This is a genomic window from Streptococcus sp. 3874, assembly GCF_013276425.1.
GTDB lineage: Bacteria > Bacillota > Bacilli > Lactobacillales > Streptococcaceae > Streptococcus > Streptococcus pseudopneumoniae.
This window is the reverse complement of sequence record NZ_VMLA01000020.1, coordinates 1-46318: the sequence shown is the minus strand read 5'-3', so window position 1 is coordinate 46318 and position 46318 is coordinate 1. Positions and strand designations below refer to the sequence as shown.

Annotated in this window: 44 protein-coding genes and 2 pseudogenes; 32 read left to right on the top strand and 14 right to left on the bottom strand. The window is 39.8% G+C overall.

Going from position 1 to position 46318, the window contains the following annotated elements; translation table 11 throughout:
• Window positions 1–222, bottom strand: a pseudogene (locus tag HT703_RS11600) (hypothetical protein); the annotation flags it as partial.
• Between the two features lie 70 nt (window positions 223–292).
• Between HT703_RS11600 and HT703_RS02020 the strand changes: the two are divergent.
• Window positions 293–1894: a type I restriction-modification system subunit M gene (locus tag HT703_RS02020; RefSeq protein WP_172929885.1), complete on the top strand. Its 1602-nt coding sequence runs from the start codon at window positions 293–295 to the stop codon at window positions 1892–1894.
• Window positions 1895–2239: 345 nt separating this feature from the next.
• Here HT703_RS02020 and HT703_RS02015 read toward each other — a convergent pair whose 3' ends face one another.
• From HT703_RS02015 to HT703_RS01995, 5 genes and pseudogenes are all read right to left on the bottom strand, one after another.
• The gene (locus tag HT703_RS02015) at window positions 2240–3361 is read right to left on the bottom strand and encodes a Fic family protein (RefSeq protein ID WP_001066336.1); all 1122 of its coding nucleotides are present in this window, start codon (window positions 3359–3361) and stop codon (window positions 2240–2242) included.
• A gap of 522 nt (window positions 3362–3883) precedes the next feature.
• Complete coding sequence (rpmG, locus tag HT703_RS02010; RefSeq protein WP_001265622.1) at window positions 3884–4033, bottom strand: 50S ribosomal protein L33; 150 nt, start codon at window positions 4031–4033, stop codon at window positions 3884–3886.
• Window positions 4034–4048: 15 nt separating this feature from the next.
• A complete protein-coding gene (gene rpmF, locus HT703_RS02005) occupies window positions 4049–4231 on the bottom strand; it encodes a 50S ribosomal protein L32 (protein ID WP_000290417.1) in 183 nt (60 codons plus the stop codon).
• A gap of 151 nt (window positions 4232–4382) precedes the next feature.
• Entirely contained in the window at window positions 4383–4583 is a 201-nt protein-coding gene (locus HT703_RS02000; RefSeq protein ID WP_000228848.1) for a PTS ascorbate transporter subunit IIC, read from the bottom strand.
• Window positions 4584–4585: 2 nt separating this feature from the next.
• Window positions 4586–4741 (bottom strand): annotated as a pseudogene (locus HT703_RS01995) (hypothetical protein); the annotation flags it as partial.
• A gap of 174 nt (window positions 4742–4915) precedes the next feature.
• Here HT703_RS01995 and HT703_RS01990 point away from each other — a divergent pair.
• From HT703_RS01990 to ilvD, 6 genes are all read left to right on the top strand, one after another.
• Window positions 4916–6946 (top strand): BglG family transcription antiterminator, encoded by a 2031-nt coding sequence (locus tag HT703_RS01990; RefSeq protein WP_172929883.1) that lies wholly within the window; start codon window positions 4916–4918, stop codon window positions 6944–6946.
• A gap of 3 nt (window positions 6947–6949) precedes the next feature.
• Entirely contained in the window at window positions 6950–7234 is a 285-nt protein-coding gene (locus tag HT703_RS01985; protein ID WP_000912476.1) for a PTS sugar transporter subunit IIB, read from the top strand.
• Between the two features lie 12 nt (window positions 7235–7246).
• Window positions 7247–8593: a PTS ascorbate transporter subunit IIC gene (locus HT703_RS01980; protein ID WP_172929881.1), complete on the top strand. Its 1347-nt coding sequence runs from the start codon at window positions 7247–7249 to the stop codon at window positions 8591–8593.
• A 3-nt stretch (window positions 8594–8596) separates the two neighbouring features.
• Window positions 8597–9454 (top strand): transketolase, encoded by an 858-nt coding sequence (locus HT703_RS01975; RefSeq protein WP_000603571.1) that lies wholly within the window; start codon window positions 8597–8599, stop codon window positions 9452–9454.
• Window positions 9451–10383: a transketolase family protein gene (locus HT703_RS01970; RefSeq protein ID WP_172929879.1), complete on the top strand. Its 933-nt coding sequence runs from the start codon at window positions 9451–9453 to the stop codon at window positions 10381–10383. The genes HT703_RS01975 and HT703_RS01970 overlap by 4 nt, the downstream gene beginning before the upstream one ends.
• A gap of 232 nt (window positions 10384–10615) precedes the next feature.
• The gene (gene ilvD, locus HT703_RS01965; protein WP_000137354.1) at window positions 10616–12319 is read left to right on the top strand and encodes a dihydroxy-acid dehydratase; all 1704 of its coding nucleotides are present in this window, start codon (window positions 10616–10618) and stop codon (window positions 12317–12319) included.
• A gap of 219 nt (window positions 12320–12538) precedes the next feature.
• Here ilvD and HT703_RS01960 read toward each other — a convergent pair whose 3' ends face one another.
• A complete protein-coding gene (locus HT703_RS01960) occupies window positions 12539–12880 on the bottom strand; it encodes a metal-sulfur cluster assembly factor (RefSeq protein ID WP_001206380.1) in 342 nt (113 codons plus the stop codon).
• Window positions 12881–13003: 123 nt separating this feature from the next.
• On the opposite strand from HT703_RS01960, the gene HT703_RS01955 reads away from it, so the two are divergent.
• The 13 genes from HT703_RS01955 (at window position 13004) to HT703_RS01895 (ending at window position 23545) form a co-directional block, all read left to right on the top strand.
• A complete protein-coding gene (locus tag HT703_RS01955) occupies window positions 13004–13855 on the top strand; it encodes an Rgg/GadR/MutR family transcriptional regulator (protein WP_000434986.1) in 852 nt (283 codons plus the stop codon).
• Between the two features lie 200 nt (window positions 13856–14055).
• Window positions 14056–15303, top strand: coding sequence for a hypothetical protein (locus HT703_RS01950; RefSeq protein WP_000770636.1), 1248 nt, complete (start codon window positions 14056–14058; stop codon window positions 15301–15303).
• Between the two features lie 76 nt (window positions 15304–15379).
• Window positions 15380–16660 (top strand): histidine--tRNA ligase, encoded by a 1281-nt coding sequence (gene hisS, locus HT703_RS01945; protein WP_172929877.1) that lies wholly within the window; start codon window positions 15380–15382, stop codon window positions 16658–16660.
• Window positions 16660–17124: a hypothetical protein gene (locus HT703_RS01940; protein ID WP_025170602.1), complete on the top strand. Its 465-nt coding sequence runs from the start codon at window positions 16660–16662 to the stop codon at window positions 17122–17124. Before hisS ends, HT703_RS01940 begins: the two co-directional genes overlap by 1 nt.
• Window positions 17125–17133: 9 nt before the next feature.
• Window positions 17134–17340 carry a helix-turn-helix transcriptional regulator gene (locus HT703_RS01935; RefSeq protein WP_001176227.1) on the top strand — a complete coding sequence of 69 codons (207 nt, stop codon included), beginning with the start codon at window positions 17134–17136 and terminating at the stop codon, window positions 17338–17340.
• Complete coding sequence (locus HT703_RS01930; protein WP_001046123.1) at window positions 17340–17528, top strand: hypothetical protein; 189 nt, start codon at window positions 17340–17342, stop codon at window positions 17526–17528. Before HT703_RS01935 ends, HT703_RS01930 begins: the two co-directional genes overlap by 1 nt.
• Window positions 17529–17539: 11 nt before the next feature.
• Entirely contained in the window at window positions 17540–18283 is a 744-nt protein-coding gene (locus HT703_RS01925) for a DUF3169 family protein (RefSeq protein WP_023935375.1), read from the top strand.
• Between the two features lie 10 nt (window positions 18284–18293).
• Window positions 18294–19118 carry an ABC transporter ATP-binding protein gene (locus HT703_RS01920; RefSeq protein ID WP_000621678.1) on the top strand — a complete coding sequence of 275 codons (825 nt, stop codon included), beginning with the start codon at window positions 18294–18296 and terminating at the stop codon, window positions 19116–19118.
• Window positions 19111–19809, top strand: coding sequence for an ABC transporter permease (locus HT703_RS01915; RefSeq protein WP_023935373.1), 699 nt, complete (start codon window positions 19111–19113; stop codon window positions 19807–19809). The genes HT703_RS01920 and HT703_RS01915 overlap by 8 nt, the downstream gene beginning before the upstream one ends.
• A 9-nt stretch (window positions 19810–19818) precedes the next feature.
• Complete coding sequence (locus tag HT703_RS01910) at window positions 19819–20460, top strand: type II CAAX endopeptidase family protein (protein ID WP_023935371.1); 642 nt, start codon at window positions 19819–19821, stop codon at window positions 20458–20460.
• A gap of 17 nt (window positions 20461–20477) precedes the next feature.
• Window positions 20478–20708 carry a hypothetical protein gene (locus HT703_RS01905; protein WP_000832171.1) on the top strand — a complete coding sequence of 77 codons (231 nt, stop codon included), beginning with the start codon at window positions 20478–20480 and terminating at the stop codon, window positions 20706–20708.
• Window positions 20709–20862: 154 nt separating this feature from the next.
• Window positions 20863–22626: an aspartate--tRNA ligase gene (gene aspS, locus HT703_RS01900; RefSeq protein WP_054392988.1), complete on the top strand. Its 1764-nt coding sequence runs from the start codon at window positions 20863–20865 to the stop codon at window positions 22624–22626.
• Window positions 22604–23545 carry a YitT family protein gene (locus tag HT703_RS01895; protein ID WP_050223204.1) on the top strand — a complete coding sequence of 314 codons (942 nt, stop codon included), beginning with the start codon at window positions 22604–22606 and terminating at the stop codon, window positions 23543–23545. Before aspS ends, HT703_RS01895 begins: the two co-directional genes overlap by 23 nt.
• A gap of 29 nt (window positions 23546–23574) precedes the next feature.
• Here the strand turns inward: HT703_RS01895 and HT703_RS01890 are convergent, their stop codons facing one another.
• The 5 genes from HT703_RS01890 to HT703_RS01870 form a co-directional block, all read right to left on the bottom strand.
• Window positions 23575–24561 (bottom strand): LacI family DNA-binding transcriptional regulator, encoded by a 987-nt coding sequence (locus HT703_RS01890; protein ID WP_023939941.1) that lies wholly within the window; start codon window positions 24559–24561, stop codon window positions 23575–23577.
• Between the two features lie 9 nt (window positions 24562–24570).
• Complete coding sequence (locus tag HT703_RS01885; RefSeq protein ID WP_054392989.1) at window positions 24571–25371, bottom strand: DUF1189 domain-containing protein; 801 nt, start codon at window positions 25369–25371, stop codon at window positions 24571–24573.
• 240 nt (window positions 25372–25611) lie between these two features.
• Complete coding sequence (locus tag HT703_RS01880) at window positions 25612–26454, bottom strand: sugar ABC transporter permease (RefSeq protein ID WP_001065638.1); 843 nt, start codon at window positions 26452–26454, stop codon at window positions 25612–25614.
• A gap of 1 nt (window position 26455) precedes the next feature.
• The gene (locus HT703_RS01875) at window positions 26456–27748 is read right to left on the bottom strand and encodes a sugar ABC transporter permease (protein WP_000414964.1); all 1293 of its coding nucleotides are present in this window, start codon (window positions 27746–27748) and stop codon (window positions 26456–26458) included.
• 110 nt (window positions 27749–27858) lie between these two features.
• Window positions 27859–29130, bottom strand: a complete 1272-nt coding sequence (locus HT703_RS01870; protein WP_000095469.1) for an extracellular solute-binding protein — start codon at window positions 29128–29130, stop codon at window positions 27859–27861.
• A gap of 586 nt (window positions 29131–29716) precedes the next feature.
• Here HT703_RS01870 and malQ point away from each other — a divergent pair.
• The 3 genes from malQ to HT703_RS12080 all read left to right on the top strand — a co-directional run bounded on the left by malQ (window position 29717) and on the right by HT703_RS12080 (window position 34054).
• On the top strand, window positions 29717–31282 hold the full coding sequence (gene malQ / locus HT703_RS01865) for a 4-alpha-glucanotransferase (RefSeq protein WP_338010942.1): 1566 nt from the start codon (window positions 29717–29719) through the stop codon (window positions 31280–31282).
• A gap of 25 nt (window positions 31283–31307) precedes the next feature.
• Window positions 31308–33566 carry a glycogen/starch/alpha-glucan family phosphorylase gene (gene glgP / locus HT703_RS01860; protein ID WP_054392623.1) on the top strand — a complete coding sequence of 753 codons (2259 nt, stop codon included), beginning with the start codon at window positions 31308–31310 and terminating at the stop codon, window positions 33564–33566.
• A gap of 281 nt (window positions 33567–33847) precedes the next feature.
• Entirely contained in the window at window positions 33848–34054 is a 207-nt protein-coding gene (locus HT703_RS12080; RefSeq protein WP_000265678.1) for a hypothetical protein, read from the top strand.
• Between the two features lie 352 nt (window positions 34055–34406).
• Here HT703_RS12080 and HT703_RS01855 read toward each other — a convergent pair whose 3' ends face one another.
• Entirely contained in the window at window positions 34407–35255 is an 849-nt protein-coding gene (locus HT703_RS01855) for a putative RNA methyltransferase (protein WP_001024685.1), read from the bottom strand.
• A gap of 150 nt (window positions 35256–35405) precedes the next feature.
• On the opposite strand from HT703_RS01855, the gene HT703_RS01850 reads away from it, so the two are divergent.
• Both HT703_RS01850 and HT703_RS01845 read left to right on the top strand, forming a co-directional pair.
• Entirely contained in the window at window positions 35406–35684 is a 279-nt protein-coding gene (locus HT703_RS01850; RefSeq protein ID WP_000910903.1) for a DUF6110 family protein, read from the top strand.
• Between the two features lies 1 nt (window position 35685).
• On the top strand, window positions 35686–37746 hold the full coding sequence (locus HT703_RS01845; RefSeq protein WP_054392625.1) for a heavy metal translocating P-type ATPase: 2061 nt from the start codon (window positions 35686–35688) through the stop codon (window positions 37744–37746).
• A gap of 77 nt (window positions 37747–37823) precedes the next feature.
• Here the strand turns inward: HT703_RS01845 and tyrS are convergent, their stop codons facing one another.
• The gene (gene tyrS, locus HT703_RS01840) at window positions 37824–39080 is read right to left on the bottom strand and encodes a tyrosine--tRNA ligase (protein ID WP_000546884.1); all 1257 of its coding nucleotides are present in this window, start codon (window positions 39078–39080) and stop codon (window positions 37824–37826) included.
• Window positions 39081–39221: 141 nt separating this feature from the next.
• Between tyrS and pbp1b the strand changes: the two genes are divergently transcribed.
• The 7 genes from pbp1b (at window position 39222) to HT703_RS11595 (ending at window position 46287) form a co-directional block, all read left to right on the top strand.
• A complete protein-coding gene (gene pbp1b, locus HT703_RS01835) occupies window positions 39222–41687 on the top strand; it encodes a penicillin-binding protein PBP1B (protein WP_054392627.1) in 2466 nt (821 codons plus the stop codon).
• Window positions 41688–41751: 64 nt separating this feature from the next.
• The gene (locus HT703_RS01830; protein WP_054388467.1) at window positions 41752–42663 is read left to right on the top strand and encodes a DMT family transporter; all 912 of its coding nucleotides are present in this window, start codon (window positions 41752–41754) and stop codon (window positions 42661–42663) included.
• Between the two features lie 230 nt (window positions 42664–42893).
• On the top strand, window positions 42894–43592 hold the full coding sequence (gene dapD / locus HT703_RS01825) for a 2,3,4,5-tetrahydropyridine-2,6-dicarboxylate N-acetyltransferase (RefSeq protein ID WP_000127477.1): 699 nt from the start codon (window positions 42894–42896) through the stop codon (window positions 43590–43592).
• Between the two features lie 66 nt (window positions 43593–43658).
• The gene (locus HT703_RS01820) at window positions 43659–44789 is read left to right on the top strand and encodes an N-acetyldiaminopimelate deacetylase (protein WP_166735751.1); all 1131 of its coding nucleotides are present in this window, start codon (window positions 43659–43661) and stop codon (window positions 44787–44789) included.
• Between the two features lie 11 nt (window positions 44790–44800).
• A complete protein-coding gene (locus HT703_RS01815; RefSeq protein WP_000834335.1) occupies window positions 44801–45340 on the top strand; it encodes a 5-formyltetrahydrofolate cyclo-ligase in 540 nt (179 codons plus the stop codon).
• Window positions 45324–45998 carry a rhomboid family intramembrane serine protease gene (locus HT703_RS01810; protein WP_054392634.1) on the top strand — a complete coding sequence of 225 codons (675 nt, stop codon included), beginning with the start codon at window positions 45324–45326 and terminating at the stop codon, window positions 45996–45998. The genes HT703_RS01815 and HT703_RS01810 overlap by 17 nt, the downstream gene beginning before the upstream one ends.
• Before the next feature lie 64 nt (window positions 45999–46062).
• On the top strand, window positions 46063–46287 hold the full coding sequence (locus tag HT703_RS11595; protein WP_240150147.1) for a hypothetical protein: 225 nt from the start codon (window positions 46063–46065) through the stop codon (window positions 46285–46287).
• The last annotated feature ends 31 nt before the right edge of the window (window positions 46288–46318 follow it).

Here is a 46318-nt window from a genome sequence, read left to right as displayed (position 1 = left end):
ATACTCTTCAAACCGCGTCAACGTCGCCTTGCCGTAGGTATGGTTACTGACTTCGTCAGTTCTATCTACAACCTCAAAACAGTGTTTTGAGCTGACTTCGTCAGTTCTATCTGCAACCTCAAAACAGTGTTTTGAGCTGACTTCGTCAGTTCTATCTACAACCTCAAAACAGTGCTTTGAGCAACCTGCGGCTAGCTTCCTAGTTTGCTCTTTGATTTTCATTGAGTATAAGATACCAATACCTCAAAAAGCTACACCAAACGAATGAAAGTAGAAATTGATAGGAGACCCTATGTCACAAACAGATTTATCAAGAGAACTCTACCAATCCCTCTGGAATGCCGCGGATATCCTGCGTGGCCAGATGGAAGCCAATGAATACAAGTCCTACCTCTTGGGCTTGATTTTCTACAAGTACCTATCCGACAACCTCCTCCAAGCCGTCTGTGATAACTTGGACGAGACTTTTGAGTCCTTCCAGCAAGTGCAGCTTCTCTATGAGGAAAACTTTGTGGATGCAGATGTCCGTGAAGACCTCATCGAGGTCTTAAATGACGATCTGGGCTATGTGATTGAGCCTTCTCTAACCTTTACCAAGCTGGTTCAGTCTATCCATGAAGGAACCTTCCAGCTAGAATCCCTAGCCCAAAGTTTCCGTGATATCGAGCAGGCCAATGAAAAATTTGAAAATCTCTTCGAAGATATCGACCTCTATGCCAAAAAACTAGGTAATACCCCACAAAAGCAAAACAAGACCATCTCTGAGGTTATGAAACAGCTCAACGACCTCAATGTCTCTGGTCATGCTGGTGATATCTTGGGTGATGCTTATGAGTACTTGATTGGCCAGTTTGCCAGTGATTCTGGTAAAAAAGCTGGAGAGTTCTATACACCTCAAGCAGTCTCTCACCTCATGACTCAGGTTGTCTTTGCAGGGCGGGAGCATCAAAAGGGCATGTCGGTTTACGACCCGACCATGGGTTCTGGTTCCCTCTTGCTTAATGCCAAGCGCTATAGTAAGGAAGCTTCGACGATTTCTTACTACGGTCAAGAATTGATTACTTCGACCTTCAACCTTGCTCGTATGAATATGATGCTTCATGGAGTTGCGATTGAGAACTATCACCTCAGCAATCACGACACCCTAGACGAAGATTGGCCGACTACGGAGCCGACAGACTTTGATGGGGTTTTGATGAACCCACCCTATTCGCTGAAGTGGTCAGCAGATAGTGGATTCTTGCAAGATCCTCGCTTTTCAAGTTATGGAGTTCTGGCACCTAAGTCCAAAGCAGATTTTGCCTTCCTTCTTCACGGTTTTTACCACCTCAAGCACAATGGGGTTATGGCTATTGTCCTTCCTCACGGAGTTCTCTTTCGAGGAGCAGCCGAGCAAAAGATTCGCCAACACCTGCTAGAAGAAGGCGCTATTGATACAGTTATCGGCTTGCCAGCAAATATCTTCTACAATACCTCTATCCCGACAACCATTATTATCCTTAAAAAGAATCGCACCAATAAGGATGTCTTCTTTATCGATGCCTCAAAAGAGTTTGAAAAAGGGAAAAATCAAAACAATATGACAGAAGACCATATTGCCAAGATTTTGGAGACCTATCAAAAACGCGAGAATGTCGAGAAATTTGCCCATCTAGCCAGCTTTGAAGAGATTGTCGAAAATGACTACAACCTCAACATTCCACGCTATGTTGATACCTTTGAGGAAGAACCCGTTGTTCCTCTAGCCGACCTCGCAGACCAGCTCGCAGAGATTGATAAAGAGATTGGAGAGGTAGAAGCCAGACTCGCACACATGCGCAGCCAGCTAGTAGGTACAACACCAGAAGCACAAGCAGAATTAACCGCCTATCTCGAAAAGTTGAAAGAGATTTAGAGACTTGTGAGAATACTCTGCTAAAAATTTAGAAAAATAAAATGACAGTAGAAAATCTATTGTCATTTTTGTTATTGATTATCTAAGTAAAAATCGAATTAGAACTAAACTAAAAGGATTCAGTCCTATCAAATACAGAATTTAATCCTTAACATAAAGATAATGACTAACTTTTTGAGAAGTGATGTTATTTTTCTAAAACAAAATAAGTAAAGTGTGTATTATTTTCGTGAAGTAAAAACGGGATTTGCTTCACCTAATCTTTCTTTAATGAAGCAAATTCCGTTTTTACTTCACGAAAGAAAGTAGAAGTGAAGCAAAACGAAGATGAGCTTCAATATAAAATTATTGAACTATTCTTAGCAGGTGTGGACAAAAGTAAGTACGATTTCTTTGAGCAGAGTCTGTTGAAAGAAATTCTTCATCAATTAATTTATTTAATAATGTATATACCGTACGTTCAGAGATACTAAGGTGTTTGCTGACTTGTTTTGCTTTAAAAATTGGAGAAGAGAAAATGAAATCAAGAAGTTGAATACCAGAGACAGAATTCAATTTTGGTATTATTTCTTCTTTCATCTTATTATAAAGGTTTAAGATATCCTGTGCCTTTTTTGTACTCTCTTCTGCTGAGAAAATTACTCCTTCCAAATAGTATTTAAACCAATCTTTCCAGTTATTATTTTTAGAGATGTTTGATAAATGAGAGATATATAGTGATCGATCACTTTCAAAATATGAACTCATGTAAAATGTAGGATAAGATAGCAATTCTTGGTAGTAAAGAAACAGTGGGATTAACAATCTTCCTATTCGACCATTACCATCTTCGAATGGATGAATCATTTCAAATTGAGCATGTACAATAGCTGATTGAACTAATAAGTCTAAATCATCATGATGCATATATTGTTCTAAATTGGACATATACTCCGTAGTTTGTTCTGGCGGAACTGGTGTGTAAGAGATAGTTGCTCTACTTCCAATGTAATTTTGAGTTCTTTTAAAATTTCCTGGATTCTTGCTGCTTCCTCTAACGTTATCCAATAGAATTTTATGCATCTCTTTTATTATTCTATTAGATAATGGTAACCCTCTAGAGTTATTGTCATTAATTGTAGTAATATTTTCGAGAGCATAAAAAAGTGCTTTTCGATAATTAATAATTTCATGTAGTTCATCACGTTCTATATCAACCTTATTACCTGCTTCGTAATTTAGTAGGTCTTCTAGAGTTGCATGAGTACCTTCAAGTTTTGAGGAAAGGACGGCTTCTTGGCTGAGCAATGGTGAAATTAGTAGCATTGGATTGATAATAGATGCTAAAAATCCTTCATAGGTTCCAATAGCTATACCTGCTTTAGAAACTAATCTAATTATTTGTGGATCTGTATATATTGAAGTATAGTCAAATGGAAGTTTTTCTGGTAAATAGGGTTTAGGTATGTTTTTAAATGTATTATTCATGTTTATAATTCCTATTAAAATTTTTTCTCAATATTTTTATTATAGAAAGCCAATGTAGTGAGTGACTATAACCTGTACTTGAATTATATTTCTAAGGTATATTGACAAGTATATGAAAATCAAGTAAAAAAGTAAACTGGATTGTCAATTTAAATCTTTGATTTTATGATATTTTTTAAAATAGTAATGTAAATATTTTTAGAGTTTAAGTTTGATTAAAAGTGTGTATCTTCATTAAGTATAGATTGAAAGGATTAATGTTGAACAATTTTAATGAGATGCTAAAAACGGAATATAAATGTTTGTTTTATTTCATTATAACACAGAGATAAGAAAAAATAGATAGTGAGACGAGTTTAAATAGGATTACTCGTTATGAAATGTTAATTACTTTTGATGGCTTAACAAATATTATCAATAATGTAGTCATTCGAATGATTCTCATTGCAATGTACTGAAATTAACAAAAAGAAAAAACGCTTGAATCAGCGTTTTTCTTCTGTATTGATTCGTATTGAATGCTTACTTCACTTCTGTAAACACAACGTGTTTGCGAAGTTTTGGTGAGTATTTCTTCAATTGAAGACGGTCTGGAGTGTTACGTTTGTTTTTAGAAGTAAGGTACAAGCGTTCACCAGATTCTTTGTGTTCAAGTGTAATATTTACGCGCATGGTATCTCCCTTCTATTATTCAGCTGATGCAGCTTTAGCGATTTTACGTCCTTTGTAGTATCCTTTAAGTGATACACGGTGAGAACGTGAGTAATCTCCAGTAGTTTCGTCAAAGTTTACAGATGGAGCTGTTACTTTGTAGTGTGTACGACGTTTGTTTTTCTTCGCTTTTGAAGTGCGACGTGCAGGTACTGCCATTTTGATTTCTCCTTTAGGTATTTATATTCGATTCAATCTACTGATTTTCATCAACCATACTAGGATAACACATTTTTTTTGTAAAGTAAAGTTACTTGACAAAAAAAGATGAAAAAATTCTCCTGTCAGACCTAGCAGACAGGAGAAGGTGTTAAATATCAATTTCAAATGGTTCGTCAATGGTTTCTGATACGTATTTTCCGTCTTTCTTCCGTTGTTTGACACATTCTGTGAGGAGATATTCGATTTGCCCATTGACTGAACGAAAGTCATCTTCTGCCCATGATGTGAGTGCAGCGTATAACTTTGTTGAGAGTCGAAGGGGGATCTGCTTTTTTTTAGCTTCAACCATCTTTAGTAAAGACTTCCCGTGTTGACAATTGGTTGTGCATCATGATTGCCACAAAGAACGACAAGGAGATTTGAAACCATGGCAGCTTTTCGTTCTTCGTCAATCTCTACCAATTCCCCTTCATTGAGCCGTTCCAGTGTCGTTTCAACCATTCCCATTATTTGATATCTAAATGATATCACTTTGTTTTTAAAAGTCAATAGAAAGTTGAAAATAATCACTAAAAACTTTCAGCCCAATAATTTCTTTTAAAAGGTGAGATTATATTGTGCTCAAATACTCTTTTATTCTTATAACTTTTACACTATAATTGTAGTTAGAAAGGAAGAGAAATGTTTGATTATAGAGCACTAGTTATTTTGATGACTTTGATGGATCATTGTGAGCTATCATTATATGAATTATCTGTTAAGGTGAGCTTACCTATAAAGGAAGTCAAAGAAGGAATAGATTATTTAGTGCCTTATCTAGCTAATAAAGGGATAGTGCTGGATAAAAAACAAGGTCGCTATAGTTTATCAAATCGTACGAAGCAGTCTTTGACAGATATTATTAAGTCGGATGAATTGGTTTTACCAAAGTCGACTCGCTTAGCTTTAATCTATCTTTACACTTTTTGCCGATTAGATTTTATATCGAATAATCATTACCAAGACTTTTTGAAAGTAAGTAAGAATACAACCTTATCTGATATTCAATCATTAAGAAAGATTATGTTAGATAATGATTTGGAGCTAGGGTACAGTAGAGCAAAAGGTTATACTTTACACGGTTCAGAGTGGAATAAGCACCGCTTAGCTTTTCAAATGGTTAGTGAGTTGCTGGAATCCTCCATAGGGATTTGGGGTTTGGATTATGTTTTATCCAGTTGGGGGTATTCATTAACTTATGATTTGATAAATCAGGTAGTTAAAGATTATTATGAGAAGCTACAGCTAGTACCTATTGTTAATCAATTAAAAGTTTACCTTTTCGGTTTAGTATTCATTCTGTGTAGGTATCAAAGGGATGTTGAAAGAGTATGTCTTTCAGAGACATTAGTATCTCCTGTTATTCAAGATATAACCACTATTTTATTGGATACAGTGGTTGATTTGGGAATTATAGATACGGTGTTTTCTGAGGATGATTATCGCTATATCACAGTTTTATTATCAAGTTGCTTTGAAGGTGAAGTAGATGTTGCTCCGGTTTACTTTAATCAATTAACAGAGGCTATTATAAGTAGAATGGAAGATATTTCTTTGTTACATTTTAAACAAAGGGAAGGATTGAGAGAAAATCTTCGCCGCCACCTTATACCGGCTTACTATAGATTAAAGTTCGGCCTACCTAGTTCAAATGAATATGTATTGCATGTTAAAGAACATTATCCTGATTTATTTGAATTAGTCAAAGATTCTTTGATGCCCTTGATGGACGCTATTGACAATCCCATACCTGATAGTGAAACAGCATATTTTGTTATCCATTTCGGAGGTTATTTAAAGAAAGCAGATACTTTGCCTCAAAAATGCTATAAAGCAGCAATCATTTGTCCTAATGGTGTTAGTTCTTCATTGATGTTAAAAGAGAATCTATTAGCATTATTTCCTCAAATTGAGTTTATAGGAACCTCAAAGATTGATGATTTACAGGTGAAAGCTAGTAGTGACTATGATATGGTTTTTTCTACCATAAAGGTGGAGACAGAAAAGCCAAATTATCTAGTTTCGGTTATGATGACTGAAGAGCAAGCAATACAACTAGTAGAACTAGTGTTAAAAGATTTTCCGAATTTAGAGTATGGAGATTTTGAGATTGAACAAATCCTGAATATTGTCAAAAGATATGGAATTATTACACAAGAATTGGAATTAAGATTGGCGTTAAAGAATTATCTTTATCAAAAAAATGATAGAAAGGAAATTGTACCAGTGCTAGAACAACTTATTACCAAAGAAACCTATCAGGTTAGTTCGCAAAAATTAGGATGGAAGGAGGCGATTCGTTTAGCAGCTAAACCGCTTTTGGATCAACATAAGATAACTGAGAACTACCCTGAGGCAATGATTCAAAAAGTAGAAGAGTTTGGACCTTTTATTAATTTAGGGAAGGGAGTAGCAATTCCTCACGCTCGGCCAGATGAAGGTGTGAATGAAATAGGAATGTCAATGTTAGTTTTGGAAGAACCGATTTATTTATTGGATAATCCAGAACAAGAGGTAAGATTGTTGATTTGTATTGCAGCCATTGATAATGAGAGTCATTTAAAGGCTTTGTCACATTTAACAACAATTTTAAGAGATAAAAATCATGTTCAAACTTTAATATCATCAAAAAACTATAATGATATTAAAATGATAATTAAACAGGAGGATTAGATAATGTTAAAAATTGGTACAGCTTGTGGTTCAGGATTAGGTTCAAGTTTTATGGTACAGATGAATATTGAATCTGTATTGAGTGATTTGAATGTTTCAGATGTAGAAGTTGAACATTATGATTTAGGTGGAGCAGATCCAAATGCAGCTGATATTTGGATTGTTGGTCGTGATCTAGCTGATTCAGCTAGTCATCTTGGAGATGTTCGTATCTTAAATAGTATTATTGATATGGATGAACTACGAGAATTAATTACTAAACTTTGTGAAGAAAAAGGACTTATATAGGAGGCTAGCGTCATGATGAAGTTCATATTGGATATTGTTAGTACACCAGCTATTTTAGTAGCTTTAATTGCAATTTTAGGATTAGTTCTTAAGAAGAAGAAATTACCTGATATTATTAAAGGTGGAATTAAGACCTTTGTTGGTTTCTTAGTTGTATCTGGTGGTGCAGGAATTGTACAAAATTCTTTAAATCCATTTGGTACCATGTTTGAGCATGCTTTTCATTTATCTGGCGTTGTGCCGAATAATGAAGCAATTGTAGCTGTAGCTTTAACAACATATGGCTCAGCTACTGCAATGATTATGTTTGCAGGCATGGTGTTCAATATCTTAATCGCTCGTTTTACTCGATTTAAATATATTTTTTTAACAGGGCACCACACTCTATATATGGCATGTATGATTGCGGTCATTTTATCAGTTGCTGGCTTTACTAGCTTGCCTCTTATCTTACTAGGAGGATTAGCACTCGGTATTATTATGAGTATTTCCCCAGCATTTGTGCAAAAATATATGGTTCAATTAACTGGAAATGACAAGGTGGCTTTAGGTCATTTCAGTTCTTTGGGATATTGGTTGAGTGGTTTTACTGGTAGCCTTATCGGTGACAAATCAAAATCAACAGAGGACATTAAATTTCCAAAGAGTTTAGCTTTTTTACGTGATAGCACTGTTAGTATTACTTTATCCATGGCAGTTATTTACATTATTGTAGCTATCTTTGCAGGGTCAGAATATATAGAAAAAGAAATCAGTAGTGGTACAAGTGGTCTAGTTTATGCTTTACAATTAGCAGGTCAATTTGCAGCAGGGGTATTTGTTATTTTAGCAGGTGTTCGCCTTATTTTGGGTGAAATTGTTCCAGCCTTTAAAGGTATTTCAGAGCGTCTTGTACCTAATTCAAAACCTGCTTTGGATTGTCCGATTGTTTATACTTATGCACCCAATGCAGTTCTAATTGGATTTATCTCTAGTTTTGTTGGTGGTTTAGTAAGTATGGCAATTATGATTGCTTCAGGAACGGTTGTTATCTTACCAGGCGTTGTACCTCATTTCTTCTGTGGAGCGACTGCAGGTGTCATTGGGAATGCATCTGGTGGTGTTCGTGGAGCCACTATTGGAGCATTTTTACAAGGTATTTTAATCAGTTTTCTTCCAGTCTTTTTAATGCCAGTTTTGGGAGGACTTGGTTTCCAAGGATCAACTTTCTCAGATGCAGATTTTGGTCTATCAGGAATTATTTTAGGAATGTTAAATCAATTTGGCTCACAAGCAGGCATTGTGATTGGTCTTGTTCTTATTTTAGCAGTTATGTTTGGAGTATCCTTTATTAAAAAGCCATCTGCAAAGGAGGAGTAAGGGATGATTTTAAGTGAAAATAGAGAAGATGAGTTAAGAAAATTTGCGACTAACATCCGATTAAATACTCTTAGAACATTGAATCATCTTGGATTCGGACATTACGGAGGAAGTCTGTCTATCGTAGAAGTTCTAGCAGTGCTTTATGGTGAAATAATGCCAATGACTCCAGAAATATTTGCAGCACGAGATAGAGATTATTTCATATTATCAAAAGGTCATGGAGGACCAGCTTTATACAGTACACTCTATTTGAATGGTTTCTTTGACAAAGAATTCTTATATTCTTTAAATACAAATGGAACCAAATTACCGTCTCATCCTGATAGAAATCTAACGCCAGGCATAGATATGACAACGGGCTCTTTAGGACAAGGAATTAGTGTTGCAACTGGACTTGCATATGGTCAGAGAATAAGAAAAAGTCCCTTTTATACCTATGCTATTGTTGGAGATGGTGAGTTAAATGAGGGACAATGTTGGGAGGCTATACAGTTTGCTTCTCAGCAACAGTTATCCAACTTAATTGTATTTGTTGATGATAACAAAAAACAATTAGATGGTTTTACAAAGGATATTTGTAATCCAGGTGACTTCGTAGAAAAATTTTCAGCATTTGGATTTGAATCCATTAGGGTCAAGGGTTCAGATATTAGAGAAATTTATGAAGGGATTGTCCAATTAAAACAGTCAAATAATTCATCACCTAAGTGCATTGTATTAGATACTATTAAAGGTCAAGGGGTTCAAGAGCTGGAAGAAATGAAATCCAATCATCATCTTCGCCCTACTGTAGAGGAGAAACAAATGTTAACTTCAGTTGTAGAAAGATTAAGTCAGGAATTGGAGGAAACAGAATGATGAGAAGCACGAAAGAATTACGGCATGTATATAGAGACTTCCTTTTAGAGGCTAATCAAAGTGATTCTGATATAGTAGTCTTAGAAGCCGATTTGTCAAGTTCGATGGCTACTCATAATCTTGAAAAGGACTTTGGAGACCGTTATGTGAATGTTGGGATTATGGAAGCAGAAATGGTCGGCCTTGCAGCAGGCTTGTCTATTCAGGGGTTTAGACCTTATCTTCATACATTTGGCCCTTTTGCTTCACGAAGAGTATTTGATCAATTATTTATTTCTCTTGGATACGCACAATTGGATGCCACTGTTATTGGATCAGATGCAGGAGTAACTGCGGAAATGAATGGTGGGACACATATCCCATTTGAAGAAATTGGATTGTTACGTTTAATTCCTAAATCGATCATTTTCGAAGCAACTGATGATATCCAATTTCGTGAAATCTTGAACCAGACATTAGACTTAAAAGGACTAAAATATATTCGAACAATTCGAAAAGCTCCAGAGGCTGTCTATCAAGGTGGAGAAGATTTTTCTAAAGGCTACATTGAGTTAAGACACGGGGAAGATCTTGTAATCGTTGCTTCTGGCATAATGGTTGCTCCAAGTATTCGAGTTGTAGATGAACTGTCTAAATTAGGTTATTCAGTAGGTGTGATAGATTTATTTAGAATCAAACCGATACCAGAACAGATAAAAACAATGTTAAGTGGAAAAACTATATTTACTGTAGAAAACCACAATCAGATAGGTGGAATTGGCAGTGCTTTATGTGAATTATTCTCTGATGATGGAATAACAAAAATTCATCGGATGGGTGTTCAAGAAAGATTCGGTCAAGTAGGGAAAGTGGATTATCTTCTTAATGAGTATGGTTTGAGTGAATCGAATATAAAAGAGAAAGTTCTAGAAATTTATAATGCAAGATAGATGTTGAATACACTGTTCTGAAAGAATTTTTGTAACAATTACAGTACGTTATTTAAAGAAAGCGGATTAAAAAGCATATTCTGGTCATCAGAAAGTGCCCTAATCCGCTTTGTTGTTTTTAGTTTTAAATATTTCATATGTATATAGAATTTTCTGAAAATTCAAGAATTTTCTTCTGTTCATTGCTTTTAAAATGTGCTATAATAGTAAAAACTGAAATGGGAGGGAACAAATGACTGAATTAGATAAACGTCACCGCAGTAGCATTTATGACAGTATGGTAAAATCACCAAACCGTGCTATGCTTCGTGCGACTGGTATGACAGATAAGGACTTTGAAACACCGATTGTGGGAGTGATTTCGACTTGGGCGGAAAATACACCATGTAACATTCACTTGCATGATTTCGGGAAACTGGCTAAAGAAGGTGTCAAATCTGCAGGCGCTTGGCCTGTACAGTTTGGAACTATTACCGTAGCAGACGGGATCGCTATGGGAACGCCTGGTATGCGTTTCTCTCTAACATCTCGTGACATCATCGCGGACTCCATCGAGGCGGCTATGAGTGGTCACAACGTGGATGCCTTCGTCGCTATCGGTGGCTGTGACAAGAACATGCCTGGATCTATGATTGCCATTGCCAATATGGATATCCCTGCAGTCTTTGCCTATGGTGGAACGATTGCACCGGGAAATCTTGATGGCAAAGACATTGACTTGGTTTCTGTCTTTGAGGGTATCGGAAAATGGAACCACGGTGACATGACAGCTGAGGACGTGAAACGTCTTGAATGTAATGCCTGCCCTGGCCCTGGTGGCTGTGGTGGTATGTATACTGCTAATACCATGGCGACTGCTATCGAAGTTTTGGGTATGAGTTTGCCAGGTTCTTCATCTCACCCAGCTGAATCAGCTGATAAGAAAGAAGATATCGAAGCAGCAGGACGTGCTGTTGTTAAGATGTTGGAGCTTGGTCTCAAACCATCAGATATCTTGACTCGTGAAGCCTTTGAAGATGCCATCACTGTGACGATGGCTCTCGGTGGTTCTACAAACGCCACTCTTCACTTGCTTGCCATTGCCCATGCTGCCAATGTTGACTTGTCACTTGAGGACTTCAATACGATCCAAGAGCGTGTGCCTCACTTGGCCGACTTGAAACCATCTGGTCAGTATGTCTTCCAAGACCTCTACGAAGTCGGTGGTGTCCCTGCGGTTATGAAGTACTTGTTGGCAAATGGATTCCTTCATGGAGATCGCATCACATGTACTGGTAAGACAGTTGCTGAGAACTTGGCTGACTTTGCAGACCTCACACCAGGTCAAAAAGTTATCATGCCACTTGAAAATCCAAAACGTGCGGACGGTCCGCTTATCATCTTGAACGGAAACCTTGCTCCTGACGGTGCAGTTGCCAAGGTATCAGGTGTTAAAGTGCGTCGTCACGTTGGGCCAGCTAAGGTCTTTGACTCAGAAGAAGATGCCATTCAGGCTGTTTTGACAGATGAAATCGTTGATGGCGATGTAGTCGTTGTTCGTTTCGTTGGACCTAAGGGTGGTCCTGGTATGCCTGAGATGCTGTCCCTTTCTTCAATGATCGTTGGTAAAGGTCAAGGAGACAAGGTGGCCCTCTTGACGGATGGACGTTTCTCTGGTGGTACTTATGGTCTGGTTGTTGGACATATCGCTCCTGAAGCTCAGGATGGTGGACCAATTGCCTATCTTCGTACAGGCGATATCGTTACGGTTGACCAAGATACCAAAGAAATTTCCATGGCCGTATCCGAAGAAGAACTTGAAAAACGCAAGGCAGAAACAACCTTGCCACCACTTTATAGCCGTGGTGTCCTCGGTAAATATGCCCACATCGTATCATCTGCTTCACGCGGAGCCGTGACAGACTTCTGGAATATGGACAAGTCAGGTAAAAAATAAACTCATACTCTTCGAAAATCTCTTCAAACCACGTCAACGTCGCCTTGCCGTAGGTATGGTTNNTTTTGAGCTGACTTCGTCAATTTTATCCACAACTTCAAAACAGTGTTTTGAGCAACCTGCGGCTAGTTTTCTAGTTTGCCCTTTGATTTTCATTGAGTATCAAAAAGCAAGCCATTTTCGGCTTGCTTTTTTCATCTTTAAAAGTGATTGGTCTGATTAACGAGGTGGTAGTCCAAGGGCAATACGGCCATAGCGACTGATTCGTGTGATTTTCCAAGCAGGCGACCAGGTAACTTCAACCTTGACATCTTCGATCCCCTCGATTTGTTTCAGACCTGCAACGATTTCAATAGGCAGGCTTTCGGCACAATCACAGGCGGTGTCAGTGAAGGTCATGACAATCTTGCAGAGACCTGTTTCGTCCAGATTGATTTCATAGATCAGCCCTAGATTGTAAACATCCAATTCCACATCTGTATCAAAAACCTTCTCTAGTTTTTCGATAATTTGATCTTGCAAGGCCAAAGCACGGTCATTGATTTTGATATCCTCTCTCATTACAGTCCCTCCACATGATAAATATCCCCTATTTTCTCATAACTCTGACAATTTGGCAAGCTTTTGATGAATTTTCTGAAAAATATGATAAAATGAAGAAAATACGGAATCAAGGGGAAGTCTATGGAGCAGATTGGAAAAGTCTTTAGACAATTACGAGAGTCAAGAAATATCTCACTGAGACAAGCAACCGGGGGACAATTTTCGCCGTCTATGTTGTCCCGCTTTGAAACAGGTCAGAGTGAGCTTTCGGTGGAAAAGTTTCTATTTGCCTTGGGAAATATATCTGCCAGTGTAGAGGAAATTCTCTTTCTGGCGAGAGGTTTTCAGTATGATACAGATTCTGAGTTGAGAAAAGAAATCATAGATGTCTTGGATCCAAAGAATATAGCTCCTCTTGAGGACTTGTATCGCAAGGAGTATCAAAAGCATGTCCATTCTCAAAACAAACAGAAACATATTTTAAATGCCATTATGATTAAGTCTTATATGAAGAGCATGGATGATACGGTAGAGTTAACGGCAGAGGAAGGGAAAGTCCTTCATGATTATTTGTTTTCTACCGAGATTTGGGGAATCTATGAACTCAATTTATTTTCAGTCAGTTCACAATTTCTATCTGCTTCTCTTTTCACTAGGTATGTTAGAGAGATGGTACGAAAATCTGATTTTCTAATGGAAATGTCTGGTAATCGAAACCTGTTTCACACTATACTATTGAATGGTTTTTTAGCCAGCATTGAGTGTGAAGAATTTACCAATGCCTCTTATTTTAAACGTGTTATCGAAGAGCATTTCTACAAGGAAAATGAGACCTATTTCCGGATTGTTTATCTGTGGGCGGAAGGTCTCCTTGATAGCAAGCAAGGTAGAGTCAAGGAAGGACAGAAAAAGATGGAGGATGCTGTCCGTATTTTTGAGATGCTTGGCTGTAATAAATCGGCAGATTACTATAGAAAAACGACTGATTCTTGAATATCTGCAAACTAAGAAAATAATTTAAAATTTGAAGCGATAGAACTATTGGGCTCTCTCGTGTCACTGGAGAAATTCTATCGTTTCTTTTTTCTCATTTCGTTTGTTGCATATATTCAAAAGTTTTTTCTCTAGAATTTCTAAGTGCTATACTATAGTCATACTTTATATAGAACTTCGAACAAGAAGGGAGATTATCTATGAAACTATTGTTCAGAAATCAAGCTTATCGACTCTTGACTTTGTCACGCTTCTTCAATGCTTTTGGTGCTTCAATTTTCAATCTGGTCTTTATCGTCTATGCATCGACCTTGCCACAAGCCTCTTTTGCTGTTGCTATGGCGAATATTGTCATGATTCTTCCGACTCTCTTTACAGTTTTTGTAGGGATTCGGGCAGATTACACAAGGGACAAGGTCAAATGGATGGTCTATAGCGGTTTGTTTCAGGCGGTTTTATTTTTTCTAGCAGCCCTAGTTGTTCAGCAAGCTAGTCTCTTTGCCTTTTCTAGCCTGTGTTTAATCAATGTCATTAGTGATGTCATCAGTGATTTTGCAGGTGGTTTGCGCATGCCTCTCATTAAGGAAAAAGTAGCTGAAAATGATTTGATGGAGGCTTATTCTTTTTCCCAATTCATCACCTATATTTCAGCTATTGGTGGTCAAGCTTTTGGAGTCTGGCTCTTAGGTCTATCGGTCAACAATTTTTCCCTCGTTGCGGGAATCAATGCCTGTTTCTTCCTAGTATCAGCCGTCATCCTCTTTTTAGGAAAAAGCAAATTGAGCCTGTCAATGTCATCTGCTGATGGTGAAATTCTAAAAAATGAGAAGCTTCCGATCAAAGACCAGTTCCTAACGATTTATCGAAATTTACGTCTCGTTTTTCTTAAAGGTGGACAGAAAAACTTTGGTTTTATGCTCTTTGCTGTCTTGCTTATCAATGCCTTGGGTGGCGCTTTGGGTGGAATTTATAATATCTTCTTTTTGAGCCATTCTCTTTTGGACTTTTCTTACACAGAGGCATTATTTATCAGTCAATTCTGTGCTTTGTTAGCAATCATCATCAGTAGCCTTACGGGCAATGATTATTTTGGGAAGCAGTCCCTGCCTAGATTGATGATGTGGGCGACCGTAGGACTCACTCTAATTGCTCTGGCTAACGTATTCAATCAAGTCGTGCTTGGTTTGCTATTTCTCTTTTTAACTCTGTATGTGTCTGGTAAAGTTCAACCAAAGATTAGTGCCATGCTCATGAAAAATCTAGCTCCAGAGGTTTTAGCTCGTACCAGTAATTTTTTAGGTTTATTGTTTACCTTATCCATACCTGTGGGAACAGCCTGTTTTTCACTTGTAGCCGTATGGAATATACAGTTGACTTGGATGCTATTTGTTGGTCTTTCCTTGATAGCTATTTTTTTGACAGGGCTTAATCTCAAAAATGATATTTGAATCCTAATTTTTTCTCACTGTTTTAATCACTCTATTTATGGTAAAATAAGACTATTAAGTTTAAAGAGGATTCCCTATGAAATTACAAAAACCAAAAGGAACGCAGGATATTTTACCTGCTGAGTCTGCCAAATGGCAGTACGTTGAGGGCTTTGCCCGTGAGATTTTCAAGCGCTACAACTATGCAGAAGTGCGCACGCCTATTTTTGAGCATTACGAGGTCATCAGTCGCTCTGTCGGAGATACAACGGATATCGTAACTAAGGAAATGTACGATTTCTATGACAAGGGTGACCGTCATATTACCCTCCGTCCAGAAGGAACTGCGCCAGTAGTCCGTTCTTATGTGGAAAATAAACTCTTCGCCCCAGAAGTGCAAAAGCCAAGCAAGTTCTACTATATGGGACCTATGTTCCGTTATGAGCGTCCACAGGCAGGGCGTTTACGCCAGTTCCACCAGATTGGTGTTGAGTGTTTTGGCTCTAGCAATCCAGCTACCGATGTGGAAACCATCGCGATGGCAGCCCATTTCTTGAAAGAAATCGGTATCCAAGGTGTCAAATTACATCTTAACACTCTTGGAAATCCTGAGAGCCGTGCGGCCTACCGTCAAGCCTTGATTGACTACTTAACACCGCTCAAGGAGACCTTGTCTAAGGATAGCCAACGTCGTTTGGAGGAAAATCCTCTTCGTGTCTTGGACTCTAAGGAAAAAGAAGACAAGGTGGCAGTGGAGAATGCACCGTCTATCTTGGACTTCCTTGATGAAGAAAGTCAAGCTCATTTTGATGCTGTGCGTCAGATGTTGGAAAATCTTGGAGTAGACTATATCATCGATACCAATATGGTGCGTGGTCTGGACTACTACAACCACACCATTTTCGAGTTTATCACTGAGATTGAGGGCAATGACCTGACCGTCTGTGCGGGTGGTCGTTACGATGGTTTGGTTTCTTACTTTGGAGGCCCTGAAACTGCTGGCTTTGGTTTTGGACTTGGTGTAGAGCGCCTGCTTCTCATTCTTGAAAAGCAAGGTGTGGCCCTCCCTATCGAAAACGCCCTAGATGTCTATATCGCAGTTTTGGGTGAAGGAGCAAATGTCAAGGCCTTGGAATTGGTACAGGCTCTTCGCCAACAAGGTTTCAAAGCAGAGCGTGATTACCTCAACCGTAAGCTCAAAGCTCAATTCAAGTCAGCCGATGTCTTTGTGGCTAAAACCCTCATCACCCTAGGAGAGAGTGAAGTCGAAAGCGGACAAGTGACGGTCAAGAATAACCAAACCCGAGAAGAAGTCCAAGTGTCACTTGAGACAATCAGCCAAAACTTCTCAGAAATCTTTGAAAAATTAGGCTTTTAATAACAGAAAAACTGGTCAGAAACCTACTCCTGACCTTTTTCTTTTGCAAAATGACAAAAATCATAAACTTTTTGACAAATATGCTTGTCAAAAAGAAAAAGATGTGTTACAATATAATCAAGTTAAGAGAAAAGGAGCAGGGAACGATTATGTGGGCATTAGGATTTGTACCTCTTGTGATTATGTTTTATCTCTATCATACCCAAAGGGTCAAGAAATTAGAGAATAAAATCAAAAGAATTGAGCAAAAACAGAAAGGAAATAAAGAAATGTCAAGATTATTAAAAGAATTGATTGGGAAAACACCGACAATCGTTGGACAAGTTTTTGGAACAGATAACTGGGAAGTTGTGGATGTTGATGAGGAATGGGTCAAGCTACGTCGTGTTAATAAAAAAGGAAAAGAAAAATTCAAACTACAACGCATTGAGGATATCCAAACTGTTGAATTTGACGGAAAGTAGGTGTGTGACATGCAACTAAAAAATCGTCTAAAAGAGCTTCGAGCTCGCGATGGTCTCAATCAAACCGACCTAGCCAAGCTGGCAGGGGTTTCCAGACAGACCATTAGCCTACTAGAACGGGATGAGTACACCCCGTCCATTATCATTGCCCTGAAAATATCTCAAATTTTCAACGAAACAGTCGAATCGGTATTTCGCTTGGAGGAGGACGAGTGATGAACAAGTATAAAGTGATTTATTATGTAGTTGCCATAGCTCTATTAGTCAGCCTATGTCTACTAATTGGAACAAATCTAGGATGGTTTGATCTCTATTACAGCGACCAATTTATCTGGGCCTACTTTGCTCTTATCCCAGTCGTTGACTGGATTGAAAAGAAATCCAAAAATCTAGCAAGTAAATAAGGAGAATGAATATGGAAAAGAAAAAGAAACGTGGATTGTTATTATTTTTGATGTCTATTGTCTTGGGAGCTTTCTTTGGCATTTTTGTAGGGATGTTTAAGGCTGTTGCCGAATCCCACGGAATTATGTTAGATGTAAAAATCTTGATACCATGGATATCAGCTATTTGTTTAGTGTTAGGTTTCATTAGCATTCTTTTGACATTCAATTTCTTAAAGAAAAGCAGAAAATTTCATTCCTTGTATCAAGAGGAAATGGACGATGATCTGAATGAAACCTATTATGTGCAAATGTATCGGAATCTCGAGTTTGGAACCACTGCTTTTAATATTGCAAGTGTAGCGATTTTATTGGCTCTTTTCATCTCAGGTAGTGAAGTGATTGTACCAAATAGAAGCAATCTAACCTTATCTCTTTCTTTTTTGGGATTAGTGCTGATTCTCAGTGTTCAAAAATATCTTTTTAAGACCATTGCGATTGTTCGTCAGTTTGATTTGGCATTTTTCTCAACACCAAAGGATGTCTTAGAGTATGTAAATTCTTATGATGAAGGGGAGCGTCAGGCTAATTTGGAACAGAGTTTTCGGATTTTATTCCAATTAAATCAGTATGTCTTACCAGTCTTATATGTTTTTCTTTTTATCATTTCTTTCTTGACAGGAGAGATTCAGCTGCTAGCCTTCTTGCTTGTAGGAGCTATCCATATTTATATCAATGTGATGCAGTTACCTATGGTAAAACGCTATTTCAAATAAAGGAGTTTCTATGATTCGTGTTGAAAATGTAAGTAAAAGTTTTGGGAGCAAAAAAGCTCTTCATCAGATTTCTTTTGAGATTAAGGAGGGTGAAATCTTTGGTTTTCTGGGACCTTCTGGCTCAGGTAAAACAACCATGATCAATGTCTTAACAGGACAGTTGGCTGCAGATCAAGGTAAAACAGTTTTGCTAGGCAAGAATTCTCAAGATTTAACCTCAAATGATTTGGAACAAATTGGTATTGTGAGTGATGGCAGTAGTTTTTATGAAAAGATGAGTCTTTATAAAAATCTTCTCATCTATGCTAAGTTATATGGCCTCAAGGCAGATAGAGTAGTTCAGGTGCTTCAACAGGTTGGATTGGCAGATGCTAAAGATATTATCGCAGAAAAACTATCTACAGGAATGAAACAACGAATGTTCTTGGCTCGTGCCCTTCTTAATGCACCTAAGATTCTCTTCCTTGATGAGCCAACCAGTGGCTTAGACCCTACAACATCTAAGATGATTCATACCCTACTTCAAGAATTAAAGCATGCGGGGACAACTATCTTTCTGACCACGCATGATATGAATGAAGCAACTCTGCTTTGTGATCGCTTATCTCTTTTAAATAAGGGTAATTTAATAGAGTATGGAAGTCCGCAAGATATTATCCAGAAGTACCATGTGGATAAGAAAGTACGTGTAGCTTATAAAGATGGACGAGAACAGATAGTTCCATTTGAAGAATTGCCACATTTAGACACGACAGATTTGATGGTGGTTCACTCTTGTGAGCCGACTTTAGAAGAGATCTTTATCAGATTAACAGGAGAAAAGTTAGATGTTTAGAAAATTAAATGCCCTACTATGGTTAAGATTACAAGTTCTTATCAGCAATTCAACTTTGTTAGCGACTTTATTGATGCCTTTTGGTATTGCTGTTTTATATAATGAATTTTTAAATAAGAATGGACAATTGAGCCTATTTTTACTATCTGCTAGCTTGACGATGGTCTTGAGCATGGGAAGTGGTTATATGGTATCGATTATGATGGCAGAAGATAAGGAAAAACGAAATCTTAAATCACTCATTCTAAGTGGTGTGACAGCAACAGAATATACTTTTAGTATGCTTGTTCTCCCTATTCTGATAATGTTACTTGCTATGATTGTACTTCCCATCTATCTTAAAGTAGATCTATCAGGTTACTTATTTGCCTATGTTATCTATTTGCTCCTAGCAACTATTAGTATTATTTTTCTCAACCTTCTAATCGGTGCGGTGTCAGATACTCAATCTAAAGCGCAAGTTTATAGTATCTTCCCTATGTTAATTGTCTCTTTTTTACCTATAATTGCTCTTCAAAATGATACGGTTCAAAAAGTGTTGGATTACTCGTTCATCGGTCCTATTGTAAATCTTTTAAATAAAAAAGGTGGGGAAATATCTTTTTCTAACATCGGTATGTTACTTGCCTGGGTACTTGTGTTAGGAATAGCGAACCTCTTTGTATTGAAAAATAGTTATAAAGCAAGATAGGAGAACTTTATGAAACTACTTAAAAAACTTGGCTGGTTTCTTCTAGCCATTCTATCCTTTTTATTCATCTATGGCTTCATTCAGGGGCTCGCGACTACGTCGCTTGCCTTAGGCGCTTCACCCTATGCTGTGACCTTGCTCTATGTGGCCTTGGCTGGAGTTTATGTGTACGGCATTTACAAATGGTATCATAAGGCTTCTGTTCATATTGAGAAGAGCGGCTTTAACCGATTTATTTGGCTTCCTGCCTTGGTTTGGTTCTTATCTCTGGTCGTTCAATTCTTCTTGCCAGATGATCCTTCAGTAAATCAGCAAATAGCGACAGACTTGACCTTGTCTCAACCACTCTTCTCCTTCTTTGCGGTCGTTATTTTTGCTCCTCTGACGGAAGAGCTTATCTTTAGAGGGATGTTAGCACGCTACCTCTTTCCTAAGCAGGACAATAGTAAACAAACTCTGCTTTTCCTTCTGGTATCCAGTGTTTTGTTTGCCTTAGGTCATTTCCCAGGTGATGTGCAACAATTTTTTGTCTATTTTAGCCTTGGTTTTAGTTTGGGCTTGGCTTATATTAGCAGAAAAGGTCTGGTCTACAGTATTTCTCTCCACGCTTTGAATAATTTAGTCAGCTTTTTGATGATTCTCATGCTATAATAGAGTCAGGAGGTCACATGAAACGAGTAATTTTATTAGCAGTGATTCAAGCAGTTGTTCTATTTTTCATCATTGGGGCGCTAGCTTATGCCTTCAAAGGCGATTTCTTCCATAACTATCTAGCAGTCGTCTTTGCTCCTATTGCAGGTGTCTTGCGTTTTGGGACGGCTTACATAACGGAAATTGTCTTGCCTCGAAAGGCAGCCGAAATTGCTGAAAAGCGTAAAGCAGGCAAAAATTCAAAATAAAAGAGTCCGATGAACTTCATCGGATTTTTGTATGGGCGCTAATTTTTAGGGACTTTACCTGATTTTTTAAGACTGGCAAACTTTTCTGCTGATTTTCATGAAGAGCCTGCGCTTTTATGGTAAAATAGTAACAGAATAAAAGAGGAGAGAAAACATGAAACGTAGTATGTATGCTGGTCGTGTTCGTGAGGAACACATCGGACAAGAAATAACCTTGAAAGGATGGGTTGGCCGTCGTCGTGACCTCGGTGGTTTGATCTTTATCGACCTTCGTGACCGTGAAGGAATCATGCAGTTGGTTATCAACCCTGAAAAAGTCTCTGCCGAGGTCATGGCAACAGCTGAAAGCCTTCGTAGCGAATTTGTTATCGAGGTGACTGGTCAGGTCGCTGCGCGTGAGCAAGCCAATGATAAGTTACCAACTGGTGCAGTTGAGTTAAACGTGACAGCTCTGACAGTGCTTAATACAGCTAAGACAACCCCATTTGAGATTAAGGATGGGATTGAGGCTAATGACGATACGCGTTTGCGTTACCGTTACCTTGACCTTCGTCGCCCAGAAATGTTGGAAAATCTTAAACTTCGTGCTAAGGTGACCCACTCTATCCGCAACTACTTGGATGAGTTGGAGTTTATCGACGTGGAAACACCATTCCTTTCTAAGTCAACACCAGAAGGGGCGCGTGACTATTTGGTACCGTCTCGCGTCAATAAAGGGCATTTTTACGCCCTTCCTCAAAGTCCGCAAATCACTAAGCAATTGTTGATGAATGCTGGTTTTGACCGTTATTACCAAATCGTCAAATGTTTCCGTGATGAGGACTTGCGTGGAGACCGCCAGCCTGAGTTCACTCAGGTCGACTTGGAAACATCTTTCCTTACTGAGCAAGAAATTCAAGATATCACAGAAGGCTTGATTGCGCGTGTGATGAAAGAGACTAAAGGCATCGAAGTGACGCTTCCATTCCCTCGTATGAAATACGATGACGCTATGGCTCTTTACGGTTCTGACAAGCCAGATACTCGTTTTGACATGTTGCTTCAGGACTTGACAGAAGTGGTCAAAGGTGTAGACTTCAAAGTCTTTTCAGAAGCACCTGCGGTTAAAGCCATTGTGGTCAAAGGAGCTGCGGACAACTATTCACGTAAAGACATCGATAAGATGACGGAAGTAGCCAAACAATATGGTGCCAAAGGTCTTGCTTGGGTCAAGGTAGTTGATGGAGAATTAAATGGACCAGTTGCTAAGTTCTTGACTGGTATCCAAGAAGAATTGACAACAGCGCTTGCTCTTGAAGATAAGGACTTGGTTCTCTTTGTGGCGGATATGCTTGAAGTAGCTAACGCAACTCTTGGTGCCCTTCGTGGACGCATTGCTAAAGAGCTTGGCATGATTGATAATGATAAGTTCAACTTCCTTTGGGTGGTTGACTGGCCGATGTTTGAATGGTCTGAAGAAGAAGGCCGTTATATGAGCGCCCACCATCCATTCACACTTCCACAGGAAGAGACTGCTCACGAATTAGAAGGTGATTTGGCTAAGGTTCATGCCATTGCTTACGATATCGTCTTGAACGGTTATGAGCTTGGTGGTGGTAGCCTTCGTATCAACCAAAAAGACCTTCAAGAACGCATGTTCAAGGCCCTTGGTTTCTCAGCTGAAGAAGCCAATGACCAGTTTGGTTTCCTTCTTGAAGCCATGGACTATGGTTTCCCACCACACGGTGGTTTGGCTATCGGTCTTGACCGATTTGTCATGCTCTTAGCAGGAGAAGAAAATATCCGTGAAATCATTGCCTTTCCTAAGAACAACAAGGCAAGTGACCCAATGACACAAGCTCCTTCAACAGTAGCTCTTAAACAACTAGAGGAACTCAGCTTACAAGTAGAAGAAGATGAAACAAGCAAAACGAATTAAGCGGTGGCGCTATTATCTGCGCCGCTTTGCTTATCAGATAAAAATTTTACGTGTCTTACAAAGCATCTCTCGGGAAAAATATGATGAGAAGATTTCGGCCTCTCTGGTCTATGGTTTTTTATCAGCAGTAGCAGTCAATTTCTTTTTCCAACCAGGGCATGTGTATTCGAGTGGTGCGACAGGTCTGGCACAGATTATCTCTGCCTTGAGTAATCACTGGTTTGGTTTTCATATTCCGATTTCGCTAACCTTTTACGCTATTAACTTCCCTTTGATGGTCTTGGCTTGGTATCAGATTGGCCATAAGTTCACCGTCTTTACATTTATCACGGTGTCTATGAGTTCCTTCTTTATCCAGTTTGTCCCTGTGGCAACCTTGACGGAGGATCCCATTATCAATGCCCTTTTTGGGGGTGTTGTTATGGGTTTAGGGATTGGTTTTGCTCTTCGAAACAATATCTCCAGTGGTGGGACGGACATCGTCAGCCTGACTATTCGCAAGAAAACGGGTAAGAATGTCGGTAGTATTTCTTTCTTGGTAAATGGAACTATCATGCTGATAGCAGGTTTGACCTTTGGTTGGAAATACGCTCTCTACTCTATGATTACCATCTTTGTCTCTAGCCGTGTGACAGACGCTGTTTTTACCAAGCAAAAACGCATGCAGGCTATGATTGTGACCAATCATCCAGATAAAGTAATTGAGAAAATCCATAAAAAATTGCACCGCGGAGCAACCATGATCCATGATGCAGAAGGAACCTATAATCACGAGAGAAAGGCAGTTTTAATCACTGTCATTACACGTGCAGAGTTTAATGAATTTAAACAGATTATGACACAAGTGGATCCAAGCGCCTTTGTCTCTGTCTCGGAAAATGTTCATATTCTAGGAAGATTTGTTGAGATAGATAATTAGTGACCAAAAAAACCAGCGTGAGCTGGTTTTTATTTTTCTATAATTTTATGGGCAATCAACTGGCGGTAACAAATTTGTTTATTGCTTTTAGCATCGTTGATAATCTGAAGAATCGTTTCAAATGATGTTTGACCAAGTTCTAGGCTATTGATATCGACATAGGCTGCCAAGTTGAGCTTGGGATTAACCGAGTCAAAGCTGAGAACAGGGACATTCAGCTGGTGTTTGGCAATATAGTTACAAACACCTTCAGCTAGGAGGCTATCGGTTGTGATGATAGCATCAATTTGTGGATCGTGCTTGAATAATCGCTTGCTAAATTTATAGCCCTTTTCTTCCAGAAACTCGTCGGCAAAGTAGATGCGATTGTTGTCAGTGGTCAGTTTGTAATGCTTAAGCGCCTGTTCATAGCCTGTTAAACGGTCTTTGGTCACGAAGAGCTTTTTACTTCCTCCGATAAAGGCAATGCGTTTGCAGCCTTTTTTGATGAAATATTCAGTCGCATCAAAACCAGCTTGAACATTGTCGTTGTCGACAAGTGGGATGAAAGGAGATAGAGATTTACCTAAGATAAGGAAGGGGAACTGTTCTTCTGCTACGAGTTTGACGAGGGGATCTTCTTCTTGGGCATAGAGAAAGATTAGCCCATCTACACGCTTGCCGTAGACCATTTGTGAAATAGCGTTGAGACGCTCCTTTTCATCTTTTCCTGTTGCTATCTGAATGGCATAGTGGTTTTCAGATGCGACTTGAGAGATGCCACGTAGAACCGATGGAAAGAAAGGATTCTGGTAGAAGGCGTCTGAGTCATCAGGAAGAACCAAACCAATCACCTGAGTGTAGCTGCTTACCAAGCTACGAGCGTTGAGGTTGGGGTGGTAGTTGAGCTCCTTCATAGCCTTGCGAACGCGTTTTTTTGTTTCGTCGCTAATGGTTGATTTATTTTGAATAACACGGGTTACGGTTGAAGGCGAAACACCAGCAGCCTTGGCCACGTCTTTAATCGTAACGGGCATAAAAATCTCCTATTTATGGTAATTTGGATCACGGAAATGTGTTTTATAAAAGATAGTGACCAGATACAGAACAAAAAGAATATTTTGTACAGTAATCAGGGTTGTCATATTTTGGCCAAATAATCCCAAAATAAGTGTAATCAGAGTCGGCAATCCTAAACAGTTCAAGATAAAGTGATAGCACTCTTTAAAGGTTCTAAATGAAAAGAGGCGTGATTTCTTAGTGATATAAAGGAGAAGACTAGCTCCTAGAGAGACGATAAAGAAATTCAAACCAAAGAGGAAGCTGGCACCGAGAACTAGGAAGAGACTGATATAGACACGATTTTGTTGGTACCAGTCTTTAGAAATTGCTTGGGTCAAGCTGTCTTTGCTTTTGAAACTCTCAGTCTGAATGGCTCGGTAAGAGATGCGGGTCAGTTCCTTGCTTTCCTTGCTGATGACTAGCTCATTTGTATCGAAATGCAGTTGCAAGTCCTTCGGGAACTCCTTACCTGGGCTTGGACCAATCACAAGAGAAGGGGCTTGATTGGCAGTTCCTGTATAAATTAATGTGCCATCGACAATTGTAGCATGTTCAGAGAGATCCTGGACAACCTTATCTGTCAATGGTTCATAGACATTATCGATAAAGGTTTCTAGCGGATAAGTCTCCTGGGAGCTGTTTTGAATGGCAATGGGTACCATCGACAAGCTGATAAGGAAGATACTGGTAAAGAGTAGTTGAAACCAGTTGAGCCCGAAACGTTTGGACAGGGGCTTACGAAATCCCCAAATACTTGAAAAATAGGAAAATGGATATGGAAGCATAGGTATCTTTCTAAAAGGTGTTTTCTATATGAGTATTATTATATAGAGAAATTCGCTTTATTTCAAGTCTAGGAGAAAAATTGCTTGTTGTAAGGACATTACTTACAGTAACAATCGTTAATACTTAATGAAAATCACAGAGCAAACTAGGAAGCTAACCACAGGTTGCTCAAAACANNGCTGACGTGGTTTGAAGAGGTTTTCGAAGAGTATAAAATGAAAAAGGGTGGCGGGGATAAATTATCCCTTGTCGCCACCACTTGTAAGTCCTGAAACAAAGTTCTTTTGTAGGAAGAAGAAGAGAATACAGATTGGAAGGGCGATGAGGATAGCACCTGCTGAGAAGTAGGCAATCTTCATGTTTTTCGCATTGTTAACGAAGGTTTGGAGACCTACGGCAACAGTAAAGTATTCTTTCTCACGAAGCAAGAAACTAGAGAGGATGTAGTCCCCGAAAGGTCCCATGAAGGCCCAGAGAGCTTGTACGGCAACCATTGGGCGAACAAGTGGAAGAACAATTTGCCAGAAGCGGCGGAAGTGTCCTGCACCGTCTAGTTTTGCAGATTCGTCTAAAGACATTGGCACTGTATCGAAGTAGCCTTTCATGAGCCAAGTATTCATCGGGATACCACCACCAACGTAGAGGAAGATGAGGAACCAGCTGTGGTTAAGGGCGTTCAACATAAGCGCCATAACGAAGAAGGCTGTCAAAGCGGCCATAGTTGGCACCATTTGGATGATCAAGAAGAAGACCAAACTTTGTTTACGAGCCAAGAAGTTGTAACGGCTGTAGGCATAACCAGCAAGTACGATGATACTTGTTTGAACAGCCATGGTAATCAAGGCAATGATCAAGGTGTTGAGGTACCAAGTACCGTACAAGGTTTCAGTGAAGAGGCCTTGGAAGTTAGCAAAACTAAAGTCGACGTTGCTGTCTAGTTTAAAGGCTACTACGTTACCAGTCTTGAAGGCTGACATAATGGTAATCAAAAGTGGATAGATAATGACAATTGATAGACCAATCAGGTAAAGGTATGTAAGGCTTTGAGTCAGTCTACGTTTGAGTTTAATTGAGTTATTCATCTTAGACGTCCTCCATATCAAATGCGTGTAGTTTCTTGAATGCGATCATAGAGATTGAGATGACAATGATAGAGATAATCAAGGTGACAGCTGCCGCCATTGAGTATTGAGGAGATGTACCTGTTGTCAAACGGTAAATCCATGAAATCAAGATATCGGTTGAACCAGCTCCACCACCGACACTACCAGGTCCTCCAGCGTTGAAGAGGTACATGATAGAGAAGTTGTTAAAGTTGAAGGTGTATTGGCTAATCAAAGTAGGTGCCGCAACAGCCAAGATCATTGGGAAAGTGATGTTGCGGAATTTTTGCCAAGCATTGGCACCGTCAATATAAGCTGCTTCGTAAAGGTCGTTAGGAATAGATTGCAAGATACCCAAGGTCAGAACGTAGATGTATGGGAATCCAAGCCAACCTTGCATCATAATCAAGGCAATCTTAGTCCAAGTTGGGTCTGTTTTCCAGGGAATAAGAGCGCCATCAAGGAAAGGAAGGAATTTAGCCAAGATTGGCAATACTTGGGTGTTGATAGCTCCGACACTATCGTTAAACATGTTTGAGAATGTCAAGATAGTGATGAAGGCTGGGACAGCCCAAGGAAGAAGGAAAATAACACCAAAGATACGTTTTCCTTTGATAAATGGTTGGTTAGCAATGATAGCTGTGAAGATACCAATCACAATCTGTAAAGTTGAGGCTGCCAAAGCCCAGATGATGGTCCAAGAAAGAACAGAACCAAAGGCAGAACGGAAGGTACTCAAACTCCAGATATTACTAAAGTTTGTCAAACCAACCCAGTCCAACAATTTGTTTGGTGGTAAGTGTTGGAAGTCATAGTTGGTAAAGGCGATCATCAAGGTTACGATAACTGGGAAGATAATCGCGAAGGTCATGGCAACATAAGATGGAATAATCAAGAGATAAGGGAAACCATTTTCATAAATCCCTTTGATCATGTCTTTGAGGGTACGTGGAACTGGAATTCCATTGTTAATGCGTTTTGCAATCGTATATGCATCTTTGATATTTGAGAAATAAAAGAGTACATAAACGACTACAAAGATTAAATGGAAGGCACCACGAATCAGCATAAAGAGGGAATTATCACGACCGGGCTTGTCACCAAGAGTGATGAGATTGCTCAATTCAGGTGCTGCAAGTGCTAGGAAATAAAGGACAAATACGATGGTTACACCAAGGAAGATAAAACCTTTGGCTTTTTGTTTATTGTAAATCTGTCCTAACCCAGGAATGATAGACAGCAGGGCTGCCTTACTAGGTTGTTGCTTTTCCATAATAACTCCTTTCATAGGATACTACTTTTTTATAAGAAAGCTAAATTATTTGTGTCTCTATTGATAAATTCAAAGGGGGATTTGAATTCCACCCCCCTTGAACAAATTTTTTATTCACCAAATTTTTGTTTGATTGTTTCTTTGATCAATGTTACAGCGTCGTTAGCAGCTGTTTTAGCATCTTTTTGACCACTTACAGTATCAAAGAGCATGTTAGCAGCTGGTTCCCAAACTGCAGACATTTGAGAGATGTTTGGAATTGGTTGAGCGTTCTTGAATTGTTTGATAACAGCTGTTGTCAACTCATCGTTTTTACCTTCAGCGTATGAACGAGCTTCAGTATTAGCTGGGATTTCGTTAGTTGCATCGTAGAAAGCTTTTTGTTGTTCAGTTGAAACAAGGAAGTCTACAAATTTCTGTGCGCCTTCAAGGTTCTTAGTACTTGAAGGAATGATCCAAGCTTTACCACCACCGAATGCAGCATATTCTTTTCCATTTGGAAGAGTTGGGATAGTCGCAACACCGTAGTTTACTTTAGCATCTTTGAGGGCTTGAGCTTTCCAAGGCCCATCAATGATAGCAGCTGTTTTACCTTCTTGGAATTGAGTTTGGATTAGGTTTCCAGCAGCTGTACCATCTTGCATACCTTTAGGCCATTTTTCGTACCAAGATTTAGCGTAGTTGATACCTGCGATAGAACCGTCGTTTGCAAGACCGATGTCTTTAGGGTCTTTACCGTTTTGTCCGAATACGTAAGCGCCGTTACCAGCAAGAAGTCCGTATGCATAGTAGAAGTTTGTCCAGTCAGCTAGGAAGGCAGAAGTTTTTCCATCTTCTCCAGCGAAGGCATATTTGCTATCTTTAGCAAGGTTTTCCAAGTCAGCAAATGTTTTGGGAGCGTCTTTTACCAAGTCTTTGTTGTAGTACATAACAAGTGACTCGATAACGGCAGGAGCACCGTAAACTTTACCGTCAGCAGCGGTTACAAGAGATTTAGTTGTATCTTCTGTTTTAGCACCATCGCTCAATTTCACTTCTGAAAGTTGTCCGTCAGAACCAAGGCTACCCACACGGTCGTATGGAGCCATCATAACGTCAGCAGCTTGACCAGATTGGTTGTCAAGAGAAAGTTTGTCAAGCCCACCAAGTTGGTCACCAGATTTGATGTTAACTGTTGTGCCTGATTGCTCTTTATAAGCTTTAGCAACTGTTTCAGCATAAGCTTTGTATTGGTCCTCAACGTAAAGAGTGATTTCTTTCGCTTCAGATGAACCAGACTCAGCAGGCTTATCAGCAGTTTTGCTTCCGCAAGCTACCAAGAGCAAGCTAGCAAGTGTAGCAGTTCCAAGCACCGCAGCGCTCTTCATGAATTTAGATGACATAGTGTATTCCTCCTAAAGAATAACAAGTTTTATTGATAAGGAAACGCAAACGTTTTCCTTTATGAACTTAGTATAGCACAAATAGAAAACGGTTGCAAGTGTTTTTGACAAAAATTTTAAAAAATTTTTAAGCTTGATTTGATAGCATGATTTTGCTTTTTAATAGAAGAAAAGTGTGAAATAGATAAGAATACAGTATTTTTAATAAAAAATAGATGTAATCTATCTAAAGAGGGAAATCAGGAGGGGCTACCTCCCTGTTTCTAATTCCTATCTATTTTCTATGGATCTTTGTGCCCCCTTGCATCTAAATTCAAGTTTTCTAGGGGAGGATTTGCACTTTGTAGACTGTCCCGTGAGAGTCAAACTTTAGGATTAGATAGTTTTAATACTCTTCGAAAATCAAANNCGTACTCAAGTACAGCCTGCGGCTAGTTTCCTAGTTTGCTCTTTGATTTTCATTGAGTATAAGTTATCTTTGCTAAAATGGGTTAGTCTCCTTAAAAATAATCAAAAAAGTTTTTTAAAAACGCTTGCAATTATGCTTGAAAAGGAGTATACTTATAAGTAGCGCAAACGTTTGCGTCTGCAAAAATACGCAACGTTCCATTATTTTAACACACGAGGTGCTATTATGAAAAAACGTCAAAGTGGTGTGTTGATGCACATCTCTTCTCTTCCAGGAGCTTACGGAATCGGATCATTTGGTCAAAGTGCTTACGACTTCGTTGATTTCTTGGTTTGCACAAAACAACGTTACTGGCAAATCCTTCCATTAGGAACAACTAGTTACGGGGATTCTCCTTACCAATCTTTCTCAGCCTTCGCAGGAAACACTCATTTTATCGATTTAGATATCTTGGTGGAGCAAGGTTTGTTGGAAGCAAGTGACCTTGAAGGAGTTGACTTTGGTAGCGATGCGTCTGAAGTTGATTATGCGAAAATCTACTATGCACGTCGTCCTCTTTTAGAAAAAGCGGTAAAACGTTTCTTGGAAGTAGGAGATGTTAAAGATTTTGAGAAATTTGCTCAAGACAACCAATCATGGCTTGAGCTCTTTGCTGAGTATATGGCTATCAAAGAGCATTTTGACAATCTTGCTTGGACTGAATGGCCAGATGCAGATGTTCGTGCTCGTAAAGCTTCAGCACTTGAAAGCTACCGTGAGCAATTGGCAGACAAGTTGGTTTACCACCGTGTGACTCAATACTTCTTCTTCCAACAATGGTTGAAATTGAAAGCTTACGCTAACGACAACCACATCGAAATCGTTGGGGACATGCCAATCTACGTAGCGGAAGATTCAAGCGATATGTGGGCAAATCCGCATCTCTTCAAAACAGATGTCAACGGTAAGGCAACTTGCATCGCAGGATGTCCACCAGATGAGTTCTCTGCAACTGGTCAGCTTTGGGGTAACCCAATCTATGACTGGGAAGCAATGGACAAAGATGGTTACAAATGGTGGATTGAACGCTTGCGTGAAAGCTTCAAAATCTACGATATCGTTCGTATTGACCACTTCCGTGGTTTCGAATCTTACTGGGAAATCCCTGCTGGTTCCGATACAGCAGCACCTGGTGAGTGGGTGAAAGGTCCGGGCTACAAGCTTTTTGCAGCCGTTAAGGAAGAACTTGGTGAGCTAAACATCATCGCAGAAGACCTTGGCTTCATGACAGATGAAGTTATTGAGTTGCGTGAACGTACTGGCTTCCCAGGAATGAAGATTCTTCAATTTGCCTTCAACCCAGAAGACGAAAGCATTGATAGCCCACACTTGGCACCTGCTAACTCAGTTATGTACACAGGAACACACGATAACAATACGGTTCTTGGTTGGTACCGTAACGAGATTGATGATGCGACTCGTGAGTACATGGCTCGTTACACGAACCGTAAAGAATACGAAACAGTGCCACATGCTATGCTTCGTACAGTCTTTTCATCAGTTAGCTTCATGGCAATTGCAACTATGCAAGATTTGCTAGAATTGGATGAGACAGCTCGTATGAACTTCCCATCTACACTTGGTGGAAACTGGTCTTGGCGTATGACTGAAGAGCAATTGACACCAGCTGTCGAGGAAGGTTTGCTTGACTTGACAACAATCTATCGACGAATTAATGAAAATTTGGTAGAATTAAAGAAATAATACAATATCAGGAGACATCTTAAACATGTTATCACTACAAGAATTTGTACAAAATCGTTACAATAAAACCATTGCAGAATGTAGCAATGAAGAGCTTTACCTTGCTCTTCTTAACTACAGCAAGCTTGCAAGCAGCCAAAAACCAGTTAACACTGGTAAGAAAAAAGTTTACTACATCTCAGCTGAGTTCTTGATTGGTAAACTCTTGTCAAACAACTTGATTAACCTTGGTCTTTACGACGATGTCAAAAAAGAACTTGCAGCTGCAGGTAAAGACTTGATCGAAGTTGAAGAAGTTGAATTGGAACCATCTCTTGGTAATGGTGGTTTGGGACGTTTGGCTGCCTGCTTTATCGACTCAATTGCGACTCTTGGTTTGAATGGTGACGGTGTTGGTCTTAATTACCACTTTGGTCTTTTCCAACAAGTTCTTAAAAACAACCAACAAGAAACAATTCCAAATGCATGGTTGACAGAGCAAAACTGGTTGGTTCACTCAAGCCGTAGCTACCAAGTGCCATTTGCAGACTTTACTTTGACATCAACTCTTTATGATATTGATGTTCCTGGTTACAAGACAGAAACGAAGAACCGCTTGCGTTTGTTTGACTTGGATTCAGTTGATTCTTCTATTATTAAAGACGGTATCAGCTTTGACAAGACAGATATCGCTCGTAACTTGACTCTCTTCCTTTACCCAGATGATAGTGACCGTCAAGGTGAATTGCTCCGTATCTTCCAACAATACTTCATGGTTTCAAACGGTGCGCAATTGATCATCGACGAAGCAATCGAAAAAGGAAGCAACTTGCATGACCTTGCTGACTACGCAGTTGTGCAAATCAACGATACTCACCCATCAATGGTGATTCCTGAATTGATCCGTCTTTTGACTGCACGTGGTATCGAGCTTGACGAAGCAATCTCAATCGTTCGTAGTATGACTGCTTATACTAACCACACAATCCTTGCAGAAGCGCTTGAAAAATGGCCTCTTGAATTCTTGCAAGAAGTGGTTCCTCACTTGGTACCAATCATCGAAGAATTGGACCGTCGTGTGAAAGCAGAATACAAAGATCCAGCTGTTCAAATCATCGATGAGAGCGGACGTGTTCACATGGCTCACATGGATATCCACTACGGATACAGTGTTAACGGAGTAGCAGCACTTCACACTGAAATCTTGAAAAATTCTGAGTTGAAAGCTTTCTACGACCTTTACCCAGAAAAGTTCAACAACAAAACAAACGGTATCACTTTCCGTCGTTGGCTTATGCATGCTAACCCAAGATTGTCTCACTACTTGGATGAGATTCTTGGAGATGGTTGGCACCATGAAGCAGATGAGCTTGAAAAACTCTTGTCTTATGAAGACAAAGCAGCTGTCAAAGAAAAATTGGAAAGCATCAAGGCTCACAACAAACGTAAATTGGCTCGTCACTTGAAAGAACACCAAGGTGTGGAAATCAATCCAAACTCTATCTTTGATATCCAAATCAAACGTCTTCACGAGTACAAACGACAACAAATGAACGCTTTGTACGTAATCCACAAATACCTTGACATCAAAGCTGGTAACATCCCTGCTCGCCCAATTACAATCTTCTTTGGTGGTAAAGCAGCTCCAGCCTACACAATCGCTCAAGACATTATCCATTTAATCCTTTGTATGTCAGAAGTTATTGCTAATGATCCAGCAGTAGCTCCACACTTGCAAGTAGTTATGGTTGAAAACTACAACGTTACTGCAGCAAGCTTCCTTATCCCAGCATGTGATATTTCAGAACAAATCTCACTTGCTTCTAAAGAAGCTTCAGGTACTGGTAACATGAAATTCATGTTGAACGGAGCTTTGACTCTTGGTACTATGGACGGTGCTAACGTGGAAATCGCTGAGTTGGTTGGCGACGAAAACATCTACATCTTTGGTGAAGATTCAGAAACTGTTATCGACCTTTACGCAAAAGCAGCTTACAAATCAAGCGAATTCTACGCTCGTAAAGCTATCAAACCATTGGTTGACTTCATCGTTAGCGATGCAGTTCTTGCAGCTGGAAACAAAGAGCGCTTGGAACGTCTTTACAATGAATTGATCAACAAAGACTGGTTCATGACTCTTCTTGACTTGGAAGACTATATCAAAGTCAAAGAGCAAATGCTTGCTGACTACGAAGACCGTGACGCATGGTTGGATAAAGTTATCGTTAACATTTCTAAAGCAGGATTCTTCTCATCTGACCGTACAATCGCTCAGTATAACGAAGATATCTGGCACTTGAACTAATACTCTTCGAAAATCTCTTCAAACCATGTCAGCTTTATCTGCAACCNNTTCATTGAGTATAAGATACAAGATTTATACTAATACATTTTGTAAAAAAGCGAGTTTCAATTGAAATTCGCTTTTTTAAATGTTGTGGATTTTAGTCAATCCTGTCTAAAAATAGAGAAATTATAGATACAGTGAAGGCTTTAAATGCTGGTTTTTACTGTCTTCAGCCTTATACCCCTTGTATTCGCTTACATAAAGTATTATAATGTAATTGTAGGAAAGAAGGTGTTTTTATGTGGAAAAAATATTTTTCAAAATATAAATGGACGGATTTATTTTGGATTTTATTTGTTATTTTGACCTGCCTCTATATAGGTAACCATGATTTGTTTCCTCTCAATCATCAAGAAATCTCTCTTCGAGGTAGTTTCTGGGGGTCTGTACTTGCCTTATATCACTTGCTATTTATTGATAAGTTTGTTATCTCGAATCGAAAATAAATATGAGGTATATGCCTGACTGGCTACTTTTAATATTGATTTTGGAGGAAGATTTTGTCTCTATTATTTATTATTTTAAATTTATCTATTTTGTACAAGATTTATTCTTTGAGACGGGAAAAATCGAAATACTTGATTTATACGGCCTATATCATATTTGGGGTAAATGTACTATATGGTATTCAATGGTTATTAAAAGAACTGATTTCAACTATTTCCACTTAATATGTATGGAAACTCCAGTGATTTTTGCATAACAAAACGCATAAGATTAAGGTTTGAGTACCTGTTCTTATGCGTTTTTGTAATATTGAAGATTTTCGGTAAGTTTTATACCTTTGGGAAGTCTAGTTTAGAATGCTTTCCCAACCAGAATCTCAGCCTCAATAGTAATCTCTGTCAGTTGGCTCCAGTCAATCTTGCTCTGGTCAACGTGAAAGAGGAGAGGAGTCATACTGAGTAGGGCTTGGAGTTGTTCTACTGTGATAGTCTTAGTCAGAGAGGCAGTTTGGTTAGATAGGATGGTAAAGTGTTCTTGGAAATGATTTTTGATATTTTGGTTGGAATAGTCCTTGTTTGTCAGCTGGTCTTGTACCTTCTGACGGATTTCCTTGAGGTGATTTTCAGTTGGGATAACCTTGATCAAGATACCGTCTTTGGATAAAACGCGACGAAATTCTCCATAGTTGGCAGGTGAAAAGATATCTAGTAGGATATCCATGCTGGTGTCTTTTATAGGAAGACGAGCCAAGTCACCAACGAACCAATTGACTGCCCAGTTGGGTTCACTTTTAGCAGCGATTTGGACTGAATCTTTGGAGATGTCAAAGGCATAGAAAGTTTTTTCAGAGTGACTTTCTTGTAGTTTGCGAGAATAGAATCCTTCACCACAACCGATATCCAAAATTGTTGTGGTTGTTTTTGAGCTTGCAAGCAAGTCAGATACAGCATCTAAGATAGCTTGGTAAAAGCCGACTTCTAGGATTTGTTGACGGTTTTGAAAATTTTCCTTGTCATAGTTAGCAGATTGCTTGATTTGAGGTGCTAGATTGACATAGCCAAATTTCGCCAAGTCAAAAGAATGACGGTTGCAGCATTTGAGACTGCTCTCTACCAGAGTCAGATTTTCTTGGCAGATAGGACAGGCAAAGGCAGCCGCAGAAGCAAAACGCTGGAGTTTAGGTTTGAGGTTTATATTCATAGTTTAAGTGTATCAAAAGAGGTAAATGAAAGCAACTTTAGGATGATTTGTAATAGAATTAAATAGTAGTATCATTACTTTTCAAAGTGCCAAAATTAAATTGCTTTTATATCTAAATTGCTATATAATAATATCTAGGAGGAAATAAGTATGTTAAAAGAAGTATTAAGCGTTGCAAAAGTTGCGAAAAAATCATCACTCTTTTTGGGTGGTGTCGCATTTGGTACCCTTGGTTTGAAAATCTTAGCAAGTAAGGAAGCTAAAAAAGGTTATTCTAAAGCCTTGGCTAAGGCTTACAAATTGAAGGACGAGCTAGATGCATCTGTTTCTGTTGTGAAGCAACATGGAGACGATGTCTTGCAAGATGCCAAATATTTGTACGAGCAAGAGAAAAAAGAAGAGCAATTAGATAGCCTTATAGGAGAATAATATGTCTTTTAAAGTGCTACATAGAGGATACCAACATATCCGACTATCATCTTCTTTTTCACTCACCTTGGATATTCAAGACTATCTTCGTTCCTTGGCGAGAGATGAAAAGGGGATTGAGTCTATCCAGTTTTACATGGATCAACAGCACTTTACTCTACGTATAAAAGAAGGCTTTTCTGTATTAGATAATGCAGAAGCCTTTTTAAAAAGAATTGATAAAGGGAAAGTTTCTGAGTTGATGACTCTTCCCATTCGTAGAGAAGAGAGTGCTTATTCTATTGTTTCAGGTGCAGCGATTAAGCGTGTACTTTTTCGTAGTTTTGTGCCGTATCCTATTCGCTATATATGGACTTGTTATCAGGCTTTGGGTTATATTAGAGAAGCCTATCAAACACTAGCGCGTAAGGAACTAACGATGGAAGTCTTGGACTGTTCGGCGATTTTATTGTCCTTGTTTATGAACCAATCCAAGACAGCTAGCAATATCATGTTTATGCTTGATTTGGGGAATCATTTAGATCAGTGGTCCTTGAAAAAAACTGCAACAGATTTAGAACAGAGTCTTCTTGCAAAAGAGAGCGATGTATTCTTAGTGCAGGGGGATACGGTTGTTAGTATCAAGAGTTCCGATGTTCAAATAGGAGATGTCTTGGTCCTATCTCAAGGAAATGAAATTCTGTTTGATGGACAAGTAGTTTCAGGTTTAGGTATGGTCAACGAAAGTTCCTTGACGGGAGAGAGTTTTCCAGTTGAAAAAAGAGAGTCTGATTTGGTTTATGCAAATACAGTATTAGAAACTGGAGAGTTACGTATTCGTGTAACCGATAATCAGATGAACAGCCGGGTTTTACAACTGATTGAGTTGATGAAGAAATCTGAAGAAAACAAGAAAACGAAACAACGCTATTTTATCAAGATGGCGGACAAGGTCGTCAAATATAATTTCTTGGGGGCTGGGCTAACTTACCTATTGACAGGTTCTTTTTCTAAGGCTATTTCTTTCCTATTAGTCGATTTCTCCTGCGCTTTGAAAATCTCTACTCCTGTAGCTTATTTGACAGCTATTAAGGAGGGGTTGAATCGTGAGATGGTAATTAAGGATGGAGATGTTCTGGAGAAATATCTGGAAGTTGATACTTTCTTGTTTGATAAGACAGGAACAATCACAACTAGTTATCCTATAGTTGAAAAGGTGTTACCTTTTGGAGACTATAGTGAGGAAGATATTCTCAGAATCAGTGCCTGTCTTGAGGAACACATTTATCATCCTATTGCTAATGCCATCGTCAAGCAAGCTGAGATAGAGGGGATTGAACATGAGGAAATGCATGGGAAACTCCAATATATCGCAAGCAAGGGAATTAAGTCCCATATCGATGGTCAACCAGTTCTTATTGGAAATTATGTCTTGATGCAGGATGAGCAAATTCATATCAGTTCAGAACAAAATGCTTTAATTGAAGAGTACAAGAGTCACTACAATCTCTTATTCTTAGCCTACCAGAATGAATTGATTGGAATGTTCTGCATTCATACTCCTTTGAGAAAAGAAGCAAAAGCAGCCTTGGAGAAACTTAAGGCACAAGGGAAAAAATTGATTCTGGCAACAGGGGACACCTTGGTTAGAACAGAGGCATTAGTCAAAGATTTGCCCTTTGATCAGGTCTATACAGACTTGAAACCTGATGGAAAATTTGAGTTAGTAGAGGAACTACAGAAAGCAGGTCACACTATTTTGATGGTTGGAGATGGATTGAATGACTCAGCGGCTCTAACCCTATCAGATATCGGTGTGGTGATGAATGAGAGTGCAGATATTTCTAAGCAGATGAGTGATATCTTATTGTTAGATAATCGTTTGGATTTCTTCCAAGAGTTGGATTGGCTATCATCATCTTTGCAAACACTCATCAAGAAGAATATTCAAGATACCGTTGTCGTAAATAGTAGTTTGATTGGCTTTGGCTTGTTTAATTGGCTCAGTCCTTCAAATCTTTCTATCTTACATAATCTAACAACCTTACGTATTGTACTGCGTAGCCTGTCTATTAAGGGATAGGTGGGGACTATTAACAGCAAAAAGGAGTTACCTTTCTCGAGGGTAACTCCTTTTTTTATAGGTAAATGTTGAACAATTTAGTAAGTTAATACAAAGTATTTTTTCTTTCCACGACGGATAACAGTCAGTTCATTCTCTAACTTATCTGCGTCACTCAAGACATAGTCAAGGTCTTGGATACGGTCGCCGTTGACGTAGATAGCTCCGTTTTGGACATCTTCACGGGCTTGGCGTTTTGAGTTAACCACACCAGATGACACGAGCAGTTCCACGATATTGTGGTTTTCGTCTGCTTGAACTTGGTAGTTTGGCACACCACGAAGTCCTTGTTTAAGTTCTTTAACAGAAAGGTTTTTGATGTTTCCTGCAAAGAGCTGCTCAGTGATGTTGAGGGCTTCTTTGTAGGCTTCTTCGCCGTGAACAAGTGTAACGACTTCACGAGCCAAGACTTTTTGAGCCAAGCGTTCGTGTGGCGCTGCTTCAAATTGTTTACGAATGTCTTCAATCTCATCAAGTGACAAGAAAGTAAAGATCTTCAAGAAGCGAACAGCGTCAGCGTCCATAACATTCATCCAGAATTGGTACATTTCGTATGGAGAGGTCTTTTCAGGATTGAGCCAGACTGCGTTTCCTTCTGATTTACCAAACTTCTTACCAGTTGCATCTGTGATAAGCGGAACTGTGATAACGTGTCCAGTCTTGTCAGCTTTACGACGAAGCAATTCGGTACCAGCTGTCATATTTCCCCACTGGTCAGAACCACCGATTTGAAGAGTGACATTATGGTCTTGGTTAAGGACGAAGAAGTCGTACCCTTGCATGATTTGGTAAGCGAACTCAGTGTAAGAAATCCCTGTTTCAATCCGTTTTTTCACAGACTCCTTACTCATCATGTAGTTGACAGTGAAGTATTTTCCAATATCACGGAGGAAGTCAATGAAGCTGATGCTGCCAAACCAGTCGTAGTTGTTGACCATGACAGCCTTGTTTTCCCCATTTTCAAAGTCAAGAAAACGAGAAAGTTGTCCTTGGATAGACTTGACCCAGCCATCTACTGTGTCTTTTGTTTGGAGACTACGTTCAGCATCTTTGAAGGACGGATCTCCGATGAGACCTGTAGCACCGCCAACGAGCGCATAAGGTTTGTGACCTGCTAGTTGCAAGCGACGACTTGTCAAGATTGCGACAAGATGGCCTAGGTGAAGGCTGTCAGCAGTTGGATCGTAGCCAGTATAATAAGAAACTTGACCTTCTTCTAGGGCTTTACGCAAAGCTTCTTCATCAGTCGTTTGAAAAATCAAACCACGCTCTTTTAGCTCATCAAAAATGTGCATGTGTCTTTTCTCCTTTTTAAAATTATTGTTTCTACCTATTGTATCACAAACTTGGGCAATAGCCTAGCAGAATAGGGAAGAAAGTGGCTATTTTATTGAAAGTTTCCCTTTTGTGGTATAATAGATAGAGTGAGGAAGTCCATGCAAAATCAATTAAATGAATTAAAACGAAAAATGCTGGAATTTTTCCAGCAAAAACAAAAACATAAAAAATCAGCTAGACCTGGCAAGAAAGGTTCAAGTACCAAAAAATCTAAAACCTTAGATAAGTCAGCCGTTTTTCCAGCTATTTTACTGAGTATAAAAGCCTTATTTAACTTACTCTTTGTACTCGGTTTTCTAGGAGGAATGTTGGGAGCTGGGATTGCTTTGGGGTACGGAGTGGCCTTATTTGACAAGGTTCGGGTGCCTCAGACAGAAGAATTGGTACATCAGGTCAAGGACATCTCTTCTATTTCAGAGATTACCTATGCGGATGGGACGGTGATTGCTTCCATAGAGAGTGATTTGTTGCGCACTTCTATCTCATCTGAGCAAATTTCGGAAAATCTGAAGAAGGCTATCATTGCGACGGAAGACGAACACTTTAAAGAACATAAGGGTGTAGTACCCAAGGCGGTGATTCGTGCGACCTTGGGGAAATTTGTAGGTTTGGGTTCCTCTAGTGGGGGTTCAACCTTGACCCAGCAACTGATTAAACAGCAGGTGGTTGGGGATGCGCCGACCTTGGCTCGTAAGGCGACAGAGATTGTGGATGCTCTTGCCTTGGAACGCGCCATGAATAAAGATGAGATTTTAACGACCTATCTCAATGTGGCTCCCTTTGGCCGAAATAATAAGGGGCAGAATATTGCAGGAGCTCAGCAGGCGGCTGAGGGGATTTTCGGTGTCGATGCCAGTCAGTTGACTGTTCCTCAAGCAGCATTTTTAGCAGGACTTCCACAGAGTCCCATTACTTACTCTCCTTATGAAAATACTGGGGAGTTGAAGAGTGATGAAGACCTAGAAATTGGCTTAAGACGGGCTAAGGCAGTTCTTTACAGTATGTATCGTACAGGTGCCTTAAGCAAGGACGAGTATTCTCAGTACAAGGATTATGACCTTAAACAGGACTTTTTACCCTCGGGCACGGTCACAGGAATTTCACGAGACTATTTATACTTTACAACTTTGGCAGAAGCTCAAGAACGTATGTATGACTATCTAGCTCAGAGAGACAATGTCTCCACTAAGGAATTGAAAAATGAGGCAACTCAGAAGTTTTATCGTGATTTGGCAGCCAAGGAAATTGAAAATGGTGGTTATAAGATTACTACTACCATAGACCAGAAAATTCATTCTGCCATGCAAAATGCGGTTGCTGACTATGGCTATCTTTTAGACGATGGAACAGGTCGTGTAGAAGTAGGGAATGTCTTGATGGACAACCAAACAGGTGCTATTCTAGGCTTTGTAGGTGGTCGTAATTATCAAGAAAATCAAAATAATCATGCCTTTGATACCAAACGCTCACCAGCTTCTACTACCAAGCCTTTGCTGGCCTACGGTATTGCTATTGATCAGGGCTTGATGGGAAGCGAAACGATTCTATCTAACTATCCAACAAACTTTGCTAATGGTAATCCGATTATGTATGCTAATAGCAAGGGAACAGGAATGATGACCTTGGGAGAAGCTCTGAACTATTCATGGAATATCCCTGCTTACTGGACCTATCGTATGCTCCGTGAAAAGGGTGTTGATGTCAAGGGTTATATGGAAAAGATGGGTTACGAGATTCCTGAGTACGGTATTGAGAGCCTGCCAATGGGTGGTGGTATTGAAGTCACAGTTGCCCAGCATACTAATGGCTATCAGACCCTAGCTAATAACGGAGTTTATCATCAGAAACATGTGATTTCTAAAATTGAAGCAGCAGATGGTAGAGTGGTGTATGAGTATCAGGATAAACCAGTTCAAGTCTATTCAAAAGCTACTGCGACAATTATGCAGGGCTTGCTGCGAGAAGTTCTATCCTCTCGTGTGACAACAACCTTCAAGACGAATCTGACTGTTTTAAATCCTACTCTGGCTAATGCAGATTGGATTGGGAAGACTGGTACAACCAACCAAGACGAAAATATGTGGCTCATGCTTTCGACACCTAGATTAACCCTAGGTGGCTGGATTGGGCATGATGATAATCATTCATTGTCACGTAGAGCAGGTTATTCCAATAACTCTAATTACATGGCTCATCTGGTAAATGCGATTCAGCAAGCCTCACCAAGCATTTGGGGGAACGAGCGCTTTACTTTAGATCCTAGTGTAGTGAAATCGGAAGTCTTGAAATCAACAGGTCAAAAACCAGGGAAGGTTTCTGTCGAAGGAAAAGAGGTAGATGTTACAGGTTCGACTGTTACCAGCTATTGGGCTAATAAGACAGGAGCGCCAACGACCAGTTATCGCTTTGCTATTGGTGGAAGTGATGCGGATTATCAGAATGCTTGGTCTAGCATCGTGGGGAGTCTACCAACTCCATCAAGCTCCAGCAGCTCAAGTAGTAGTTCTAGCGATAGCAGTAACTCAAGTGCTACACGACCTTCTTCTTCAAGGGCGAGACGATAATTCTCTAAATGAAGTGGCCAATCAATGGATTGCCACTTTTTTCCTTTCGTGTTACAATAAGGGTATGAATCAGTATCAGAAAAAGATTGTTAACGGAAAAATTTATTCGCTCCTATCCGGCTTAATATGGGGAATCTGTGGAATTTTAGGAGAGTACTTCTTTACTCATTATCAGGTGTCTTCGGGCTGGATTACCTCTATGCGTTTGACACTGGCAGGGAGTCTTGTACTCATTTGGTCTGCAATACAATTAAAATCGCAAGTGCTAGATATTTGGCGAGACAAGAAAAATTACCTGCCCTTTTTAGCCTATGCTATTTTGGGGATTTTTTCAGTTCAGTATTTTTTCTATCTCTGTGTAGAATACTCAAATGCTACGACAGCAACTATTTTACAGTTTATTAGCCCTGTCTTTATCCTCTTTTACAATCGCTTGGTTTATCAAAAACGAGCGTCAAAAAGCGCTGTTTTCTATGTTTTGGTTGCCATGCTGGGTGTTTGCTTGATGGCGACAAAGGGAGATCTCTCTCAGTTATCCATGACACCACTAGCCCTTGTGACGGGCTTACTGAGTGCTATGGGTGTTATGTTTAATGTTATCTTGCCCCAGCCTTTTGCGAAGCGCTATGGTTTTGTACCCACGGTTGGGTGGGGGATGATTTTGGCAGGTTTATTTAGCAATGTTCTCTCGCCAGTGCATCAGCTTTCCTTTACTCTTGATATTTGGAGTATCTTGATTTGTCTCATTATCGCTTTCTTTGGGACGGCTTTTGCTTTTTTTATTTCCATGAAGGCGGTGTCCTTGGTTTCTCCTTTGGTGGTTTCCGTTATCAGTGCCAGTGAACCTCTCTCTTCTGCTCTCTTGAGTGTTTTGTTCTTAGGCCTGGTAGTGGATTGGTCACTCCTTCTAGCTATGGCCTTGATTATTTTACCCATGATATTTTTGTCTATAGAAGAAGCGAAAGAAAGTAGATAAAAAGTCTTTTCTTAATTCTAAAAGTGTGCTATACTAGAATAGTCAATAAAACACGGGGAGATAGTTGTGAAGAGTGTTTTTAGGTTGTATCGGTAGGGGTTTGCTTTTACCGACAGCACGTTTTATCTCACATCCCTAAAAAATCATACCTAAAAACAGACAAAAAGGCTTCAAATTTGAGGCTTTTTTTGGTAGAATAGTTATCATTATAAAGAATGAGAGGTTTTTTTATGACTGCTACAAAAATGAATGCTCAAGAAATTATCCAATTTATCGCTAATGCTGAGAAGAAAACCAGTGTGAAAGTAACTTTTGAGGGACAACTCGCAACTGCTGTACCTAGCTCGGTTGTTAGACTAGGGAATGTTTTATTTGGAGACTGGAAGGACGTGGCTCCGCTTCTCAATGGTTTGGTAGAAAATCAAGACTATGTTGTTGAGCAAGATGCTCGCAATTCTGCAGTTCCTTTGCTAGATAAACGTGCTATCAACGCTCGTATCGAGCCAGGCGCTATTATCCGTGACCAGGTAGAAATTGGTGACAATGCTGTTATCATGATGGGAGCTGTTATCAATATCGGTGCTGAAATCGGTGCAGGAACCATGATTGACATGGGGGCTATCCTTGGTGGCCGTGCCATCGTTGGGAAAAACAGCCACGTTGGTGCAGGTGCAGTTTTAGCAGGTGTGATTGAGCCAGCTAGCGCAGAACCAGTCCGTGTTGGAGACAATGTTCTTATCGGTGCCAATGCAGTGGTTATCGAAGGAGTCCAAATCGGTAGTGGTTCAGTTGTCGCAGCAGGAGCTATCGTTACCCAAGATGTTCCAGAAAATGTAGTAGTAGCAGGTGTTCCAGCTCGAATTATCAAAGAGATTGATGCCCAAACTCAACAAAAAACAGCGCTAGAAGATGCGCTTCGTACCTTGTAATTGTAAAAGAAAAATAGAGGCGGAACCCTTTTCCAGCCTCTTTCTGCTATATGGGAGGATAGATAGATGTTAGATTTGATTCAGATTAGACGAGATTTGCACCAGATTCCAGAGATTGGCTTGGAGGAGATCAAAACTCATGCTTATTTGCTGGATGTGATTGAGAAATTGACTGCGGGCAAGGAGTTTGTTCAAGTTCGTACTTGGCGGACAGGTATTTTGGTTTACTTGCAGGGAAGTCAGCCAGAGCGTACTATTGGTTGGCGGACGGATATTGATGGTCTGCCTATCGTTGAACAAACAGGACTTCCTTTTGCTTCTCAGCATCAAGGTCGCATGCACGCTTGTGGCCATGATTTCCACATGACTATTGCCTTAGGCTGTCTCGAGCGCGCCCTTGAGGAACAACCTAAAAATAATCTACTCTTCCTGTTTCAGCCTGCTGAAGAAAATGAAGCTGGTGGCATGCTCATGTATGAGGATGGTGCTTTTGGAGACTGGTTGCCAGACCAGTTTTATGGGCTTCATGTTCGACCAGATTTGAAGGTTGGTCAGATTGCGACCAATACTCATACACTCTTTGCAGGAACTTGCGAGGTGAAGATCCGTTTCAAAGGAAAAGGAGGACACGCAGCCTTTCCACATGAAGCTAATGACGCCTTGGTGGCAACTAGTTACTTTGTGACCCAGGTGCAGTCAGTTGTCAGCCGCAATGTCAACCCAATAGAGGGAGCAGTGGTGACCTTTGGTCTTTTCCAAGCTGGAACAACCAACAATGTTATCACAGATACAGCCTTTTTGCATGGAACTATTCGGGCCTTGACTCAGGACATGAGTCTCTTGGTACAAAAGCGGGTCAAAACAGTTGCAGAAGGAGTTGCAGCTGCCTTTGATATGGAAGTCGAAGTGGAACTCAAACAAGGTGGATACCTACCTGTTGAGAACCATCCAGCCTTGGCGCGTGAACTAATGGACTTTTTTGAAGAGAAAGACGGAATTGAGTTGATTGATATCGAGCCTGCTATGACAGGCGAGGACTTTGGTTATCTCCTTTCAAAGGTTGATGGCGTGATGTTTTGGCTGGGTATCGATAGTCCCTACGCCCTTCATCACCCTCAGATGGCTCCTAAGGAAGAAGCATTAGCTATTGGGGTGGCTGCGGTGTCTAGTTTCCTGAAAAAGAAGGCAGCAGAATAGAGGGCTTGTCTATGAAATCGGAACTACGCAAGCAAGTCTTGCAAGAAATGAAGGCTATATCTCAAGAGCAAAAACAGGCTATAGAGCAAGCTTTAACCGAGCGGCTTTTACACCATCCCTTCTACCAAGAAGCCAAGGTCATCGCAACCTATCTCTCTTTTCCGCACGAATTTCAAACGCAGGGATTGATTGAGCAGGCGCTGAGGGACGGCAAGAAGGTTCTGATACCCAAAACCTATTCCAAGGGGCGCATGGACTTTGTGGTCTATGATCTGCAACAACTGGTCAAAACTTCCTTTGGCTTACTGGAACCACAGGGAAATTTGGAAGTGGTAGATGCCTCTCAGATTGATTTGATTCATGTCCCAGGGCTGGCTTTTACGATGGAAGGCTATCGGATTGGCTATGGCGGAGGTTATTATGACCGCTATCTGGAACAGTTTACTGGTCATACTTTGAGTACGGTTTATCATTATCAAGTTCAGGACTTTATCCCTGAAAACCATGATATTCCTGTTCAGGAGGTTTTGATTGATGAAGGAAATCTTTGATAGGCGTTACCCTGTGACGAGTTTCTTTCTTTTAGTGACGGCCGTGGTATTTCTACTAATGTTGGTAACTACAGGAGGAAACTTTGACAGGGCGGATACTCTATTTCGATTTGGAGCCATGTATGGGCCTGCCATTCGCCTCTTTCCCGAGCAAATTTGGCGTCTCTTTTCGGCTATTTTTGTTCATATTGGGTGGGAGCATTTCATTGTTAATATGCTTTCACTTTATTATCTTGGAAGGCAGGTAGAGGAGATTTTCGGTTCTAAGCAGTTTTTCTTTCTCTATCTTTTATCAGGAATGATGGGCAATCTCTTTGTTTTTGTATTTAGTCCCAAATCCTTAGCAGCAGGTGCATCCACCTCTCTTTATGGTGTATTTGCCGCGATTATCATTCTTCGCTATGCAACTCGTAATCCTTATATCCAACAGCTAGGACAGTCTTATCTGACACTTTTTGTGATTAACATTATTGGAAGTGTTCTGATTCCAGGAATCAGCCTAGCAGGCCATATCGGAGGTGCAGTTGGTGGCGCATTTCTAGCAATTATCTTTCCAGTTAGAGGAGAAAGACGGATGTATAGTGCTAGTCAGAGACTGGTAGCGTTAGTCTTGTTCGTAGGACTCGCAGTCTTACTTCTCTACAAGGGAATGGGATGAAAATTTGTGGAATGAAAAAAGATAAGGCATTTTTTGAACCTTATCTTTTTTTATTTTATACTCAATGAAAATCAAAGAGCAAACTAGGAAGCTAGCCGCAGGTTGCTCAAAGCACTGCTTTGAGGTTGTGGATAGAACTGACGAAGTCAGCTCAAAACACTGTTTTGAGGTTGTGGATAGAACTGACGAAGTCAGCTCAAAACACTGTTTTGAGGTTGTGGATAGAACTGACGAAGTCAGTAACCATACCTACGGCAAGGCGAAGCTGACGTGGTTTGAAGAGTATTAGGAGAAAAAGAATGAAAGAAATAACCTTTGAC

Excerpts from the sequence above, each read along its gene's own strand:
- HT703_RS02020 (WP_172929885.1), top strand. The coding sequence starts at position 293 with ATGTCACAAACAGATTTATCAAGAGAACTCTACCAATCCCTCTGGAAT.
- HT703_RS02015 (WP_001066336.1), bottom strand. The coding sequence starts at position 3,361 with ATGAATAATACATTTAAAAACATACCTAAACCCTATTTACCAGAAAAA.
- rpmG (WP_001265622.1), bottom strand. The coding sequence starts at position 4,033 with ATGCGCGTAAATATTACACTTGAACACAAAGAATCTGGTGAACGCTTG.
- rpmF (WP_000290417.1), bottom strand. The coding sequence starts at position 4,231 with ATGGCAGTACCTGCACGTCGCACTTCAAAAGCGAAGAAAAACAAACGT.
- HT703_RS02000 (WP_000228848.1), bottom strand. The coding sequence starts at position 4,583 with ATGGTTGAAGCTAAAAAAAAGCAGATCCCCCTTCGACTCTCAACAAAG.
- HT703_RS01990 (WP_172929883.1), top strand. The coding sequence starts at position 4,916 with ATGTTTGATTATAGAGCACTAGTTATTTTGATGACTTTGATGGATCAT.
- HT703_RS01985 (WP_000912476.1), top strand. The coding sequence starts at position 6,950 with ATGTTAAAAATTGGTACAGCTTGTGGTTCAGGATTAGGTTCAAGTTTT.
- HT703_RS01980 (WP_172929881.1), top strand. The coding sequence starts at position 7,247 with ATGATGAAGTTCATATTGGATATTGTTAGTACACCAGCTATTTTAGTA.
- HT703_RS01975 (WP_000603571.1), top strand. The coding sequence starts at position 8,597 with ATGATTTTAAGTGAAAATAGAGAAGATGAGTTAAGAAAATTTGCGACT.
- HT703_RS01970 (WP_172929879.1), top strand. The coding sequence starts at position 9,451 with ATGATGAGAAGCACGAAAGAATTACGGCATGTATATAGAGACTTCCTT.
- ilvD (WP_000137354.1), top strand. The coding sequence starts at position 10,616 with ATGACTGAATTAGATAAACGTCACCGCAGTAGCATTTATGACAGTATG.
- HT703_RS01960 (WP_001206380.1), bottom strand. The coding sequence starts at position 12,880 with ATGAGAGAGGATATCAAAATCAATGACCGTGCTTTGGCCTTGCAAGAT.
- HT703_RS01955 (WP_000434986.1), top strand. The coding sequence starts at position 13,004 with ATGGAGCAGATTGGAAAAGTCTTTAGACAATTACGAGAGTCAAGAAAT.
- HT703_RS01950 (WP_000770636.1), top strand. The coding sequence starts at position 14,056 with ATGAAACTATTGTTCAGAAATCAAGCTTATCGACTCTTGACTTTGTCA.
- hisS (WP_172929877.1), top strand. The coding sequence starts at position 15,380 with ATGAAATTACAAAAACCAAAAGGAACGCAGGATATTTTACCTGCTGAG.
- HT703_RS01935 (WP_001176227.1), top strand. The coding sequence starts at position 17,134 with ATGCAACTAAAAAATCGTCTAAAAGAGCTTCGAGCTCGCGATGGTCTC.
- HT703_RS01930 (WP_001046123.1), top strand. The coding sequence starts at position 17,340 with ATGAACAAGTATAAAGTGATTTATTATGTAGTTGCCATAGCTCTATTA.
- HT703_RS01925 (WP_023935375.1), top strand. The coding sequence starts at position 17,540 with ATGGAAAAGAAAAAGAAACGTGGATTGTTATTATTTTTGATGTCTATT.
- HT703_RS01920 (WP_000621678.1), top strand. The coding sequence starts at position 18,294 with ATGATTCGTGTTGAAAATGTAAGTAAAAGTTTTGGGAGCAAAAAAGCT.
- HT703_RS01915 (WP_023935373.1), top strand. The coding sequence starts at position 19,111 with ATGTTTAGAAAATTAAATGCCCTACTATGGTTAAGATTACAAGTTCTT.
- HT703_RS01910 (WP_023935371.1), top strand. The coding sequence starts at position 19,819 with ATGAAACTACTTAAAAAACTTGGCTGGTTTCTTCTAGCCATTCTATCC.
- HT703_RS01905 (WP_000832171.1), top strand. The coding sequence starts at position 20,478 with ATGAAACGAGTAATTTTATTAGCAGTGATTCAAGCAGTTGTTCTATTT.
- aspS (WP_054392988.1), top strand. The coding sequence starts at position 20,863 with ATGAAACGTAGTATGTATGCTGGTCGTGTTCGTGAGGAACACATCGGA.
- HT703_RS01895 (WP_050223204.1), top strand. The coding sequence starts at position 22,604 with ATGAAACAAGCAAAACGAATTAAGCGGTGGCGCTATTATCTGCGCCGC.
- HT703_RS01890 (WP_023939941.1), bottom strand. The coding sequence starts at position 24,561 with ATGCCCGTTACGATTAAAGACGTGGCCAAGGCTGCTGGTGTTTCGCCT.
- HT703_RS01885 (WP_054392989.1), bottom strand. The coding sequence starts at position 25,371 with ATGCTTCCATATCCATTTTCCTATTTTTCAAGTATTTGGGGATTTCGT.
- HT703_RS01880 (WP_001065638.1), bottom strand. The coding sequence starts at position 26,454 with ATGAATAACTCAATTAAACTCAAACGTAGACTGACTCAAAGCCTTACA.
- HT703_RS01875 (WP_000414964.1), bottom strand. The coding sequence starts at position 27,748 with ATGGAAAAGCAACAACCTAGTAAGGCAGCCCTGCTGTCTATCATTCCT.
- HT703_RS01870 (WP_000095469.1), bottom strand. The coding sequence starts at position 29,130 with ATGTCATCTAAATTCATGAAGAGCGCTGCGGTGCTTGGAACTGCTACA.
- glgP (WP_054392623.1), top strand. The coding sequence starts at position 31,308 with ATGTTATCACTACAAGAATTTGTACAAAATCGTTACAATAAAACCATT.
- HT703_RS12080 (WP_000265678.1), top strand. The coding sequence starts at position 33,848 with ATGTGGAAAAAATATTTTTCAAAATATAAATGGACGGATTTATTTTGG.
- HT703_RS01855 (WP_001024685.1), bottom strand. The coding sequence starts at position 35,255 with ATGAATATAAACCTCAAACCTAAACTCCAGCGTTTTGCTTCTGCGGCT.
- HT703_RS01850 (WP_000910903.1), top strand. The coding sequence starts at position 35,406 with ATGTTAAAAGAAGTATTAAGCGTTGCAAAAGTTGCGAAAAAATCATCA.
- HT703_RS01845 (WP_054392625.1), top strand. The coding sequence starts at position 35,686 with ATGTCTTTTAAAGTGCTACATAGAGGATACCAACATATCCGACTATCA.
- tyrS (WP_000546884.1), bottom strand. The coding sequence starts at position 39,080 with ATGCACATTTTTGATGAGCTAAAAGAGCGTGGTTTGATTTTTCAAACG.
- pbp1b (WP_054392627.1), top strand. The coding sequence starts at position 39,222 with ATGCAAAATCAATTAAATGAATTAAAACGAAAAATGCTGGAATTTTTC.
- HT703_RS01830 (WP_054388467.1), top strand. The coding sequence starts at position 41,752 with ATGAATCAGTATCAGAAAAAGATTGTTAACGGAAAAATTTATTCGCTC.
- dapD (WP_000127477.1), top strand. The coding sequence starts at position 42,894 with ATGACTGCTACAAAAATGAATGCTCAAGAAATTATCCAATTTATCGCT.
- HT703_RS01820 (WP_166735751.1), top strand. The coding sequence starts at position 43,659 with ATGTTAGATTTGATTCAGATTAGACGAGATTTGCACCAGATTCCAGAG.
- HT703_RS01815 (WP_000834335.1), top strand. The coding sequence starts at position 44,801 with ATGAAATCGGAACTACGCAAGCAAGTCTTGCAAGAAATGAAGGCTATA.
- HT703_RS01810 (WP_054392634.1), top strand. The coding sequence starts at position 45,324 with ATGAAGGAAATCTTTGATAGGCGTTACCCTGTGACGAGTTTCTTTCTT.
- HT703_RS11595 (WP_240150147.1), top strand. The coding sequence starts at position 46,063 with ATGAAAATCAAAGAGCAAACTAGGAAGCTAGCCGCAGGTTGCTCAAAG.